At 67.0% G+C, this 57,671-nt stretch carries 50 protein-coding genes and 1 pseudogene (1 of these 51 running past the window's edge); 24 read left to right on the top strand and 27 right to left on the bottom strand.

Annotated elements, in window-relative coordinates:
* Positions 1–1,533: the 5' portion of a TerD family protein gene (locus ACWCPQ_RS12880; RefSeq protein ID WP_449897845.1), read on the bottom strand. It extends 39 nt beyond the left edge of the window; the window shows 1,533 of its 1,572 coding nt (coding positions 1–1,533); its start codon is at positions 1,531–1,533; its stop codon lies beyond the left edge, outside the window.
* A gap of 20 nt (positions 1,534–1,553) precedes the next feature.
* On the bottom strand, positions 1,554–2,930 hold the full coding sequence (locus ACWCPQ_RS12875; RefSeq protein ID WP_449897843.1) for a TerD family protein: 1,377 nt from the start codon (positions 2,928–2,930) through the stop codon (positions 1,554–1,556).
* A gap of 423 nt (positions 2,931–3,353) precedes the next feature.
* Between ACWCPQ_RS12875 and ACWCPQ_RS12870 the strand changes: the two genes are divergently transcribed.
* From ACWCPQ_RS12870 to ACWCPQ_RS12855, 4 genes are all read left to right on the top strand, one after another.
* Complete coding sequence (locus tag ACWCPQ_RS12870; protein WP_449897841.1) at positions 3,354–3,977, top strand: AIM24 family protein; 624 nt, start codon at positions 3,354–3,356, stop codon at positions 3,975–3,977.
* A 6-nt stretch (positions 3,978–3,983) separates the two neighbouring features.
* Positions 3,984–4,679 carry an AIM24 family protein gene (locus tag ACWCPQ_RS12865; protein ID WP_449897838.1) on the top strand — a complete coding sequence of 232 codons (696 nt, stop codon included), beginning with the start codon at positions 3,984–3,986 and terminating at the stop codon, positions 4,677–4,679.
* A gap of 17 nt (positions 4,680–4,696) precedes the next feature.
* Positions 4,697–5,440 (top strand): AIM24 family protein, encoded by a 744-nt coding sequence (locus ACWCPQ_RS12860; RefSeq protein WP_449897891.1) that lies wholly within the window; start codon positions 4,697–4,699, stop codon positions 5,438–5,440.
* Positions 5,441–5,509: 69 nt separating this feature from the next.
* Positions 5,510–6,475, top strand: coding sequence for a DUF389 domain-containing protein (locus ACWCPQ_RS12855; RefSeq protein WP_449897836.1), 966 nt, complete (start codon positions 5,510–5,512; stop codon positions 6,473–6,475).
* On the opposite strand, the gene ACWCPQ_RS12850 is transcribed toward ACWCPQ_RS12855, so the two are convergent.
* From ACWCPQ_RS12850 to ACWCPQ_RS12835, 4 genes are read right to left on the bottom strand one after another with little or no spacing between them, the layout of a single operon-like run.
* Entirely contained in the window at positions 6,472–7,320 is an 849-nt protein-coding gene (locus ACWCPQ_RS12850) for an HAD family hydrolase (protein ID WP_449897834.1), read from the bottom strand. The two genes, ACWCPQ_RS12855 and ACWCPQ_RS12850, sit on opposite strands and share 4 nt — an antisense overlap.
* Positions 7,321–9,759 (bottom strand): phosphoribosyltransferase, encoded by a 2,439-nt coding sequence (locus ACWCPQ_RS12845; RefSeq protein WP_449897832.1) that lies wholly within the window; start codon positions 9,757–9,759, stop codon positions 7,321–7,323.
* Entirely contained in the window at positions 9,756–10,967 is a 1,212-nt protein-coding gene (locus ACWCPQ_RS12840; RefSeq protein ID WP_449897830.1) for an HpcH/HpaI aldolase/citrate lyase family protein, read from the bottom strand. Before ACWCPQ_RS12840 ends, ACWCPQ_RS12845 begins: the two co-directional genes overlap by 4 nt.
* 12 nt (positions 10,968–10,979) lie before the next feature.
* The gene (locus ACWCPQ_RS12835; protein WP_449897828.1) at positions 10,980–12,197 is read right to left on the bottom strand and encodes a hypothetical protein; all 1,218 of its coding nucleotides are present in this window, start codon (positions 12,195–12,197) and stop codon (positions 10,980–10,982) included.
* A 281-nt stretch (positions 12,198–12,478) separates the two neighbouring features.
* Between ACWCPQ_RS12835 and ACWCPQ_RS12830 the strand changes: the two genes are divergently transcribed.
* Together ACWCPQ_RS12830 and ACWCPQ_RS12825 are read left to right on the top strand one after the other, a co-directional pair.
* On the top strand, positions 12,479–13,054 hold the full coding sequence (locus tag ACWCPQ_RS12830) for a TerD family protein (protein WP_327152530.1): 576 nt from the start codon (positions 12,479–12,481) through the stop codon (positions 13,052–13,054).
* A 201-nt stretch (positions 13,055–13,255) separates the two neighbouring features.
* Entirely contained in the window at positions 13,256–14,368 is a 1,113-nt protein-coding gene (locus ACWCPQ_RS12825; protein WP_449897824.1) for a DUF475 domain-containing protein, read from the top strand.
* A gap of 56 nt (positions 14,369–14,424) precedes the next feature.
* On the opposite strand, the gene ACWCPQ_RS12820 is transcribed toward ACWCPQ_RS12825, so the two are convergent.
* Entirely contained in the window at positions 14,425–15,117 is a 693-nt protein-coding gene (locus ACWCPQ_RS12820; protein ID WP_449897822.1) for a hypothetical protein, read from the bottom strand.
* Positions 15,118–15,278: 161 nt separating this feature from the next.
* Between ACWCPQ_RS12820 and ACWCPQ_RS12815 the strand changes: the two genes are divergently transcribed.
* Positions 15,279–15,836, top strand: coding sequence for a sugar O-acetyltransferase (locus ACWCPQ_RS12815; protein WP_449897820.1), 558 nt, complete (start codon positions 15,279–15,281; stop codon positions 15,834–15,836).
* Here the strand turns inward: ACWCPQ_RS12815 and ACWCPQ_RS12810 are convergent.
* Positions 15,820–16,755, bottom strand: a complete 936-nt coding sequence (locus tag ACWCPQ_RS12810; protein WP_449897818.1) for a helix-turn-helix transcriptional regulator — start codon at positions 16,753–16,755, stop codon at positions 15,820–15,822. The genes ACWCPQ_RS12815 and ACWCPQ_RS12810 overlap by 17 nt on opposite strands.
* Positions 16,756–16,851: 96 nt before the next feature.
* Positions 16,852–18,057: a cytochrome P450 family protein gene (locus ACWCPQ_RS12805; protein ID WP_449897816.1), complete on the bottom strand. Its 1,206-nt coding sequence runs from the start codon at positions 18,055–18,057 to the stop codon at positions 16,852–16,854.
* 259 nt (positions 18,058–18,316) lie between these two features.
* Here ACWCPQ_RS12805 and ACWCPQ_RS12800 point away from each other — a divergent pair, with 259 nt between their 5' ends.
* Entirely contained in the window at positions 18,317–19,117 is an 801-nt protein-coding gene (locus ACWCPQ_RS12800; protein WP_449897813.1) for a hypothetical protein, read from the top strand.
* Positions 19,118–19,232: 115 nt separating this feature from the next.
* The gene (locus ACWCPQ_RS12795; protein ID WP_449897810.1) at positions 19,233–20,105 is read left to right on the top strand and encodes a hypothetical protein; all 873 of its coding nucleotides are present in this window, start codon (positions 19,233–19,235) and stop codon (positions 20,103–20,105) included.
* A gap of 105 nt (positions 20,106–20,210) precedes the next feature.
* On the opposite strand, the gene ACWCPQ_RS12790 is transcribed toward ACWCPQ_RS12795, so the two are convergent.
* Positions 20,211–20,744 (bottom strand): winged helix-turn-helix transcriptional regulator, encoded by a 534-nt coding sequence (locus tag ACWCPQ_RS12790; protein ID WP_449897808.1) that lies wholly within the window; start codon positions 20,742–20,744, stop codon positions 20,211–20,213.
* Between the two features lie 74 nt (positions 20,745–20,818).
* On the opposite strand from ACWCPQ_RS12790, the gene ACWCPQ_RS12785 reads away from it, so the two are divergent.
* Positions 20,819–21,463, top strand: coding sequence for a dihydrofolate reductase family protein (locus ACWCPQ_RS12785; protein ID WP_449897806.1), 645 nt, complete (start codon positions 20,819–20,821; stop codon positions 21,461–21,463).
* Positions 21,464–21,620: 157 nt separating this feature from the next.
* Here the strand turns inward: ACWCPQ_RS12785 and dnaB are convergent, their stop codons facing one another.
* The 5 genes from dnaB to rpsF form a co-directional block, all read right to left on the bottom strand.
* Positions 21,621–24,254 carry a replicative DNA helicase gene (dnaB, locus tag ACWCPQ_RS12780; protein ID WP_449897804.1) on the bottom strand — a complete coding sequence of 878 codons (2,634 nt, stop codon included), beginning with the start codon at positions 24,252–24,254 and terminating at the stop codon, positions 21,621–21,623.
* 672 nt (positions 24,255–24,926) lie between these two features.
* The gene (gene rplI, locus ACWCPQ_RS12775; RefSeq protein ID WP_449897802.1) at positions 24,927–25,382 is read right to left on the bottom strand and encodes a 50S ribosomal protein L9; all 456 of its coding nucleotides are present in this window, start codon (positions 25,380–25,382) and stop codon (positions 24,927–24,929) included.
* Between the two features lie 18 nt (positions 25,383–25,400).
* The gene (rpsR, locus tag ACWCPQ_RS12770) at positions 25,401–25,652 is read right to left on the bottom strand and encodes a 30S ribosomal protein S18 (protein WP_449897800.1); all 252 of its coding nucleotides are present in this window, start codon (positions 25,650–25,652) and stop codon (positions 25,401–25,403) included.
* A 55-nt stretch (positions 25,653–25,707) separates the two neighbouring features.
* Complete coding sequence (locus ACWCPQ_RS12765) at positions 25,708–26,250, bottom strand: single-stranded DNA-binding protein (protein ID WP_449897798.1); 543 nt, start codon at positions 26,248–26,250, stop codon at positions 25,708–25,710.
* A gap of 95 nt (positions 26,251–26,345) precedes the next feature.
* Entirely contained in the window at positions 26,346–26,633 is a 288-nt protein-coding gene (gene rpsF, locus ACWCPQ_RS12760; protein WP_449897796.1) for a 30S ribosomal protein S6, read from the bottom strand.
* Positions 26,634–26,924: 291 nt separating this feature from the next.
* Between rpsF and ACWCPQ_RS12755 the strand changes: the two genes are divergently transcribed.
* Together ACWCPQ_RS12755 and ACWCPQ_RS12750 are read left to right on the top strand one after the other, a co-directional pair.
* Positions 26,925–28,325 (top strand): hypothetical protein, encoded by a 1,401-nt coding sequence (locus ACWCPQ_RS12755; protein WP_449897794.1) that lies wholly within the window; start codon positions 26,925–26,927, stop codon positions 28,323–28,325.
* Positions 28,326–28,507: 182 nt separating this feature from the next.
* A complete protein-coding gene (locus tag ACWCPQ_RS12750) occupies positions 28,508–29,635 on the top strand; it encodes a nitronate monooxygenase (protein ID WP_449897792.1) in 1,128 nt (375 codons plus the stop codon).
* A gap of 139 nt (positions 29,636–29,774) precedes the next feature.
* Here ACWCPQ_RS12750 and ACWCPQ_RS12745 read toward each other — a convergent pair whose 3' ends face one another.
* Both ACWCPQ_RS12745 and ACWCPQ_RS12740 read right to left on the bottom strand, forming a co-directional pair.
* Entirely contained in the window at positions 29,775–30,626 is an 852-nt protein-coding gene (locus tag ACWCPQ_RS12745) for a hypothetical protein (protein WP_449897789.1), read from the bottom strand.
* A gap of 178 nt (positions 30,627–30,804) precedes the next feature.
* Positions 30,805–31,596 (bottom strand): winged helix-turn-helix domain-containing protein, encoded by a 792-nt coding sequence (locus ACWCPQ_RS12740; RefSeq protein ID WP_449897787.1) that lies wholly within the window; start codon positions 31,594–31,596, stop codon positions 30,805–30,807.
* A gap of 99 nt (positions 31,597–31,695) precedes the next feature.
* On the opposite strand from ACWCPQ_RS12740, the gene ACWCPQ_RS12735 reads away from it, so the two are divergent.
* A complete protein-coding gene (locus ACWCPQ_RS12735; protein ID WP_449897784.1) occupies positions 31,696–33,069 on the top strand; it encodes an ABC1 kinase family protein in 1,374 nt (457 codons plus the stop codon).
* Positions 33,070–33,170: 101 nt separating this feature from the next.
* Here ACWCPQ_RS12735 and ACWCPQ_RS12730 read toward each other — a convergent pair whose 3' ends face one another.
* Positions 33,171–33,770 carry a GDSL-type esterase/lipase family protein gene (locus ACWCPQ_RS12730; protein ID WP_449897782.1) on the bottom strand — a complete coding sequence of 200 codons (600 nt, stop codon included), beginning with the start codon at positions 33,768–33,770 and terminating at the stop codon, positions 33,171–33,173.
* Between the two features lie 118 nt (positions 33,771–33,888).
* On the opposite strand from ACWCPQ_RS12730, the gene ACWCPQ_RS12725 reads away from it, so the two are divergent.
* Positions 33,889–36,273 carry a lysylphosphatidylglycerol synthase transmembrane domain-containing protein gene (locus ACWCPQ_RS12725; RefSeq protein ID WP_449897780.1) on the top strand — a complete coding sequence of 795 codons (2,385 nt, stop codon included), beginning with the start codon at positions 33,889–33,891 and terminating at the stop codon, positions 36,271–36,273.
* Positions 36,274–36,515: 242 nt separating this feature from the next.
* Here ACWCPQ_RS12725 and ACWCPQ_RS12720 read toward each other — a convergent pair whose 3' ends face one another.
* Positions 36,516–37,109, bottom strand: a complete 594-nt coding sequence (locus ACWCPQ_RS12720; RefSeq protein WP_449897778.1) for a cysteine hydrolase — start codon at positions 37,107–37,109, stop codon at positions 36,516–36,518.
* A 146-nt stretch (positions 37,110–37,255) separates the two neighbouring features.
* Entirely contained in the window at positions 37,256–38,824 is a 1,569-nt protein-coding gene (gene fadD5 / locus ACWCPQ_RS12715) for a fatty-acid--CoA ligase FadD5 (RefSeq protein ID WP_449897889.1), read from the bottom strand.
* Between the two features lie 331 nt (positions 38,825–39,155).
* On the opposite strand from fadD5, the gene ACWCPQ_RS12710 reads away from it, so the two are divergent.
* Entirely contained in the window at positions 39,156–40,133 is a 978-nt protein-coding gene (locus ACWCPQ_RS12710) for an NAD(P)H-dependent flavin oxidoreductase (protein ID WP_449897776.1), read from the top strand.
* Positions 40,134–40,266: 133 nt separating this feature from the next.
* Here the strand turns inward: ACWCPQ_RS12710 and ACWCPQ_RS12705 are convergent, their stop codons facing one another.
* Complete coding sequence (locus tag ACWCPQ_RS12705) at positions 40,267–41,220, bottom strand: MBL fold metallo-hydrolase (protein ID WP_449897774.1); 954 nt, start codon at positions 41,218–41,220, stop codon at positions 40,267–40,269.
* Between the two features lie 259 nt (positions 41,221–41,479).
* Between ACWCPQ_RS12705 and ACWCPQ_RS12700 the strand changes: the two genes are divergently transcribed.
* Positions 41,480–43,510: an acyltransferase domain-containing protein gene (locus tag ACWCPQ_RS12700; protein ID WP_449897772.1), complete on the top strand. Its 2,031-nt coding sequence runs from the start codon at positions 41,480–41,482 to the stop codon at positions 43,508–43,510.
* Between the two features lie 104 nt (positions 43,511–43,614).
* Here ACWCPQ_RS12700 and ACWCPQ_RS12695 read toward each other — a convergent pair whose 3' ends face one another.
* Positions 43,615–44,019 carry an RNA-binding S4 domain-containing protein gene (locus tag ACWCPQ_RS12695; RefSeq protein ID WP_449897770.1) on the bottom strand — a complete coding sequence of 135 codons (405 nt, stop codon included), beginning with the start codon at positions 44,017–44,019 and terminating at the stop codon, positions 43,615–43,617.
* A gap of 3 nt (positions 44,020–44,022) precedes the next feature.
* Complete coding sequence (locus ACWCPQ_RS12690) at positions 44,023–44,601, bottom strand: C40 family peptidase (RefSeq protein ID WP_449897768.1); 579 nt, start codon at positions 44,599–44,601, stop codon at positions 44,023–44,025.
* A 462-nt stretch (positions 44,602–45,063) separates the two neighbouring features.
* On the opposite strand from ACWCPQ_RS12690, the gene ACWCPQ_RS12685 reads away from it, so the two are divergent.
* The 5 genes from ACWCPQ_RS12685 (at position 45,064) to ACWCPQ_RS12665 (ending at position 50,878) form a co-directional block, all read left to right on the top strand.
* The gene (locus ACWCPQ_RS12685) at positions 45,064–46,251 is read left to right on the top strand and encodes an AAA family ATPase (protein WP_449897766.1); all 1,188 of its coding nucleotides are present in this window, start codon (positions 45,064–45,066) and stop codon (positions 46,249–46,251) included.
* 457 nt (positions 46,252–46,708) lie between these two features.
* Positions 46,709–46,999, top strand: coding sequence for a hypothetical protein (locus ACWCPQ_RS12680; protein WP_449897763.1), 291 nt, complete (start codon positions 46,709–46,711; stop codon positions 46,997–46,999).
* A gap of 308 nt (positions 47,000–47,307) precedes the next feature.
* Positions 47,308–48,141 (top strand): hypothetical protein, encoded by an 834-nt coding sequence (locus ACWCPQ_RS12675; RefSeq protein WP_449897760.1) that lies wholly within the window; start codon positions 47,308–47,310, stop codon positions 48,139–48,141.
* 15 nt (positions 48,142–48,156) lie between these two features.
* A complete protein-coding gene (locus ACWCPQ_RS12670) occupies positions 48,157–50,127 on the top strand; it encodes a fumarate reductase/succinate dehydrogenase flavoprotein subunit (RefSeq protein WP_449897758.1) in 1,971 nt (656 codons plus the stop codon).
* A 4-nt stretch (positions 50,128–50,131) separates the two neighbouring features.
* Positions 50,132–50,878 carry a succinate dehydrogenase/fumarate reductase iron-sulfur subunit gene (locus tag ACWCPQ_RS12665; RefSeq protein WP_449897755.1) on the top strand — a complete coding sequence of 249 codons (747 nt, stop codon included), beginning with the start codon at positions 50,132–50,134 and terminating at the stop codon, positions 50,876–50,878.
* A gap of 21 nt (positions 50,879–50,899) precedes the next feature.
* On the opposite strand, the gene ACWCPQ_RS12660 is transcribed toward ACWCPQ_RS12665, so the two are convergent.
* Both ACWCPQ_RS12660 and ACWCPQ_RS12655 read right to left on the bottom strand, forming a co-directional pair.
* Entirely contained in the window at positions 50,900–51,097 is a 198-nt protein-coding gene (locus ACWCPQ_RS12660; RefSeq protein WP_449897753.1) for a hypothetical protein, read from the bottom strand.
* Positions 51,098–51,168: 71 nt separating this feature from the next.
* Positions 51,169–51,405 carry a DUF397 domain-containing protein gene (locus tag ACWCPQ_RS12655; protein ID WP_449897750.1) on the bottom strand — a complete coding sequence of 79 codons (237 nt, stop codon included), beginning with the start codon at positions 51,403–51,405 and terminating at the stop codon, positions 51,169–51,171.
* Positions 51,406–51,684: 279 nt separating this feature from the next.
* Between ACWCPQ_RS12655 and ACWCPQ_RS12650 the strand changes: the two genes are divergently transcribed.
* Entirely contained in the window at positions 51,685–51,885 is a 201-nt protein-coding gene (locus ACWCPQ_RS12650; protein ID WP_449897747.1) for a hypothetical protein, read from the top strand.
* 201 nt (positions 51,886–52,086) lie between these two features.
* Here ACWCPQ_RS12650 and ACWCPQ_RS12645 read toward each other — a convergent pair whose 3' ends face one another.
* Entirely contained in the window at positions 52,087–53,031 is a 945-nt protein-coding gene (locus ACWCPQ_RS12645; protein WP_449897745.1) for a DNA-3-methyladenine glycosylase family protein, read from the bottom strand.
* 276 nt (positions 53,032–53,307) lie between these two features.
* On the bottom strand, positions 53,308–56,112 hold the full coding sequence (locus tag ACWCPQ_RS12640; RefSeq protein WP_449897742.1) for an FAD-binding and (Fe-S)-binding domain-containing protein: 2,805 nt from the start codon (positions 56,110–56,112) through the stop codon (positions 53,308–53,310).
* A gap of 252 nt (positions 56,113–56,364) precedes the next feature.
* Here ACWCPQ_RS12640 and ACWCPQ_RS12635 point away from each other — a divergent pair, with 252 nt between their 5' ends.
* Positions 56,365–56,685: a hypothetical protein gene (locus ACWCPQ_RS12635; RefSeq protein WP_449897741.1), complete on the top strand. Its 321-nt coding sequence runs from the start codon at positions 56,365–56,367 to the stop codon at positions 56,683–56,685.
* Positions 56,682–57,671: pseudogene (locus tag ACWCPQ_RS12630) on the top strand (hypothetical protein); the annotation flags it as partial. The gene ACWCPQ_RS12635 and the pseudogene ACWCPQ_RS12630, both read left to right, overlap by 4 nt.

Here is a 57,671-nt window from a genome sequence, read left to right as displayed (position 1 = left end):
CTGCGGCAGCAGATCCAGATCCAGCTGCCAGGCGTTGCCTGCCCACGGATCGAACAACGGCGTTCCCGCGACCGTCGGCAGATGGCGGCAGGCCCGCGAGAGGGTGGCCACTGTGCTGTCGCCGGAATCGGATTCGTCGGCGCCCACGATCACGGTCGACAGTCCGATCAGGTCACCACGCGCCAGCAGGGCGACCAGGCGTTGCGCATCGGCAGCCTGGTATCCGTGCGGGAAATCCGCGGCGAGCAGGATCCGGTGCTCGGCCGGCGCGGCCCCCTGCCCCGAGTTGTAGGCCATCTCCGCCAGTTCGGCGGAATCCACGAGCTGCTGCAGCCGGGGTGAGATATCGGAATGATCGGTGATCGGCGGCCCGGCCAGCACCGGCGCGAGCATACCGGTGAAACCGGTGAAAGCACCGGTGAGATCGATGATGTCGACAACGGTCCGGCGGCCCGGGGCGGCCCGCAGCAGCCTGGCCAGCAGCGCGCCGACAACCGGTGCCACCGCCGCCGACGATTCGGTATCCACCCACAGCGGACGGTTCAGCGGAACCGGCACACAGTACGGGACCCGTAGCGCCCCGCGGTCGAGTGCGTAGAGCTCGCCGAGCCGAATACCGTCGGCCGGCGCGGCCGGCCGATCCCAGGCGGGTGAATTCCACGAGGCCAGCGCCGCCGGCAGCACCGGGTCCGCCTCGTGCAGTTCGCGCTGCAATTGGAGACTGTCGCGCCGGTGGTTGCTCTCGGCGGTGGTCGTCAGCTCGTCGTGGCGCCGCTGGGCGGCCGCCCGCGCGGCGTCCGCGGCGGGAGTGTTACGGGTAGCGGGATCGGAAACCGCGGCCGAGAGTTCCTGGTCGAGCCGTTCGGCCGCATAGCCACGCGCCGATTCCAGGGCCGCGGCCGATCGCGCCGCGTCCTCGAAGATCATCCACAGCCGTTCCAGTCCGTGACCGACCTCCAGGGGCGGGATCTCGGCCTGCGCGCCCGCCTGTGTGGTGACCGCGGCGGGAGCGGCGACGGTCGCGTCGAGCACCGTCGCCGCGGAAGCGGCCGCCGGTACGGCATCGACATAACCGTCGGCACCGTGCGCCCGCAGCAGTTCGGCGAAACCACCCGCGTACCCCTGACCCACCGCGCGCAGTTTCCACCCCGGACCCCGCCGATACAGTTCGAAACAGATCAGTGCGGTCTCCCCGGCCTGCGGGGCGATCACGAACCCGGCTGCCGGAGTGTCGTTCTCCGTCAGCGACGCGGTGACCACACCGATCCCGCTCTGCGCGGCGGCCACCAGCAGCACCGCCGCCGCGTCGGCGCGTATATCGCCGGGAGTGACGACTACGGCCGAGGCCGCCACGTCGACCCGGACTCCGGGCCCCGTGGCCCGTTCGGACACCAGCACGTCGGCCGCCGCGGCGACCCGCAGATCCGCGTTCACCACCAGCGCCGACAACGTCAGCGGCACTGCGGCTTCGACTTCGAATCGGGCGATCCCACCGGCCAGCGGGATGTTCTGCCCCGCCTGCAGCTGCTTCATATCCTGTCCCCCGACGCCACTCATACCGCCAGGAACCGGCCCAACTGCGGAATGGCCTCACCGGGATGTTTGGCGTTGAAACCCTCGCCGATGGCCTGCATCTTCCAGTCGGCTCCGGCCCGGAAAAGTTTCGCCATGGCCATCGCGGTGGTGGGGGTGCCGCCGGTGAGCGAATAGCGGGCGAGTTCGGCGTTGTTCGCGCCATCGATCAACCGGCAGAATGCGTTCTGCACCTGGCCGAACGTATGCCCCTTGTAGGAGGTCACGACGAAGACGAGGTTGTTCACATGCGCCGGCAGGCGGGTGAGATCGACCAGGATCACCTCGTCGTCGCCCGCACCCTCACCGGTCAGGTTGTCACCCTGGTGCCGGACCGATCCGTCCTTGGAGGTCAGCTGCCCGTAGTAGGCGACATCCACCGGATTCATATCGGCGAACATCACCACCGAGGCATCGAGATCGATATCCACGGTGCGGCTGCCGAACATGCCGCGCTGCTGCACCGGATCCCAGCCCAGACCCATCTTGACGAAGGTGAGCGCGGCACCGTCCTCCTTGCGGAGGCTCACCCGCTGCCCCTTCTGCAGGCTCACCGGGCCGGTCTTGCTCAGACTGATCTCGCCGGGATGCTGCTGAGTCGGCGCCGGCTGGCCGGGTGGCTGCTGATACCCGGGGCCCGGCGGCGGCGGGTAGCCCCCGCCCTGCGGCGGATAACCGCCACCCTGGGGCGGAAAACCACCACCCTGCGGCGGATACGGCGGAGCCGGCGGCGGCTGCTGGGTGGGATAAGCCTGCTGGGCGGTCGGTGGCATCGGCGCGGCCTGCTGCACAGGCTGCGGCGGAGGCGGCGGCGCGGCAGCCTGCGGGGCCGCGGCCTGCGTCTCGGCCGGAGAATCATCCACCGTGACACCGTGATCGGTGACGAGCGCGGCGAAACCGCCCGCATAACCCTGACCGACCGCACGCACCTTCCAGGCACCCTGGCGCCGATACAGTTCGAGCGCGATCACAATGGACTCGGTGGCGAGACCGTCGATCCGGTACTCGAACAACTGCGCGCCGGACGGATCCGACACATAGGCCACCGGGGGCGCGAACTGACCGAAATTCGTATTCGGATCGTCGAGGGTGATGACCGCACGGACCTGCGCGATATCGGCGGGTACGGCGCCGAGGTTCACCGCCAGCGAAGCCGGCTGCCCGGCCGGGCCGGGTCGCAGGTTCACCCCCGGGCCGCTGGGCTGATTGTAGAAGACGAAATCCGCGTCGGACCGGACTTTGCCCTGCTCGGTGACCAATAGAGCGGACAGATCGGCCGGTGCCGCCAATTGGATGGAAACCACCACGTCGTTCGTGGCCAGTGGACCGTTCTGGCCTTTGGCGAGTGTTGCGGACAAGTCAGACCCTTCGCTTGTCGGTGCGTATGGATGCCACTGTATCTACTGCGGCGCCTCCGGCGCCGCGGGTCGGGCCCTCGTGACCCCGGTTCTTCACTCCGGCGCTCAGTCGCTGCGCTCCTTCGCTCTGTCGTTTCAGAACCGGGACGGGCCCGACCACGGACGGTAACCGTTCGGCGCAGCGGGAAATGCTCAGGTAATTCCGGTTCGACCCCGGCGGCCGACGCTGCACTCCCGCGCGCGGCCGCTCCGGCACCGGGGGCAGGCCCACTACAGATGCGGAGCGCAGATAGGGAGCGGCCGCAGGAATGGGCGCACCCGCTGGGCATGGACTGGATAGACCTGCGGCTATTAAGGTATCGGCGACGGATGAGCACCGGCGGTTGTGCGGGGCTCCGGGGCGGCGAGGGCAGGCGGCTATCCATGGCACAACTCTTCGAAAAATCGAAGAAGGTGATCGAGGTACATCTGGCGAACACCAGTATTCGCGCCATCTCCGGCTCGATGGTCGCCTACGAGGGGGCGGTGCAGTTCAAATCGGCCGGCTTCGGCGGGGGTGACGGGGTGCTGGCCGGGATGAAGCGCCGGGCCACCGGGGAGAAGCTCTCGCTGATGGAATGCGGCGGCCAGGGCCGGGTCTTTCTCGCGGTCAACGGCCAGTACGTCTCGGTGGTGAATCTGAACAACGAGACCCTGCAGGTGGAATCGCAGCAGTTGCTGGCCTTCGCCGGGAACCTGCGCACCGATGTGCGATTCGCCGGTGTGCGCGGAGCATCCAGCGGCCAGGGGCTCTTCACGACCACGGTCAGCGGTCAGGGGCAGGTCGCGCTGCTCTCGGCCGGCGGCCCGCTCATCCACCTCGAGGTTTCCCCGCAGTTCCCGCTGGTGGTGGACCCGGATGCGTTCGTCGCCGCCCGCGGCAACCTGAACCAGTCCTTCGTCACCGATGTCTCGTGGCGTTCGATGATGGGACAGGACGGCGGCGAGGCGTTCTCGCTGCGCTGGGACGGGCAGGGCGTGGTCTCGATCCAACCGGCGGAACGGTAGGGCGATATGTTCGAGAAGATCAACTCCAAGGTCGTGGCCGTCGATATCGGTACGGTGGGCGGCGTGGTCGCCCGTGCCGGTGCCATGCTCTTCTACACCGGCGATGTGTCCTTCGCCCCGCACGAGATACCGGGCGGCGCCGGAATGGGCGGCGGTGGCGGCATTCTGCAGATGGCCGGGCGGATGATGGCCGGCGAGCACCAGCGCACCATGATCGCGCAGGGCAGCGGCCGAGTGCACTACGGTTTCGCCGGACTGGAAGTGGAGGTCGTCGGGGTGGCGCCGGGTGCGGTATTGCAGGTGGAGGCCTCTCGCCTGCTGGCCTACACCGCCGGCCTGCAGACCTCGGTGGTGTCGGTCGCGAGTTCCGGCGGCGGGGGCGGCGGCGGCCTGATGGGCGCGCTGCGCGGCGCGGCATCCGGCGCGCTCACCGGCCAGGGCATGTTCACCACACAGCTGTCCGGTCAGGGCAGCGCGGTGCTGCTGGCGCACGGAGGTTTTCTCGAACTCCAGGTGGGCGGGCCGAATCCGGTGGTCGTCGACCCGCAGGCCTTCATCGCCTCCTACGGAAATGTGCACACCGACCTGAAAACGGCCGTGAGCTGGCGCGACGCGGTCGGTCGCGGATCCGGTGAGGCCATGCAACTGCAGTGCGCGGGCCAGGGTCTGGTGTACGTGCAGGCATCGGAGGAGAAACTGTGAGCGAGATCCTCGGCCCGATGACCCTCGGGGAGAGCGACAACGTCCCCGGCAACAGCTACGCGTACTGCATCGACCTCGTGAAACCGTGGTTCATGCGCAAGGGCGCGATGATCGCCTACTACGGGCAGATGCAGTTCCAGTCACTCACCCACGGTCTACAGGGTCACCTCCTGCACATGGTGGCGCACCAGTTCTCCGCGCCGCTGTTCACCGGCGACTACGTGGTAGCCGAGGGGCAGGGCAAACTGCTGATCGGCGACCGCGGCTACGACATCAACTCCTACGATCTCGACGACGGCAACCTCACCATCCGCGCGGCGAATCTGCTGGCGTTCGAACCGGGTCTGTCGCTGAACCAGTCGATCGTTCCCGGTTTCCTGACGCTGATCGGCACCGGGAAGTTCCTGGCCTCCTCGAACGGCCCGGTGATCTTCGCCGAGCCACCGCTGCGAGTGGATCCGGAATCGCTGGTGGGCTGGGCCGACTGCCCCTCCCCCAGCCACCACTACGACCAGCGGTGGGTCTCGGGGTTCCTGGCGGCCGGCGCCGCCGCGTTCGGGGTGAACTCGGGTGAGGAACGGCAGTTCGATTTCACCGGCGCCGGGACGGTACTCATCCAGTCCAGCGAGAAGGTGCTCAGCGACCACGCCCTCATCCGCACCATCGAGGGACAGTTGCAGAGCGGGGTCACCGTACCGGGCCTGCAACGTCTACAGGGTGTGATCACGCAGCAGCTCGCGGGTCAGCAACAGGGTTACTGACCCGGGGTCCGCACGACACGGCCCGGGTCCCGGTTGGGAACCGGGCCGCTGCCCGGGCAGACTCGGCCCATGCTGCATCTGCGGATAATGTCGCCCACCGCGCTGACCGACGAGGTGGTCGAGATCCTGGAATCCGATCCGGCCGTCAGCGGTCTCGCGGTACTGCGCAACAGCGCGGTTCGTCCCGAAGGCGATGTGGTGCTGGCCGATCTCGCCCGGGAGGCCGCCAACGAAGTCGTCGAGAAGTTACGGGCGACCGGGCTGCACCACCGGGGCAGTATCGAACTGCAACCGGTGCACACCTGGATGTCGCTGTCGGGGTATCTCACCGAGTTGCGCACCCCCGGGTACAGCGCGGACGCGGTGATCTGGGCCGATGTGACCCAGCGGTCCTACGAGGAGACCGAACTCAACTGGACCTATCTGAGTTTCATGACCCTGGCCACAGCCCTGGCCGGTATCGCGATCGTGGTGGATTCACAGATCCTGATCATCGGGGCGATGGTGCTGGGTCCGGAATTCGGCGCGATCGCCGCACTCGGTGTGGCACTGGTGCGGCGGCGGCTCGCATTGTTCGGGCGCGCGCTGTCCACGCTCGTCATGGGTTTCGCCGCCGGTATCGCGATCACCCTGGTACTGGTCTTGATCGGGCGCCTGCTGGGGTGGATCACCATCGAAGCCGTGACCGGGGATCGTCCGGAGACCGCCTTCGTCTACACACCGGACAAATGGTCGTTCATCGTGGCGCTGATCGCCGCGGCCGCCGGGGTCCTCTCGCTCACCTCGTCCAAATCGGGTGCCCTGGTTGGGGTGTTCATTTCGGTGACCACGGTGCCGGCGGCGGGCAATATCGCACTGGGGCTGGCCTTCGGCGTGGGTTCGGCCATCTGGGGCAGCACTCTGCAATTGGTGGTGAATCTGGCCGGGATGGCGATCGCGGGCTGGGCGACACTCGCTTTGCAGGACCTCGTGTGGTCGCGTGTCTCCCCTCGCCGGCCGCGCGCCGAAGCACGGGCCCGGCGGCGCATGCTCTAGCCCGGGGTCCCGGCGGTCACCGGATCGCCGAGGGCGGCGGTGAACCAGTCGAGAATCTCCTCGCCCGCTTCGATTCCGGAGGCCGCGGTGACAGTGAGACCGGGACAGGTCCAGCCGAGTTCCTCGAGTTCGCCGTGCCGGGGCCGGATCGCGTGATCGGCGGCGGCGAGCATCTCGGCGTCCAGCGCGCCGTCACCGGCGGCCAGCGTCGGTGCCGTCGCGGCCGATCCGCCCGACGCCACCAGCCGGGCCCGGACCTCGGCCACCGCCCGGCTCTTGCACACCGCTGCCGGCATCGTGTAGATCTTGCGGCCCTGCCGGGATGCCGACCAGCCGCGCGGCCGGCACCACGCGTCCCATTCGGCGAGGAATTCCGGTGGGGTGGCGGCGAGATCCACCACCAGATAGCAGAAGAGGTCGTCGGCGCGGCGGAATTTCAGCACCCAGGACTCGTCGATCCGGGCCCGTAGTGCGGCCTCGACCTCGGTGAGCCCGGCGCCGCCCGCGCGCACCGCCGCGTCGATCTCTTGGCGCCACCGCGGATCGGGCACCCCGTCCACCAGGATATTTCCGCCGTTGCTGGTGACCGCGTAGGGCCAGGGCGCCCCCGGGAGAAGGATCCGGCCGAACTGTTCGATGGTCCGGGTGGTGGTGGGTACCAGCGCCGCCGCGGCGGCCAGCCCCCGCATCCGGTCCGCGGCGGCCGCCGTCATATACGACAGTGGCGCGCCGTCGAGGTACTCCACGCAGACCGTCTCCGCCGCCGTGGCTCCGGCGGCGGCACTCGAGTAGATCATGGTGCGATCCAGATCGGTGGCCACCAGCAATGGTTTCGGCGCCGTCATCTACCGTTGCACATCCTTGATCAGACCCATGCACGAATACGCCAGCTCCGGTACGACCTCCACCGGCACCGACCGGGCCTGCGCCAGCAACCTGATATGTGCGTGCTCGGGTGCGTCGGCCTCCCGGACCAGCACCCGCCAGGGCACCCGGCGCAGCAGTACCCGGGTGGTCTCCCCGACGCCCGGTTTGACGAAGTTCACCGTCGCGATGCCGTATTCGGCCCGCACCCTCTCCACCGAGGCCCAACCGGCCCAGGTGGGTGTGCGGTCGCCGGATCGAACCGCGTCGACCTGCGCGGACACCAGCGGCCGGACAGTTTCGAAGGCCCCGGTGACGGTTTCGATCAACCGGGCCGAAACATCCGCACCGGCCAGTTCGGCATAGAACTTGGCGCCGTGGAAATCCCGCGGTCCGATCAGGTCCCGGTTCAGGACCGTCCGCGAGACCAACCCCGAGACAGTGGAATTCAGGCAGGCCGAGGCGATCAGGAAATCGTCGCGGGTGCCGTAGGTCCGGACGCAGTGCCCGGGGTCGGCGAGGACGGCCAGATCGTCGTCGAATCGGGCACCGCCGGCGGCGTGGTACTCGGCCAGGGCCGCGGACAGTTCCCGGGCGATCGCGCCCTTACCGGTCCAGCCGTCCACGAACACCACCGAGCCGGGGTCGTGCCGGTGGGCCAGATAGTCCAGCGCGACCGTGTCGATCCCACGGTCACGCACTATCGATACCGCGTAGTGCGGGATATCGAGCGCGGGCCGGTGCGCGTGCGGCGCGGCGAGCCAGCGGCGGATGAGGATCCCGATCGGGGTACCGGCACGCGCCAGCGACGTCAGCACGATATCGATGCCGCGTTCGGCGACCACGAGCTCGGCCACCGTCCCCACTGCCAGGGCCAGCCGCTGGGCGCTCGCGGCGAGAACCTCGTCGAACAGTTTCCGGTAGGCCGCGTCGGGCTGGTATTCGATGGGCAGCGATTCGGCGTAGTGGGCCAGCCCGGCCTGGATCCGCTGTTCCCGGGCGACGGTATCGGCCTCGAGGTCGGCGCCGGACAGATCCTTCAGCAGCCACGCCACATCGGCGCGATCATAGGAACCGAATTCGGGACCGAACAGCGGCCCGGCGGAGGTTTCCGAGCGGGTGGCCGCCAGCGTGCGCGGATCCGCGCCTCGGACCACCGCGACGAGCACATCGGAACCGGCCGCGGTCAGTACATCCACCAGACCGCCCGGCGCGTGGAGCAGTTCGCTGTCGGCCGGGGAATCGGCCACGAAGACCAGCACCGGATCCGCGCTCGGATCTTCGGGCCAGGACGCGTTGTAGAGGTAGCGGGGTTGTTCTTCACCGGGTTCGGGAGCCGGGAACCGGAACCCGCGCCGCAGCGGATAGCCCGGTTCGTCCAGGACATGGGCGGGCGAGCGAGTGGTCGTCTGATATCGCACCGGTATTCCGGCTTCGGCGATCGTCACGGCCAGGCACAGCGGTAGATACATCAGTTCTTCGTGGGCGAGCACGATCACCGGGCGACCGGAGAACTCGGTGACCAGCTGATCGCGCAGCATTTTCGCCGCGACACCGGCCGCCTGCTCGAAACCCGCGCGGTCGGCGCGCAGGAATCCGTGCCGGCCGCCCTCGGGCACATCGTCCGGCCACGGCAGCTCCAGTCGGGCCGATGTACCGCACCGGGCCGCCACCGGATTGAGTTCGGCCGCGGGCAGCTCCGCCACCGTCGCCACCAGGCCGTCCGGCAGAACGGTACTGCCCGCGGCCAGGCATACCGTATCGATCCGCGCCCCCAGCGCGGCGGCCGCGGCGGCGAATCTGTCGCGGTCGGCGTCGGTGCGCATATCCACCAGCGCGGCCAGGACGTAGTGGGTCCGCGGCGCGAATTCGTGCAGCGCCTCGATGGCCTCCAGCGCGGTATTGCCCGTGGAGATCTCGTCGTCGACCAGCACCAGCGGCAGACCCGCGGTGAACACATCCCCGGGCATCGGTTGCAGCAGATGCGAGGTGGCGTGCGAATGCCCCTCCTCGAATCCGGTCAGTGTCACCGCTCCCGGGACGGTCCGGCGGGTCGAATGCAGATAGCACGCGGCATCGATGCGTGTCGCCACACAATGGCCGAGGCCGGTGGCGGTCTCGGCGAATCCGAGCACCACCGCGTCCTGCTCGCCGAGCACCGCGCGCACCAGATCACCGAGCCGGTCACCGGAATCGCGGACCCGCAACGGATCGGTGGGCAGATGTTTGCCCAGCACAGTGGATACGAGCAGATGCGCGCGGCGCGGATTCTTACGCAATCCGGGCTGCAGCAGATCGGTGATCGCCGGTGCGTCCGGCAGGCTGTCCGGCGTGTCACCGTGGCGGAACGCCTTCCGGTGCCGCAGTTCGATCCCGAGCGCGCGGGTCGCCCAATACGACTCGCCGGTCTGTGAACTCATACCGTGACCAGCGCCGATAGCAGATCCACGAAGGACACCCCTTTCTGGGCCACCCCGAAGACCCGGGCCCGGGTCAGGGTATTGCGCGCCCAGCTGCGATGGGGACGCATCTCGTTCATCTTGTTCCGGTAACCGGACGCGGCGACCCCGCCCACCTCGACCTGCAGTATGTCCAGCGCGTCCGAGTACTCCTCGTGGGTGACCACCGACAGCGCGTGCACCGCCGCCACATGGGAGGGGTGGATGACGGTTTTGCCCTGGATACCGTTGGCACGATCGAGGGTGATCTCGCGCAGCAGGCCGTCGAGGTCGCGGCTGACCAGATAGCTGCGGAAGGGCACCGCGTCGGATTCCTCGAACGGCGCGGTACGCAGCAGCGGCCGGAACATCCGTTCGTGATCGGCGAAGTACTCCCAGACCGGGCCGGTGATCACGAAACCCGTATCGTCGGCCCGCCCCAGATAGTTGACGATATCGGCGATCACATCCGCGATGACCCGCACGTCGTAGATGGTCAGGTCGCGATCCCGGCGGATGCCGAAGGTCGCGCACATATCGGTGGCGCCGATCCGTACCGCCAGGATCCGGTCCCGGTTCTCGGCCAGGCACGCAGCGATCTGGGTGAGTTCGGTGTCGCGGGTCTGCCGGTGGACGAGCGCGGCCGATTCGAGTACCGGCATCCCGTAGAGCGGCCGCTCCGTCCGAGCGCTCGCCGCGTCGAGGGCGGCGAGATATTTCGGCGCCGAGGCGCTGTCGAACTTGGGGAAGACGAAACCGGTCAGCACCTGCGCGCCCGCACCCAGCCGGTCCAGCAGTTCGGGCACGGTGTCGGCGTCACGTACCCGGACGAACAACATCGGGCTCGGATCGGGGCGGGTCGCGAGTTCGTCGAGGGTGCGTACGGTCTGCAGTTTCGCGAACTCGACCTCGTGGTCGGCGACGGCGTCCTCGAGATCGATCACCATCGAACACACCCCGCGCTCGGCCCGGCGCTCGATCGTGGCCGTCAGATCGGCGCGGGTGGCCGGTACGTACAGGGTGGCACCCAGCGCCGTCGCGAGTATCTCCCGATCGGCGAGGTCATCGAACGGTTCGGGTTGGCGGTGGAACAGCGCTCTGGCGTCCGGACCCTGTAGTTGCCTGAAATGTCGGCGCGGTACCCGTTTGTGCAGGGAAATTTCCTGCCGGACGGCCATGCCTGCGGTCATCGAGCCCCCGTCTCATCCTCGTCGTTGTCCCGGTGGTGATTGTTTGCGCATCCGCTCGACAATCCCGGCAATGAATTCGGTGATGGTGTCGAGTTCGTTTACATACGCCCGATAGTCGGGGTGCCGCCCGGTCAGGGAGGCGGCCACCCGGTCGAGGCGTTCGACCTGAGCGTCCAGCACGGAGCCCCATTCCGGCACCAGTCCCCTTGACACCGCAAGCATCTGGGCATCCCGGAGCCGGAAACGTACGGCTTCGGCGCGTTGTCGCGGATCGTCGCGAACCGCCCGCAACTCGGCCAGCCGTAAGGTCGCGGCGTCGACCAGTTGTTCGGCGTCGGCGAGGTGGCCGCGCGCGGTGGTGGTCAGTTCAAGGGCCTGCTCCGGGGTGCTCTCGGCCGCGGCGGCACGCGCCCCGGCCAGGGCCCGAGCCGCGGCGGCGATATGACGCTCGCTGGTGCGCTCATTGTCTGCCAGATCGGCCGAACTCGCAGCATTGAACTCACGCAGCAGCGCCGAATACGCGGGCCCGATCCCCTCGGCCCGGGTGCGGACCGCGGCGAGCCTGGTGGTGACCGATGCGATCGCGTTGCGCGCGGTGCCGGCCCGAGATGGGGCCTGGGCCAACGATTCCGACAAATCGGCCGTAACGGAGGCCAACTCGTTCGCGGCCACCCGCGCTCGGCCGCGCTGGTCGGCCGGCAGCGCCGACAATGTGACCATTGCCTCATCCACGGCCGCGGCACCGGCGCGGACAGAGGGGTAGCCGGCGTACTCCGATTCGGCCGCCTGCCTGCGCACCCGCGCGGCGTCGGCGGTGACCCGCGCGACCAGCTCGGGCACCGCCCGCGCCACCGCGATCGCTTCTTCGAGCGCGCCCCGGTCGCCGTGATAGAAGCGGTCGACCCCCTCTGCGGCGGCTCCCAGTTGCCGTACCACCGCGTCCACTCGCTGTTGCCGGTCGGCCCGGCGCGCCCCGGTCTGCTCGTCCTGGTCCAGTTCGCCGGTGAGCTGGAGATAGGCCGCGGCGGCGGTATAGCAACCTTCACGTACCGGCGCCCAGCGGCGGGCCGTCTCCCGCGCCGGGAAGATCTCCTCGGCGGCCAGGACGGCCGCTTCCGCGGCCGACTGCCGCCGATCCATATCCAGGAACGCCGTCGTCAGCGCCGACCGTGCCTGTTCGAACCACGGATCCTCCCCCACCCGGAACCATCCACGCCTGCGGCCTGCCACAGACCCGATGGTATGAGATCCCACCATCCGCGCGCCGCGACAGGGCGTACCACCCGGTCCGCGCTCACCACGTCGAACACCGACACTGTGGCCCGGCCTGCGAGCGCCGCCTCCCTAAAACCCTCGGTACCAGAACATCCGGGCGTACCGCCCCCGGGTGCCCGATGACCGGCTTGCCCGAGTTTGTACGCAAGTTCACCGAAAACCACTACTGTCGTATTTCGTACCCGGCGGTTACCGACATGCTGGGAATTACAGACGACTACGAAAGGGAATCCCGCATGGGTGTCAGTTTGTCCAAGGGCGGCAACGTCTCGCTGAGCAAGGCGGCTCCGGGCCTCACTGCGGTCGCCGTCGGCCTGGGCTGGGATGTGCGCACCACCACGGGCACCGATTTCGACCTGGACGCCAGCGCGATCGCCACCGGAGCCGATAAGAAAGTCGTCTCCGACCAGCACTTCGTGTTCTTCAACAATCTCAAGTCCCCGGAGGGTGCCATCGAGCACGCCGGCGACAACACCACCGGCGAGGGCGAAGGCGACGACGAGGTCATCAACGTCGACCTCGCCAACACCCCGCCGACCATCGAAAGCATCTTCTTCCCGGTCTCCATCTACGAGGCGGACGGCCGCTCGCAGTCGTTCGGCCAGGTGCGCAACGCATACATCCGCGTGGTGAACCGGGCCAACGGCGAGGAACTCGCCCGCTACGACCTCTCCGAGGACGCCTCCACCGAGACCGCCATGGTCTTCGGTGAGCTGTACCGCAACGGGGCCGAGTGGAAGTTCCGGGCCATCGGCCAGGGTTACGCGTCCGGTCTGTCCGGGATCGCGCGTGACTACGGCGTGAACGTCTGACGATCCACACCTCCGGGTAGCGTGAGGGGGTCCGGTGACGGGCCCCCTCGTTCTCTGCCTTCAGAGGCGTGAGGAGACAAATTGGACAAATAGGCGGTCGACGGCAACGCTGGTGACTGGTCGTCGATACCGCCGACCAGGTTTCTCGTACAGGCCGGGATACCGACCGCAGTCCGGCCACCGCACACGAAAGGTCCCAGCGTGGTCCTGCGCATATTCGGCTTATCCCTGGTAGTCACGGTGCTGTCACTGGGGGTGGCGTTCCTCTACGGCGGCCCGACCGCCCTGGCGCTCTGCCTGATCCTCGGCATCCTCGAGGTCTCGCTGTCGTTCGACAACGCCGTCATCAACGCCACCATCTTGGAGAAGATGAGTGAGTTCTGGCAGAAGATCTTCCTCACCATCGGCATCCTGATCGCCGTTTTCGGTATGCGGCTGATCTTCCCGCTGGCCATCGTGTGGATCACCGCGGGCCTGAACCCGGTCCAGGCCTTCGACCTCGCGCTGAACCCGCCCGCCGGTGACGCCGCCTACTTCCCCGACGGCAGCCCCAGCTACGAGACCCTGCTCACCGACGCCCACCCGCAGATCGCGGCGTTCGGCGGCATGTTCCTGGCGATGCTGTTCCTGAACTTCATCCTCGAAGAACGCGAACTCACCTGGCTGTCCTGGCTGGAACGGCCCCTCGCCAAAGCCGGCAAGCTGGACATGATGTCGGTGGTCGTGGCCGGGATCGGCCTGGTCCTGGCCGCGGAGTTGCTCGCCCACGACGAAGACCGCGCCACCGTGCTGCTGGCCGGCCTGCTCGGCATGATCATCTACATCGCGGTCGACGGCCTGGGTTCGATGTTCAATGCCGAAGAGCACGCCGAAGAGGCCGCAGGCGGCCCGTCGAGCCTGGCCAAGGCCACCGGTAAGGCCGGATTCTTCCTCTTTCTCTACCTCGAGGTCCTGGACGCGTCGTTCTCCTTCGACGGCGTGATCGGCGCGTTCGCCATCACCGCCGATCCGATCATCATCGCCCTGGGCCTCGGCCTGATCGGCGCCATGTTCGTCCGGTCCATCACGGTCTACCTGGTCCGCAAGGGCACGCTGGCCGAATACGTGTACCTCGAGCACGGCGCCCACTGGGCCATCGGCGCACTGGCCCTGATCCTGCTGATCACGGTCGGCGATATCCACGTCCACGAGCTCGTCACCGGCCTCATCGGTATCGCATTCATCGGTGCCGCGGTGATCTCCAGCGTCCGCCGCAACAACAAAGAAGACGATCCGAAACCCACCGCGGCCTCGGAGCCGACCCCGGTGGGCTGACGCATTCGGCTCGCAGATCGCGGGAGCGGACCTCCGGGTCCGCTCCCGCGGCCGTTTCAGCCGGTGGAAGCTTCGAAGTAGGCCTCACCGACGGCGAACACGCCGCGTTGCGGCAACCGGAAATCACCGAGTCCGGTCTGCTCGGCGAGCGGCCCGGCCGGGCCGATATCGACGCCGTCGATACGGGCGGCGGTGTGGTCGACCGTCCACAGCATCCGCGGATTGGTACGAAACCACTGCCCGTTCGGGGTGGTGCCGCGCAACCGCACCCGGCCGACCCCCAGCGCCGGGCCCGCGACCCGCGACATCACCGACAGGACCGTGGGATTACGCCACAGCGCCGCGGGCAGCACGCTACCGAGCCCGGTCATCGCCGCCGTGGCCGGCGACCGCCCCAGCTCGATATCCCACTCCAGCTTTCCGGGTATCTCCACCGTCAGGGCGTAGGGCCCCGTCCAGGTCACCGCGATGTTCGCGACACGCGCGTCCGCCAGCGCGGAACCGTAATACCGCGCACAACTCGCTTCCGGCGCCACGCTGCTGTAGATGACCCATTCCCGGTCCGGGTTCCGGTACCAGACCGATTCGTATCCACGACCGACCGAGCTTGCCCCGAAATGGCGGAAGGCCAGATAGTGGCCGCTGGTGAAGGGCTGCCCCATCACTCCGTATCCGGCGAACCGTTCCTGATCCGCACCGGGTGGCAGCGCCGATTCGACCTCGGCGATCGATCGTGGGCTATCGGTCATTGCCGTCCTCCTCGACGAGCGAACCCCGCACCCCACCCTACGTCTGTGAACTGGGAAAACGAACCCGCCGAACACCACCGGTGCGGGTCCGTGCGCGGTGGAACCGGCGCGCTGCCCGCAGGTCGCCGCACCGGTCACGGTGATCCGGCAGGATCGATTCCATGGCGACCGACAAGGAACGTATGCTGCGCGGCGATCTCTATCGCGACAACGACCCCGAACTCGTCGCGGAGCGTCTGGCCTGCCGGACACTGATCGCCCGCTACAACCGATCGGCTCCGGAAGCCGATTCCGAACGGCAGGAGATCCTCGGCCACCTCCTGGGCTCCTGCGGGGCGGATACCGTGATCATGCCGCCGTTCCGCTGCGACTACGGCTATCCGACCACGATCGGCAGCAACACCTTCCTGAACTACGACGCGGTGATCCTCGACTGCGCACCCGTGACCATCGGCGACGATGTGTCGATCGGTCCCCGCGCACAGATCCTCACCCCGCGCCATCCCATGGACGATCACGAACTCCGGCGCGCCCGCTGGGAATCCGCCGCTGCGATCACGATCGGCGACAATGCCTGGCTGGGCGGTGGGGTCATCGTGTGCGCCGGGGTCACGATCGGCGAGAACACGGTGATCGGTGCGGGCAGCGTGGTCACCCGGGATGTTCCGGCGCGCGTCTTCGCCGCCGGAAACCCGTGCCGCGTCATCCGGGATCTCTGATCCGGCCGCCCTCGCCACGCCGGCGCTGCCGGAAATCTCGCGGCGTCTCCCCGTATTCGGATTTGAACGCCGTCGAGAACCCGGTATCGGTGAACCCGCACCGTGCGGCGATCTCCGCGATGGACTGCGTCTCCGGGCGGGTCAGCAGATCGCGCGCGATGCGCAATGCTTCGCCGCGCCGCAATTCGCGATAGGTGATACCGGTCCGGTGCAGTACCGAACGCAATTGCCGGGGCGACCAACCCAGCGCCCGAGCGACCGCGGGCAACCGTACATCCCCGGACCCGAGGTTCTCCCGGACGAACGCCCTGATGGCCGCGACGGTTTCGGCCAGATCGGCCTGCTGTGGACCGAGATCACCGGCGAGGATCAGGCACAGCAATTCGGCGACCCGATCACAGACGGCGTCGAATTCCGCAGTCGTCAGATTCGACTGTGCGGCAAGGGTGGCGACGAGCGTGCTCTGCACGACCCGGCCGAGGCCGGTCGACATATCGAGCACCGTCGGCGCCTCGGGCACCGCCGACCGGCGCCCCAGCCGCGCCCGGGGTAGGAGTAGCGCGTAGGCCGTCGAACCGGGCAGCAGGATCCGGCAGACCCGGTCGAGTTCGAGAACGAACCCGCGCTGCGCCGTGACCCGGGTCAGCCGGTTCTGCTGTTGGATGAGCCATTCACCGCGTCTGGGGAACACCATCCAGCAGTAGTCGGCCGGACCGTCCCGGATATGCGACCGACCGCGATTCATCAGGTGGTCACCGCGCTGCTGTGAGCGCAGCAGGGTGTAACCCGAGGATTCTTGGACCGCGATCCGGGCCCACCAGTCGGCCGGGTCACGGTAGCGGTGCTCGGCGGTCAGGAAGTGGTCGGTCACCTCGGTCCATTCCGCCGCGCTCGCGACGGTCAGCTGGGAGTACCGCATAGCGGGGGCACTGTCGGTCCGATGCTCATTTCCGCCGTGTCCGTTCAGGAGGGTCCGACAGAATTCTGACAGCTTCCCGCTGCCGGGCGGTACCGGTCAGTCGCCGGATGCGAGCTGTACCGGCACGCACAGGGGACCGTTGGTCATGAACTGCGGCGCGTAGGGGATCTCCGCCGGATCGCATGCCAGGCGCATCTGCGGGAAACGGCCGAACAAGGTGGCCAGCGCGATCCGGGATTCCAGACGGGCCAGATGCGCGCCGAGGCAGAAATGCGGACCGCGGCCGAAAGCCAGCTGATCGATATCGTCACGATCGATATCGAAGACATCGGCATTCGAGTACTGTCGCGGATCGCGTCCGACCCCCGCGTACCAGCCCACGATCGCGCCTTCGGGAATATCGACACCGGCGATCCGGACATCGCGCAGGGCATACCGGTTGAACATCGCGCAGGCCGCGTTCCGGTAGCGCAATGTCTCCTCGACGACATCGGCCCAGCGATCCCCCGCCCGGGCCGCCGCCAGCTGATCGGGATAGGTGTAGAGGGCCACCACCGCGTTGCCGAGCAGATGCATGGTGGTCTCGTGGCCGGCCACGATGATGATCCACAGCATTTCGACCAGTTCGGCGTCGGTTATCCCGTGCTCGGGCTGGGACCGCACCAGGTCCGAGGTGAGGTCGTCGCCGGGATTGCTGTCCTTGTCCGCGACCAGCCAGGTCAGATAACCGACCATTTCCTGCATGGCGGCCTGGGTCTGCTCACCGGTGCTGGTGTGCGAGATCAGCGTGGCCGTCCAGCCGCGGAATTTTCCCTGGTCGGCGGCCGGTACTCCGAACATTTCGCAGATCACGCCCACAGGTAGCGGCATGGTGAAGTTCTCGACCAGATCGACTTCCGGCTGGTCGGCGAACCGGTCGATCAGATCGTCGGTCAGCTGCTGGATACGGGTCTCGAGTCCGGCCACTCGCACAGGGGTGAAGGCGCGGGCGACGGCCCGGCGCATCCGCATATGGTCGCTACCGTCCATGTTGAGCAGGTGATCGGCGTCTGTGAGCACCCGCAACGGCCAGTCGGCCGGAACGGTACCGTCGCGCATCGCGGGGCAGTTCTTCGCGCTCTTGCTGAACAGTGTGCCGTCACCGGCGAGGATCTCACCGACGGCCCGGTGGCTGACCGCCATCCACGCCCGCACACCGCCCGGGAGTTCATAGGGCACGATGGGCCCGGTCCGGATCATCCGGTCGAAGGTGTCGACAACTGCTTCTCCAGCGGTGGGCAACTGGATGAGTGACTCGGTCATGCAGGACTCCGTGCTCTGATCAGCCTCTGGACGCGTGCGATCGACGCGTGCTCGAAGAGTCTGATCCGGCGGGTGTTACGGAATCGAATCGAGCGCGAATCTCTGCCTCGCAGCGAAATCGGGTGGCGCGGAATCGAAAGTCCCCCGGCCGGTGGGCGCGCTGCTTCCCTGCCCGGGCGCGGTACCGAACAACTAGGATCGCTGCCGGAGTCCACCACCGGGCGGGGAAGCCCGTCCGATACCGGAGGGGTTTTCGGACATGACTGGTTCGCCGGGCGGATCCGATGATCAGCAGCGGGCAGGCGAAGCCGATTCCGGCTATCGGCACGGCGATCGAGAGCAGCAGCCGGCGCAGCAGTTTCCGCCGCCCGCGTATCCGCCGCAACCGGCCGCGCGCGGCACATCCGGGCCGATCGTCGCCGTTGTCGTCGGCGCGGTGGTTGTGGTGGTGCTGGTGATCGGCGTGGCGATCGGTTCGGTCGTGGGCGGCCGAGGTGACGGTAGTGTGCCCACCCAGGTTCCGGAACCTGCGGCCTATTCGATGAGGACGATCACCGATGCGTGCGACCTGGTAGATCTCGAGCCGTTGGCCGGATGGGCGTCCACGCCGCTCCCCGATCCGGCTCATGAGGAAGCGCCGGGTTCCGGCGACCTCGGCAGCCTGCACTGCACTGTCCACTACAGCAATTCGCCGGGTGACGAATTTCCCATGAACACCGCCGGCATGCGAGTGCGGGCCGAAGTCGTGGACGGCTCGGCCACGCGGGAATACGACCATTGCCGACGCACCACCGCCGACCTCGCCGGCAATGGATCGGAGGTTACCTCCGGGGAGTTCAGCGAAATCGGTACTCGCGGTTACTGGCAGTTCGAAGCCGACAACTTCGGTGGCATCGTGGACGCCCGATACTCGATGTGCGTATGGGATGATGCTGCCGCGGTGCAGGTGCAGATCGATATCTCCCGCGAGAAGGCTTCCCCTGCGGTGGGTCGCGACCAACTCGATCCGGTCGCCCGATCCCAGGTCCGCAAAGTGCTGGACGCATTGCGACAGAACTAGGAAACCGTCCTGGTGCAGACGATTCGGATGACCTCGCGACCGACCGCACAGTAGGATCGGCGCGGCATGGAAGGTCGGCGGGGGAGCACGTCGAGTGATCGAAGGGCCGCGCGAGATGACAGACTCTCGACCCGACCGACCGATTGCGGGCGGCGAAGACCCCCTTGCGCGGCAACCCCTTTCGTCGAACACTGATCAGGAACATCCCATCAGCGGATACGGTCCGCCCGGGCCGGGCTACCGGCCGCCACCGCAGTTCGCGTCCTCGCCGAGTCGCCCTCGGCCGGGCCTGATCGTCGCCGTTGTCGTCGGGCTGGTGGTGGTGCTGGCCGCGGGTGTGATGATCGGTGTCCTCATCGCCGATGGTGGCGGTGGATTGCCGCCCACAGCTGTCGCGGCGCCCGGCGGCACAGCGGCGAAACCGCCCGCAGCCGCCACGACTACTCCGCTCCCGGAAGGCGCGCCGGGACCCTATTCGATGAACGCGATAGCCGACGCGTGCGATCTGGTCGACCCCACTCCGTTGCACAAATGGTCGGCCGCCCCGGATGGAGCGCCCTACCACCACGAGAATCCGCCGAGCGCCGACGCCCCCGGCAGTCTGTCGTGCCAATTCGGCTACAAGAGCCAGTCGGCCGACGGCGTCCACTGGAACCAGGCGGCCATCGACCTACGCGTCGAGTTCACGGCTGCCGGAGCCGCTCCCGCCTATGACCAGTGGAAGCACGAGGACGCCACCGGTCCCGGCGCAAAGTCCGGCGAGGTCAGCGGTATCGGATCGCAGGGTTACTGGTACACCGCGACAGCGGATTCCAGCGATACGACCGGACTGGATTACGTCGTAGGTGTGCAGGACGGCAATGTCTCGGTACGAGTACGGATCCCCGTCCTGCGCCAGCACGGCGAGCCCGCGGTGGATCCGGACGAGCTCGGTGTGATCGCGCGGGATCAGGCGCGGCGAGCGTTGGAGGGATTGGAGCGGAAATAGACCGGACCGCATCCCCGCCTCCACCGCGAAAACACCCGCAGCACAGCGGTCTTCGCTACCGCAGGTTCGCAGCGGGCCCGGGTCGGCGCCGCTCCTCGATTCCGATCACGTTCTGCCGCGATCACCGGAAGGGTGTTCGGGCCCGCCGTCGGCGGTGCCCCCGGTAGCCGCGTCGTATGCGGCGGCCAGCCGTTCGAGGGGTCCCGGGCCCTCATTCCCCGCCGGTGCGGAACCGAGGTGCCGGTTGCGCAGGTCCTGCATGAGTTCTTCGATGAACGGCATCCCTTCGGCGCGCATGAGTTCCTGACGGGCCCGCAACTCCGGCGTCCCTGTTCGCCAGTCGAGGCCCCAGTTCCCGAGTGCGTAGATGATCGGCAGCGTCTGAATACCGGACTCGGTGAGGCTGTAACGCGCGCGTTGGCCGCGCACGGCGTCGTCCTTGGTCAGAATGCCGGCGGCGACGAGTTTCTTGAGCCGGTCGCTGAGGATATTCGAGGCGATGCCCTCGATCGACCCGTTCAGCAACTCCCGGAAGTATCGGCGGTCCCCGAAGATCACATCGCGCAACACCAGGATCGACCAGTGATCACCGAGCGCTTCGACCGCGGCATTGATCGCGCATCCCGATCTCGGCTCCATGGCTCCTCCTTGACACGTAGGGACACACCACTTAGCTTAGTGCTTGCATTTTACAACTACTTGAAGGAAGTGCGATGGGCAGGGTCCGAGTCGATCTGAACATCTCCCTCGACGGATACGCGACCACCACCGATCAGACGCCCGACGACCCGATCGGCAAAGACTGGAACCGCCTGGTCGCAGCGTTCGCGGCGACCCGCACCTTCCGGGAGCGCATCCTGGGCGATACCTCCGGCCAGGGCACGACCGACGTGGACGATGCGCACGCCGCCGCCTCTTTCGAGGGCATCGGCGCCGAGATCATGGGCGCCGGAATGTTCGGCCTGCACACCCACCCCGACGACCCCGACTGGAACGGCTGGTGGGGACCCAACCCGCCGTTCGGCTGTCCGGTCTTCGTGCTCACCCACGAACGGCGGCCGACACTGGAAATGGAGGGCGGCACCACGTTCCATTTCGTCCGGACCACACCGGAGGAAACACTCGCCCTGGCAACAAAGGCAGCAGGGGAACTCGACGTCCGCATCGGCGGCGGCATTTCCGTGGTGCGCACATACTTGGCGGCGGGTCTCGTCGATCGGCTACATGTCGCGATCGCACCGATCCTGCTCGGCCGCGGCGCCCGGCTGTGGGACGAGCTGCGCGAGCTGGAAAGCGGTTACGAAATCACCAGCGAGGTCGCGCCGAGCGGAACGATCCACGTGACATTCTCCCGCTGACCTCCGGACACACCCGCCGTAGCGATCCGGCGCCTCGCCCGCCGGATCGCTACGGCGGGCCGATTCTGTCGCAGTCATTCGGCCGTTCGGCCATCGCCGACGAACGGCACCCTGTCGTCGGACCCGGCCACCGGTCGAAGATCCCGGGCCCGCCCGATCAGCCGCGCGCCATATCGACGAACCGCGACAGATGCAGCTGGTGTGCGACCGTGATGGTAGCCGTAGGGCCGTTACGGTGCTTTCCGAGAATCAGATCCGCTTCACCGCCGCGCGGGTCGTCCCGTTCGATCGCATCGGGCCGGTGCAACAGGATGACCATATCCGCGTCCTGTTCCAGCGAACCGGATTCACGGAGGTCGGAGACCTGCGGGCGTTTATCGGTGCGTTGTTCCGGACCACGGTTGAGCTGACTGATCGCGACCACCGGAACTTCGAGTTCCTTGGCCAGCAGTTTGAGATGCCGGGAGAATTCGGAAACTTCCTGCTGGCGCGATTCGACCTTCTTACCCGAGGTCATCAGCTGCAGATAGTCGACCACGACCAGTTTCAGATCGTGCCGCTGCTTGAGCCGCCGGGCCTTGGCCCGGATCTCCATCATGGTGAGGTTCGGCGAATCGTCTACGAAGAGCGGCGCTTCGCTGATCTCGCTCATCCGCCGCGCCAATTTCGTCCAGTCGTCGTCGCTCATCCGCCCGGCCCGCATATCACCGAGCTTGATCTTGGCCTCGGCTGACAGCAGACGCATGACGATCTCGGTCCGGCTCATCTCCAGCGAGAAGATAACGCTGGCCAGTCCGTGCCGAATCGAGGCGCTGCGCATGAAATCCATACCGAGAGTCGAGTTGTGGGTGGGCACCATGGATCGACCGGCCAGATACATATGGTCGCTGTTGTCGACCTCGACGCAACGGACGGGGACCGACCGAACCCGGCGGACGTCCACGATGAACCGCGAGCAGGACCTGCTCGTGCCCCGCGCGGCCCGGCGTTCCTTGTGCAGGATCGCCTTCCGGTAGAGCCCGAAAACCTCGTCGTCGGTAGCGAAGGTCAGCGTGTAGGCGACCGACCGTTCGGGCGTGCGTCCACGGACCGCCTTTGTCGAGACGTCACAGCGGTAGCCCAGGCCGACCACGAGGTCTCGGACGTCGGCGAAAAGGCGCTCGTCGGTGACCGAGAACTGAACGGAGCCGCCGACAGTGACGGTACCGTCGGTATCGAGCAGCCCGGCGAGCAGGGCACGGCGTTGTGCTTCCGAAGCCCGCAGGTAGGCGGCGGGAATATGTTTGTCGCCGAGCACTCCGATACTGCGCAAACGAGCCTGTACACTGCCGACTTCGTTACGACACTCCTGGCACATCCGCAGCCCGATCGACCGCTCACCGCAGCGCGGGCAGATCGGCGCGGCGACAAGTGCAGATTCGAATCGCGCCCGGCCGCCGCAGGATCGACCACAGGTCCGCACCTCACTGGTGAACGGAATGAACGGCTTTCCGCATACCGCGCACAACCGCTGCGCTTTCGGCTCGTCGTCCGGCAACCGGAGTTGGTAGCGCATCCGCGCCGAACCGGATGCCACGGCGACGATCCCCTCTCCTTCGATACAGGCGATGATCTCCGGATCGGCCGAGGTTATCTGTGCTGCCGTGGTCGTTCCATCGCCCAGCCAGGCGCCGAGGGTGTAGGGCGGGACGAGCAGGTCACGCGGGGGCAGTTGTAGCGGACGCGTGTTGGTGACCGAATGGTTGATCCGGCGGTCCGCGGGGGCGCAGCGCAGGGTGGCCGCGATCTCGCCGGTGCTGCGAACGGCGGCGAACGTCCGCTGATTGCGGTATGGGCGCCGACCGGTAGCGGCCTGTTGTGCTGATCGCCGGGAAGCCCGCGTCTCGGTCAGCCACTGATGCTGCTCGTCGGCCACGATCACCGTGCCGTCGGAGAACTCGACCTCGTAACACGGCCGGTCGGCCAATACCTCCGTTGCCGCGACCACCCGGGTGGGCTCGCCGTCTGCACCGATGAGACGGTCCCCGACCCGCACCTCGCCCATAGTCGTCCAGCCCTCCGGCGTGGGCAGCGGGGTGTCCAGGGCCAGCGCCTTACCCACACCCGGACGCGCCGCGACGATGATCATCTGACCGGGGTGCAGACCGTTGGTCACCTCGTCGAGTTCGGTGAAACCGGTGGGGACGCCGAGCGAGATCCCGCCACGGGAGGCGATGGAGTCGATTTCGTCCATGGTGGGCTGGAGCAGTTCCTCCAGCGGGAGGAAATCCTCGGCGGTCCGGCGTTCGGTGACCTCGTAGACCTCGGCCTGCGCACGGTCGACCACTTCGGCGACGTCCTGACCGTCGGCACCGGCATAGCCGTACTGCACGATGCGGGTTCCGGCTTCGACCAGCCGGCGCAGGATGGCCTTCTCGGCGACGATCTCGGCGTAGAAACCGGCGTTCGCCGCGGTGGGCACGGTCTGGGTGAGGGTTACCAGGTAGGGAGCGCCGCCGATCCGTTTCAGCTCACCGCTGCGGTCCAGGCCGGCGGCCACGGTGACCGGGTCGGCGGGTTCGCCGCGCCCGTAGAGATCGAGGATCGCGTCGTAGACGGCCTGGTGGGCGGGGCGGTAGAAATCGCCGGAGCGTAATACCTCGATCACATCGGCGATGGCGTCCTTGCTGAGCAGCATGCCGCCGAGCACCGACTGTTCGGCCGCCATATCGTGTGGCGGCTGCCGACCGAAGTCCTCGCCGGGGGGTTCCGGTGGGAAGTCCGTATGCCCGCGGTCATCGACGACTGCCATCCGACTCGACCGTCCTCTCCTTCAGACCGGACGCCACCCTTCGACGACCGGTTCTACCCCACGGGTCCGACATCGCCGGTCCGAGATGCCGGTGACCTGTGGTCAGACGTACCAGCTATCACCCAGATAGAGCGGGTACGCCACATCGCGCCGGGGTGTCGCCAATGGTGCTGCGATGAACCTAAGCGAGGTTCTATCCACATGCCAACCAGGGCTGTGCACAGACCTGTGGATAACCTGGGGATAGTTCACCCCTGGTTGTGCACAACTTGTGGACAACTTGGGGAAAACGCAGGTCAGCCCCAGAAAATACGCAGCTAGACCTGGATTTTCACGGCCCACTCAGTGTGGATAAACAAAGTATCGGCGTGTCGGAGATGTTGAACAGCCGGGCGTGTTGAGTTAACGGACAGGCGAACAGATATGACCTGGGTCACATTACGTCCGGTTGGTTTTGTGATTGATCCACAGAACTCACATCTTGTGGATAAGACACATACAGAACGAACGGGCGCTGCCGAACCCCATGCAGGCACCCGCCTTCACAAGAATCACCGCAAACAAGCGGCTAATCTGCCGTTTCGATGGCAGAGCACAACCGACCGGGGATCACACCCGATCAGCTGTGATCGGGCGCGATCCCCGGTTTCGGGTAGCTGTGGCGGAACCGGATCAACCGGCTGCCACGACCTCCAGCGCGAACTTCGCGGCGACGTCCGGGTGCAGATGGACGGTCACCTGGTGCTTGCCGGTGGCCTTGATATGCGACTTCGGCAGTTCGATGCTGCGCTTGTCCAGGACCGGGCCCCCGGCCGTCTTGATCGCGGCGGCGACATCGGACTGGGTGACCGAACCGAACAGCTTGCCGGTACCCGCGGTCTTGACCGACAGCGAGACCGACTCCAGGCCCTCGATGGCCTGCTTCAGTTCGTTGGCATGACCGAGGTCGCGCACCCGGCGGGACTCCTGGGCCCGGCGGATGCCCTCGACCTGCTTCTGCGCACCACGGCTGGCGACAATGGCCAGGCCCCGGGGCAGCAGGTAGTTACGGCCGTAGCCGTCCTTCACCTCGACGGTGTCGCCGGGAGCGCCGAGGTTGTCCACATCGGCAGTCAGAATGAGCTTCATTTGCTTTACCGACCTTTCTCAGCGAGCCGTCGAAACGTAGGGCAGCAGCGCCATCTCACGCGAGTTCTTCACCGCGATGGCGATATCACGCTGGTGCTGTACGCAGTTGCCGGTGACCCGGCGGGCACGGATCTTGCCGCGCTCACTGACGTACTTGCGCAGCAGCGGCACATCCTTGTAATCGATGTCGACGATTCCGGTCTTGCTCTCTTTGCAGAAAGTGCAAGCCTTCTTCTTGAGCACCTTTTCGCGCGCCGGTGCCTTGGCCATTTTCGTTCACTCCGTATTCTTGGTGGCCCGTCGTCGCGGGCTCGTGCGGGCCGTCTCAGAACGGCGGTTCATCGTCCATCCGGCCGCCCCCGAAGGAGCCGGCCGCGGGCGCGCTACCCCACGGGTCTTCAGCTGCGCCCTGCTCGGACCGTCCACCGCCACCGTTGCCGGCGTTGTAGTTACCACCACCGCCGCTGTTGGAACCGAATCCGCCACCGCCGCCGCCACCACGGCTGGTCTTGTTGACCTTGGCCGTGGCGTACTTCAGCGAGGGACCGACCTCGTCGACCTCGAGCTCGACGACCGTGCGCTTCTCGCCCTCGCGGGTTTCGAAGGAGCGCTGCTTGAGCCGTCCGCTGACGATCACACGGGATCCCCTGGTCAGGCTCTCGGCGACGTTCTCCGCGGCCTCGCGCCAGATATTGCAGCGCAGGAACAGCGCCTCGCCGTCTTTCCACTCGTTGGTATTACGGTCGAAGATGCGGGGCGTGGAGGCCACGGTGAAATTCGCCACCGCCGCGCCCGCGGGCGTGAATCGAAGCTCGGGATCGGCCGTCAGATTTCCGATGACCGTGATTACCGTATCGCCAGCTGCCATGGGGGTTCCTCCTGCTCGGTGTGCAGTCCGGGTGCACTCGCCTGTTGCGCTAGAGCCTAGAGACAGGCTCCGACGAAACGGCGGTAGCGCCGGAACTACTTGTCGTTGCGCAGAACCTTGGTGCGCAGGACCTGCTCGTTGAGGCCCAGCTGGCGGTCGAGTTCGTTCACGGTGGCGGGCTCGGCGGTCAGATCGACAACCGCGTAGATGCCTTCGGCCTGTTTGCGAATCTCGTAGGCGAGGCGCTTACGGCCCCAGATATCAACCTTGTCGATTTTGCCGCCCTCGGTGCGGACAACGCCGAGCATATTCTCGAGAGACGGTCCGACGGTGCGCTCGTCCATGCTCGGATCGAGGATGACCATCACTTCATAATGACGCACGAACCAATCACCTCCTGTGGTCTTGGGTCGGCCACGGACGGTCCGTGGCAGGAGGTCGTCGCGTCAGCAACCGGGCAAGAGTACCTGAGTGCCCGGCCCATGACGAAATCGATCTTTCGATGTCACGACCACCCCGCCGGCCGGGTGGACGAAATGGATTCCGGCGTCCGGCGTGGGCCGTTTCCCGAATTCTTCCCGGCTGTCACGGCCGGGTCGTACCCCGGATCGGAGCGGCCCGATGCGCATTCGATCGCACAGCAGGCCCCCGGTGCCGCCCACTAGGGTGAGGGTATGTCGATCGGACCGGCCGGGGGTGTGCTCGGGTCCGATCGCGTGGCGCGCCGTACCGCGATTCTCACGGTCGTACTGCTGTGCGGCGTCACATTGCTGGTCGCCTTTCTGAACAAGGCGCGCTGCGCCGGGGCGCCTTTCCGGACCGACGGCCGCAGTGCCGCTTTCGATTACGTCAAGGATGCACGGGTCTGTTATTCCGATATCCAGTTCCTCTGGCTGGGCCGCGATATCGACCAGCATATTTTTCCCTACATACACGGCGGGATCACTGCGGACGGCACCCTGACCGGGGGTGCCGTGGAATACCCGGTTCTGAGCGGCCTGCTGATGTGGCTCGGCGCGCTGGGCGCGCACAACGATGCCGCGTTCCTTCTCCGTTCCGCCCTGCTGCTGGCACCGTTCGCGCTGGTCACCGCCTGGCTGCTGGCCCGGTTGGCGGGCCGGGCCGCACTGCTGTGGGCGGCGGGGCCGCCGCTGGTGCTGTACGCGTTCCACAACTGGGAACTGCCGGTGGTGTGCACGACCGTGGCGGCTGCCGCGGTGATGGCCTCGATCCGGTTCCCGTTGCGCGTACGAGGGGTGCTGGCCGCGATGCTGCTGGGGCTGGGGTTCTGTTTCAAAATCTATCCGGCGATCTTCGTGATCCCGCTGATGCTCTACGTCCTGACCGGCGGAGAACGCGAACGGGCCGGACCGGGCTCCCGCCCCCGGCTGGACGTGGGTGGCGCCTCGGCGGTCGCGACGGCGGCGGTCGCGACGGTGGCAGCGGTCAATCTGCCCTTCGCCCTGGCCGGTTACAACGGCTGGCGGGCCTCGATCGAATTCCAGCAGCAGCGCGAAGCCGATATCACCACGAATTCGATCTGGTACTGGGGCCTGCGGCCGCTGTTCGGTTCGGACCCGCTGAGCAGCGCCGCCTTCGCCGAAACAGTCTCGATCGCCTCACCGACGCTGATCATCGTGTCGTTCGCCGTGGCGCTGTGGGCGGGATGGCGGCGCTACGCCGAATCGGGGGTGTATCCGTGGCTCGGGGTCAGCGGGGCGATGCTCTGCGGGTTCCTCGTGTTCCACAAGGTGCATTCACCGCAGTACACGCTGTGGTTGATTCCGTTTCTGGTGTTGCTCGCGGTGCCGTGGCCGGTCGTCTGGAGCTATCTGGCGGCCGATATCGCGATCGGGGTGGGCGTGTTCCGCTACTTCTACGCGATGGGCACCGGGAATTCGGTCGAGCTGATGGAGGCCGTGGTCCGTTTCGGGGTGTGGGGACGGGCCACCCTGCTGGTGTTGCTGTTCTGGCTGTTCCTGAAGGTGCCGGTGCGGTCGCCGCGGATCACCGCGGTGCGTGATCCGGAGCCGGGAGAGCTGGTGGACGAGGCCGGACCGGGGACACGCGGCTGAAGCGGTTCCAATAAAACTAGAACGTGTTACATTCAAGGTATGACACCTGTCGGGTTCCGCTGCGCCGGCCACTGTTGCAGGAGGTGTGCGGCGCATTCGAGGCCGACGGGTGACAGCGGCCGGATCAGCCGCCGCGCGGCAATTATGTAACTTGTTCCAGGCATAGGGAGACCACCAGCGCCATGCGTACCGATATCTGCGACCGGCTGGGGATCGAGTTCCCCATCTTCGCCTTCACCCACTGCCGCGACGTGGCAGCCGCGGTCAGCAACGCCGGCGGTCTCGGCGTCCTCGGCGCGGTCGGCTTCACCGCCGAACAGCTCGAGGTCGAACTGGCCTGGCTCGACGAACATGTCGGCGACAACCCCTACGGTGTCGACCTGGTCATCCCCTCCAAATACGAGGGCAAGGGCATCGACGGCCTCTCCCCCGAACAGCTCGAGGCCGAACTCGTCAAACACGTCCCCCAGGGCCATCGCGACTTCGCCGAAAAGATCCTCGCCGACCACGGCGTACCGAAGCTCCCCGAAGAAGAAGTCCACCCGCAGCTGCTCGGCTGGACCGCCACCACGGCCGCCCCACAGGTAGAAGTGATCCTGCGGCACCCGAAGGCGAAACTCGTCGCCAACGCGCTCGGCACCCCGCCGCCGGAATTCGTTTCCCAGATCCAGGAGTCCGGCCGATTGATCGGCGCACTCTGCGGTTCGGTGAAGCACGCGCTGAACCACAAGGAAGCGGGCCTGGACTTCGTGGTCTGCCAGGGCACCGAAGGCGGCGGCCACTGCGGCGAGGTCTCCTCGCTGGTCCTGTGGCCACAGGTCATCGACGCGGTGGGTGACCTGCCGGTACTCGCCGCCGGTGGCATCGGCGACGGCCGCCAGGTCGCGGCCGCGATGGCGATGGGCGCCGCGGGCGCCTGGACCGGATCCATCTGGCTCACGGTGGAAGAGGCCAATGTGCCGCCCGCCCAGATGAAGACCTACATCGACGCCACCAGCAGTGACACCATCCGCTCCCGCGCCTGGACCGGAAAGCCGGCTCGGATGCTGCGCAACGACTGGACCGACGCCTGGGAGTCGGCCGACACCCCGGACCCGCTGCCCATGCCCTTGCAGATGATGGTCGCCCTGGACGGCGTGAAACGCGGCCACCGCTACCCCGAGGCCGCCAAGGACGTCAACTTCAACCCGGTCGGCCAAGTGGTCGGCATGATGAACAAGATGGAACGCTCGGCCGATGTGATGAGCCGCCTCGTCGAGGAGTACGTCACGGCCTGCGAACGGTTGAACAAACTGAACGGCGATATCTGATCGCCTGACGTTTCGTCGGCGGTGGTCGCGGAGCTACTCCACGCGGTCTTGCCGTGCTGAGGATCGGAGCACGGCAAGACCGAGATCACAGCCCGCGGAGTCGGTATTCGCGGCCTCCGTGTCCTGAAACCTGCCCCTGCTACCCGACCACATCCCGCTGCTGGACCTCGAACTCCCTGAAGAGTGGCTGCATTTCTCCGTTGCCGTCATAGTTCGCCACTACGCCGACACGTGCGGAACTTTCACCCGCAAGCCTGCAGGTTATGCTCAGATCGGTCGGGGCGACAACACGCCCTGAGAAGGATCCGGAACTGCCCAGCTGCGCGACAAACGATTCGGCAGCACCGCCGACGACTCCGGATTCGCACGAGTCCAGCAACAACTCCGACTTGCCTGTCCCTGCGCCGAGCAGACCGCGTGACTCTGCCACCTTCGCAGCCGTCGAACCGTCGACAACCAGGACTGATCGGCCTATCCCCGCGCCCAGATCGGCGTTCAACCACATAGCTCGGCCGTCGAGGACTCCGTGTAGACGAAAAACCGCGGGTTCTGCGGACCATGGTGCGGGAAGGGGACCGCGGAAGTACGAATCCATGGGGTCACCCGGATGCTCGAGGGCTTCCGCCACACCGGAAAGATCCATGATCGGACTGGTTACTCGCGATATGTCGGCGTCTTGTTGTGTAGCTGGCAAGTGGTACCCGAAAGTAGTTCCGTCAGCCCGATGCAACGACTCCACCCAGACGTCTTCAGGGGAGAACGACACCCACCTGTCGAAGTCCTCTGACAACCTGCCGTAAAACACGGGATCGGTCGGCCTGCCCGCGACCTCCGCTCCCTGAACGCTCGCCTTCACCATCGAGTGCGTGGTTTCTGTCAGCTTCTCGGCGGCACCGTCCATATGGTCACCGAGATGTGATGTCTCCTCCCGCGTCGCCTGCACCAATCTCTTTGCTGTTGTGCAAAATAGGCCGGGCAAGCTCGAAACCATCAGCCGAGATTATCGCGTCCGACCGGAGGTCTGATCTCCAGTCCAGGAAAGCGACCCGCCAGATCCCGGACACGTTCTACCGCAGGCTATCAGGGGCCGCCACCATTCGGATGTGGACGTGAGCCTGCCCGAATCCGAGGCCGCCCGTCGGCCTACTGTGCTCGACGGACGCAGTACCTCAAGCCGTGGCCGCGTGGACCTCTTCGGCTTCACCGTCGACGCCGAGCAGTTCCTCGAACCGGGCGACGACCTTGTTGTGGTACATCCCGAACAGGTCTTCGAAGAGGGCGAGTTGCGCGGGGGTGGGCCCGGATTCCGATTCCCAGACCGCGATCAGGGCCCGCCACACGAGCACGTGCAGATCGGCGGCGCCCGCGAAGTAGGCGTCTACGGCCTCGGGTACTTCGAGGACCATCTCGCCGATGGAGTTCAGGATGGCGCGCTGCATACTGGATTCGAGCGCTACCAGCAGTTTTCGGACTACGCCGATCTCGATCGCGAGGATGCGCCGGTAGTCGGGGACATCCAGCCGCGCCAGCGTTTCCAGCGTATCGATCTCGGCTTTCAGTTCGGCGAGATCGACTCCGGCCGCCGCGGCGGCGCCGTGGGCCAGGCCGGTGTAGGAGAGCAGTGCGTCCATGACGATGCCGCGCTCGACCTCGACGATATCGCGGAACATCTCGATCGCGACCTCGGGCATCGGTACGGAGAAGCGGAAGAGGTGCCGGTACACGTCCAGGCCGCCCGCGGCACGGACTTCGCGGATGGTGAATCCCTTACCGCGCCGGGCCTCGACGAAACCGTACGATTCCAGCCGGCCGAGGGTGAGCTGGGCGGTTGCCCGGTTCATTTCGAACTCTTCGGCGACCTGCCGGACCGAGGGCATCAGCTCACCGGGCTGATATTCCCCCGCGGCGACCCGCCGTGCCAGTTCGTCGGCGACATCGGCGACCACCGTGCGGGACCCCATGGATGCACCTTTCTCGGCAGCTGATACGTCCCAGACAGTCTAAGCGCAAATATGCCAGACTGCACAGGAGAACAGGCGAATCGCTTCTGGGGATGAGGTATGAGCAGTCGACGTGATCCTGGCGCGCCGCCGGTGCGGCGGGCGCTGCGCAGCGCCAAGCTCGTAGCGCTACCGGTCGCGTTCGCGGGCCGGCAGGCGGCGGGCGCGGGCCGCCGGGCGCTGGGCCGCCCGGCGCGGGAGGTGAACCGGGACATCCAGACCCGGACCGCCGAGCACATGTTCGAGGTGCTGGGCGAGTTGAAGGGTTGTGCCGCCAAGCTCGGGCAGCTGCTCGCGATCTACCAGCTCGCCCTGCCACGGGATATCGCCGCGCCGTACCAGGTCGCGTTGGCCCGGTTACAGGATTCGGCGCCGGTGATGCTGCCGGCCACTGTGCACGGGGTGCTGGCCGAGCATCTGGGCCCGGATTGGCGGGATTGTTTCCGGGAGTTCGACGATCGGCGGGCCGCGGCCGCGTCGATCGGCCAGGTACACCGCGGGGTCTGGCACGACGGCCGGGCGGTCGCGGTGAAGGTCATGTACCCGGGCGCCCGGGCGGCGGTGGAGTCGGACCTGGTGCAGTTGCGGCGGATCTCGACGCTTGCGTCGGTATTCCTGCCGGGCGCGGATGTGAAATCGGTGACCGAGGCGCTGTGCGAGAGTGTGCGCGCGGAACTGGATTACGCGGCCGAGGCCGATAATCAGCGGGCCTTCGCCAGGGTGTATGCCGAGAGCACCGAATTCCGGGTACCGGAGGTACTGGCGCAGCGCGGCGATGTCCTGGTCTCGGAGTGGCTGGACGGTATTCCGGCGGCCCGGATCATCGAATCGGGCAGCCGGGCGCAGCGGGACCGGGTCGGCGAGGCGATGATGCGGTTCGTGCTGACGGGCTGGGAGCAGCACGGATTGCTGTACTGCGACCCGCATCCCGGCAATCTGCGCCTGCTCGCGGACGGCCGGCTCGGGGTGGTGGATTTCGGTGCCTGCGCGCCGTGGCCGCATCCCGGTTTCACCCGGTTGGTTGTCGAGATGTGCGATGCGATCTTCAACGGCGAGCCGGCGGCGCTGGAGACGGCGGTGCGTACGCACGGGTTCGCCTTCCCGGGGCGAACTCTCGACGCGGCGGCGCTGGACGCGGCGTTGTCGGCGTGCGCGGAGCCGGTGCGGCACCCGCGGTTTCGCATCACCACGCCGTGGTTGCGCAAACAGGTGCTGCGCACCACCGCGTTGCGGTTGACGAATGTGATGCGGGAGCTGACGCTGCCACCGGATTGCACGCCCTTCGCGCGTGCGGCGCTCACCCTGGTCGGCACCCTGAGCCAGTTGGAATGCGAATGCGATTTCGCTGCCGAACTGGAGCGGTCGGTGCCCGAACTCGGCGAGGTCTTCGCGGTGATGCGGCGCGCTCCGGCCCCGGGCGTACCGGCGAGCTGAGCGCGCCACGACCGGGGCGGGCACGATCGCACCGTCTGGGACATTTTCCGGTGAGTCCGCCTAATTTACGGAAATTCTATCCTATTTATCCGTGGGCGCAGTCAGTAGCCCAGCCATTGCCGCCACACGGGCAGCAGCCGGTCGGCGAACGCCGCATATCCCTCCGCCCCGGGATGCGCACCGTCGCCCGCCCGCACCTGCTCCGCCCAGACCGGGAAATCGGCCAGCAGCCGGAACGACGCAGCGTAAGGCACCTCGAACTCGGCGCAGGTCTGCTCGAAGCTCCGGTCCAGTTCACCGATCCGGTCGTTGTGCCGGATATCGTCGACCGGCGGCGGTCCCACCACCAGCACCGGCCAACCCTGAGCCCGGGCGCTGGTGAGCAATACGGACAGATTCGTCACCGTGCTCGCTGCCTCGACCAGCGGCCGACCGTCGACCAGCAGGCTGTCGTTCACTCCGAACGAGAACACCACCCGCCCGTCCGACCCCGCCGGCAGCCGCACCAGACATTCCGCGGCCCACCTCGCGGCGATATCGGCGGAGGTGTGCCCGCGCACCCCGAGGTTGTACACAGTCCGGGCCGCCCCGGCGGCCCGCGCATGCGCGGTCAACCGGCCGGCCCACCCCAGAGCCTGCGGGTCGCCTACCCCGGCGACGAAGGAGTCCCCTACCAAACAGATGCGTTGATCACCACTCACCCCTGGATTCTGACAGCGTGTTGGTGTGTATCGTCCGGCTCGGGGTCCTGCATACTCACCTGCTGGTGGTCGTGGCCGGCCCGGCAGCTTCACCTCGATCCGAAAGTACCGATACGACATGCGAGTCGATGGGCGGGAGATCCCGGTCACGGGCAGTCTCCTACAACCGCTCACGCGGCGGACCAGCGATATCCTGCGTGTCGTCTTCGCGGCGATCGGCGTCGCGGTGGTGATCGCCGGTTCGCTGATCACCCGGCCCGAATGGCTGGCGCTGGAACGTTCGGTCTCCAACATCGTCGGATTCCTCAACCCGGACCAGTCGAACCTCGTCTATCTGCTGTACGGGATCGTCATCCTCATCCTGCCGTTCGCGATCCTGGTCGAGCTGGCCTTCGGACGCCAATGGAAACTGCTCGCGGGCTACGCCACCGCCGGGCTGACGGCGGTACTGCTGCTGTCCATCACACCCAGCGGACTGTCGGCCCCACAATGGCACCTCCAGGTCCCGGAGAATCTGGACGACAAAACCTTCCTGCAGCAGTTCCTCGACGACCCGCGCTGGATCGCGATGCTGGCCGCGGTACTCACCGTTGCCAGTCCGTGGCTCCCCGTGCGGCCCCGGCGCTGGCTGTGGGTGCTGCTGCTGGCGTTCGCGCCCATCCACCTGGTGGTCAGCGCAGTCGTTCCGGCGCGGGCGATGTTCGGCCTGGTGGTCGGCTGGCTGGTGGGCGCGGTGATCGTCCTACTGGTGGGGACACCTGCGCTGGAGGTACCGCTGGAGGCAGCGGTACGGCAACTGGCCCGCCGCGGCTACACCGTCACCCGGTTCACCGTCGTCCGACCGGCCGGACCCGGCGCGCTCATGCTCTCGGCAGTCGTGGAGGAACGCGAACGCGCGCTGGTGGTCGAGCTGTACGGCAAGAATCAACGCTCACTCAGCGCGGTGCGCCAGCTGTGGCGCTGGCTGACCTTCCGCTCCAGTGAGACAGCACCGCTGCACGGATCCATGCATCGCGCGGTCGAACACCGCGCACTGATGGCCATCGCCCTCGCCGAATTGGATCTGGCCGCCCACCGGCCGGTCACCGTCTCCGGCCTGCCGCGCGGCTGGATGCTGTACGCGCACACGCTGCCCGCCGGACGCTCGATCGAACAGAACCCCGCCGACCCCACGGCACTGGATTCGGTATGGCAGGCCCTGACGGTATTGCGCGAGCGCGGGATCGCCCACGGTGAACTTCGGCCCGCCGAGATCCGGATCGGACCCGACGGAGCGCTGTTCGGCGGTTTCACCGCGGCGGAACTGTGCGCCTCGGATGCCCAACTGCAATCCGATATCGCCCAGCTACTGGTCTCGATGACAGCGGTTTTCGGCGCCGAACCGGCGGTGCGCTCGGCGATCGGCGCACTCGGCGAGGAGACCGTACTCACCGCTTCACGCCGACTCACCAAGTTCGCCATGCCGGGCGGTATCCGTAAATCCATCCCCGACTGGAAATCGGTGGTTTCCGCCGCGCGCGAGGAAGTACGCGAACAGACCGGCGAGGACCGGATCGAGGCCGAGCAGATCACCCGGTTCAGCCGCAAAAGCCTCATCCAGCTGGCACTGCTGATCGGCCTGGTCTATGTGGCCTACCCCTTCATCAGCGCGGTACCCACCTTTTTCACCCAGCTCCGCGAAGCGAACTGGTGGTGGGCGCTGGCGGGCCTGGCACTGTCGTCGTTGACCTATCTCGGCACAGCCGCGGCACTGTGGGCCTGCGCGTCGAGCGTGGTGAAGTACTGGCCGCTGGTCCTGATGCAGATCGCGAACACTTTCGCCGCGACCACCACCCCGGCCCGTGTGGGCGGGCTGGCGCTGAGCGTGCGCTTCCTCCAGAAGGGCGGCGTCGGAGCGGTGCGGGCCACGGCCGCGGTCGCCCTACAGCAGGCGGTACAGGTCTGCACCCATATATCGCTACTGGTGCTGTTCAGTGTCGCCGCCGGGACCTCGGCGGACCTCTCGCATTTCGTACCCTCGCCCACGGTGCTCTATCTGATAGCCGGCGTCGGAGTAGGTATCGTCGGCACCTTCATGTTCGTACCGAAGCTGCGACGCTGGCTCAACAATTCGGTACTCCCGCAGGTCCAGGAGGTCGTCAGCGAACTGGCCGTGCTTGCGCGCGACCCGAAACGTTGCGTGATCATCGTGCTCGGCTGCGCGGCGCTCACCCTCGGACAGGCACTGGCCCTCTTCGCCAGCGTCCAGGCATTCGGCGGCGGAACGACCTTCGTCACCGTGACCATCGTGACGATGATCGGCGGCACCCTGGCCTCGGCCGCGCCGACACCGGGCGGTGTCGGCGCGGTGGAGGCGGCACTGATCGGCGGTCTGGCCGCGTTCGGCCTGCCCGCCGCGGTCGCGGTGCCCTCGGTACTGCTCTACCGGGTACTCACCTGCTGGATCCCGGTCTTCTGCGGCTGGCAGGTGATGCGCTGGATGGCCGAGAAGAACATGATCTGAGCTGTGTCTATTTGCGCCGCCTTCGGCGTCGCGGGCGGGGCCCTATTAACCCTGGTTCTTCACTCCTCCGCTCCTCCGCTTCGCTCCCCCGCTCCGTCGCTCCAGAACCGGGGCGGGCCCCGCCTTAGTGGTGGGCTCCTTTTCCGTGGGTTTCGGGTCTTCGCGACCCAGGTTCACCCCGGGATTCGGTCGCCGCGCTCCGTCGCTTCGTCGCTCCGGAACCGGGTCCCGGCCACGGAAAGTCAGTCGAGGTCGCCGAAGGCATCGGCGGTGGTGCGCAGACCTGCGCTGACGAGCGCGATATTGGCCAGGGAGGCCGTGTGCACCTGGGGGTCGGCGGCGGCCACGCAATCGGCGACCGTGTAAACGGTGAATCCGAGGTCGGTACCGTGGCGCGCGGTCTGCTCGACGGTGAGGTTGGTGGCGACACCGGTCAGGAAGAGCGTGTCGATATCGTTCTCGACCAGCCAGCGCGGCAGATCGTTACCGGCCAGACCCGATAGTTTCTGGTTGTCGACGATCCGGTCGGCCTGATCGGCGATCTCATCGATCAGCCGGCTTCCGGCGGCCTCCGGCCGGAACTCGTGCTGAGCGGCCCCGACCGACTGCATGAATCCGGTGTTGCGAACCAACCGCCCCTCGTCGTCGGGGACGGTGAACCGGGTGCAGACGATCGGCAGGCCCAGTTCCGCCGCTTGTTTGTGGAAATCCGCCGCCCGCTGCACCACACCACTGGCGGCCACAGGTTCGGCCAGCATCGGGCCGAAGAACCCTTCCGGCCGAATAACGTTCACCTGCCAGTGCAGGGCGAGGACTGCAGCATGTTGATCCGACATGGCGTAGATAATCGACCATCCGCGCGGGAGACGCACAACTGTCCCGGAAAAGTCCTGGCCGTCGGCGCGCCGGACGGCAACGCGCCGGACCGGGGCACCCCGGGGGCCGCCGCGGTCCGGCGCAATGATTCACGTGAAACGGTGAACTACGAATCGACTTTGCGCAGTTCCACTTTCACGACCTTGCCGCTGGCGTTGCGCGGCAGTTCCGCCACGATCACCAGTTCCTTCGGATGCTTGTAGCGCGCCAGGTTCTCGTTCAGGAACGGTTCGAGATCCGCGAGGGTGATATCCCCCGCCGGATCGTTGAGCGCGACGACCGCGACCGGAACCTCGCCCCACTTCTCGTGCGCCTTACCGATCACCGCAGCCTCACGGATCAACGGATGCGCGAACAGGACGTTCTCCACTTCGGCGCAGTAGATGTTCTCGCCGCCCGAGATGATCATGTCCTTCTTACGGTCCACTACATAGATGAAGCCCTCTTCGTCCTGCCGGACCAGGTCACCGGAGTGGAACCACCCGCCGGCGAAGGCGGCGGCGGTGGCCTCGGGCTTGTTCCAGTAGCCGGCCATCATGGTGGGGCCGCGGTAGACGATCTCGCCGACTTCCCCGGGCGCCACATCGTTCATCTCGTCGTCGACGATCCGGGCCTGGATGGTCGGAATGACCTTGCCGACCGAACCGAGCTTGCGGATGGCGTCCTTACCCTCGAGCACGCAGGTGATGGGCGACATCTCGGTCTGCCCGAACACCGCGACATTGAAGGCGTCGGGGAACGCGTCGGCCATCGCCTTCAGCACCGTGTCCGAGGCAGGTGCGGCACCCCAGCTCAGTGCGCGCAGCGCGAGCTTGCGCTCCTTGACTGTCGGATCGTCGCAGATCAGCTGCCATTGGGCGGGTACACAGAAGGCCGAGGTGGCCTGCTCGGCCTCGACCGCGTCGAGGAACTCGCTCGCGCTGAAGGCGCCCAGCGGATGCAGCACGGTTTTCGCGCCGAGCAGGAAGGCCGGCGCCAGGCTGCCGAGTCCGGCGATATGGAACAGCGGTGAGGTACAGAAGCCGATGGACTCCTGCTCCAGTTGCAGCGCCCGGATACAGGTGAGCGCCTGCGAGTTCATATTGCCGTAGGAGAGGATGGCGCCCTTGGGGCTGCCGGTGGTGCCCGAGGTGTACATGATGAGGCTGGGGGTGTCCTCGGCGATATCGAGCGGGGTGTGCGCTTCCCCGGTCTCGTCGATCGCGTCCTGGAAGCCGACGACCCCCTCGCCACTGGTACCACCGATGACGAAGATGTGCTCGATCGCCGGTGCCTGCGCCTGCACCGCGGCGGCCAGCGGCTGCAGCACCGTATCGGTGACCACCGCCTTGGCACCACTGTCGCCGACGATATAGGCCAGCTCGGGCGGAGTGAGCCGGAAGTTCACCGGTACCGCGATCGCACCCAGGGCGTTGATCCCGAACACCGCCTCCAGGTATTCGGGGTAGTTGAGAGCCAGGATGATCACCCGGTCGCCGAACGCGACGCCGCGACGCGCGAGCGCGTCGGCGAATTTCTGCGACCGTTCGTGCAACTGGCGCCAGGTGGTGTCGGCGCCGCGGAAGCGCAGTGCGACCTCGTCCGGCCGCATCACCGCGTGCGTGGCGATCTGGTTGTTCCAGTGGTTGCGACGCGATCTGATCGGCTCGTCGAGGGCCTGCGCACCGGTGGTCATCCCACGTACTCCTCTCGGTACCGCGCGACCCACCGGGGTGTCCGGCGCCACACGCGGTGTGAACATGTCGGCAGAATAACAATTCACATGAGCACCGGCAAGGAAATCAGTGCCGAATAGCGGTTAATCCCGAGGAACTCGGCGGGCGAACGAGTTCTCGCTCGTTGAAGCGCGTATTTGCGGTGATACCCAGCATCTCGCACGTCATCCAGCTACACGAGATCCCATCACATATGCGAATCACGACTCACTTCCAGGGTTGATCGAGCGCTGACACCCGTGGCACCATGCAGCAGACGCGGAGTATCCGCGAAAGTAGAGGAGAGCACCGATGCTGCGGACCAGGTTCACCGAGACCTTCGGTATCGAACATCCGATCGTGCAGGGCGGGATGATGTGGGTCGGCCGGGCCGAACTCGTCGCGGCCGTTGCCAATGCCGGTGGGCTCGGTTTCATCACCGCACTGACCCAGCCCACCCCCGACGATCTCCGGCGCGAGATCGAGCGCACGCGCGAACTCACCGACAAGCCGTTCGGGGTGAACCTGACCATCCTGCCGTCGATCAACCCGCCGCCGTACGAGGAATACGCGCGGGCGATCGTGGACAGCGGCATCAAGATCGTGGAAACCGCCGGCAGCAATCCCGAACCGTTCCTGCCCACCTACCACGAGGCCGGGATCAAGGTGGTGCACAAATGCACCAGCGTCCGGCACGCCCTCAAAGCCCAGAAGATCGGCGTGGACGCGGTCAGCATCGACGGTTTCGAATGCGCCGGACACCCCGGTGAGGACGATGTGCCGGGCCTGGTGCTGATCCCCGCCGCGGCGCGTGCGCTGACCATCCCGATCATCGCCTCCGGCGGTATCGCCGATGCCCGCGGCCTGGTCGCGGCGCTGGCGCTGGGTGCCGACGGTGTGAACATGGGGACCCGGTTCCTGTGCACCGAGGAGTCCTCGATCGACCAGAAGGTCAAGGAGCAGATCGTCGCCAATTCCGAGCGCGATACCAAGCTGATCTTCCGCACCATGCACAACACCGCTCGCGTCGCCGCCAACGAGGTGAGCCGCAAAGTGGTCGAGATCGAGAAAGCCGGCGGCACATTCGAGGATGTCCGCGAACTGGTTTCCGGTGCCCGCGGCCGACGAGTTTTCGAAGAAGGCGACCTCGATGCGGGTATCTGGTCGGTCGGACTGTGTCAGGGCCTGATCGAGGACATCCCGAGCTGCGCCGAACTCATCGACCGGATGGTCGGCGAGGCCGAGGAACTGATCAGCGCCCGGCTGGCCGGGTTCGTGGCTTCGGCCTGACCGCTCGCGGCCGGGAGCCCCTGCGCCTCGTCGGAACAATGGCGATTCGATCCGACGCAGGAAACGCGGGAAGCCATCCGGGAAAGGCTGGCTTCCCGCACTCTGCGGCCTCGCCGCAATCGCGCCGCCCGGGTCAGTGGGCGGCGAGCTCGGATACCGCGTTGTAGTCGTGCGCGGCGACCACTTCGATACCGGCGGGCAGCGCATGCAGCCGGTGAATGGTCTCGAAGGCGATATCGCGATCCGCGTCGAACAGTTGCCCGGGCATGGGCGCCTTCTCCCGGATCAGTTCGATCTGCAGCCGGTTCCACACCGAATCACCGGCGAGCAGTACCCGGCGGCCGTCCCCGGTGGCCAACAGGACTCCGATACTGCCCGGCGTATGCCCGGCCAGATCCACCAGCAGGACCGAGCCGTCCCCGAACAGGTCCAGGCTGCGGGTGAAGGTGAGTACCGGTGGACCGTCGAGTTCGAGTGGTTCCAGCGGACGACCCTGAAGTGGCCCCCGCGCCACCCCGACCGGTGCGTACGGACCGTCCAGCGCCCACCGCAGTTCCTCGGAGGGCAGCCGCACCGGCACCGAAGCCGGCAATTCGAGAGCCCCGGAAATATGATCCCAGTGCAGGTGGGTGGGTAGTACGAAATCGACTGCGGCGGGGTCGAGGTCGCGCGCGGCCAGTGCGTCGGCCAATCCGAGTACCGGCTCGTCCGGCGCTACGAGCGCCGCAATCGGGAACGGCAGCCCCGGTAGCACCCGCCGGTGCACATGCGCGCACAGTGCCGGATCCACCAGGAACCGCGCCGAAGGATGTTCGACGATATAGGCGCCCATGACCATGGGCAGCTGACCGAAACTGCGCACCCCCTCGGCGACGATGGTCGTCGGCGCGGACATGCGGCCCTGGACGATCACGGTCAGCTCCACGCTCGCCCGGGCGGGCGGCAAAGGGGCGGATTCCAGCCGCGCCAGGAACGCGGTATCGGCCCGCCGGGGACGCAGCAGCCGCCCTGGAGTGGCAGCCAGTGCCGCACAGCAGCGCAGCACGGTGGGGAGGGTGCGGGTTCGTCCGTCCGCGGAATCGGCCACTCGGTCACGGTACCGGCCCGGCTCCGGGCAGGACATCACCCCGCGGCCGAACACCGATCCGGCTGGGCCCGCCTGAACCGGATCCGCGCACCGCCGGATCCGGCGGCGTATGGTCCGGTCCAGACCATGGCGGCGGAAATTGCACGGCGCCAACAGATTCGGAAATCCGGATTACCGGAATTCTCCGGCATAATCGAGGCGTGAGGCCATCCGCTCGCCACGGCCGCCAGGCAGCCCGTCCCTCCGCAGTGTCACTACGATGATCGGTCCTCGCGACGGAGCACTCTTCCTGTTCGGCGGCGAAGGTGGGGAGCACGAACGGATGGGCCGGATGCTGGCCGGCCGCTATCCGGCTTTCGCCGACGCGGTCGTCGCGGCCGGTGACGCGGTCGCCGCGGCAGGCGGGCCGCGGGTCTGGACACCTCGGCACGGTTTCCGGCAAACCGGCGCGGGTACACCCGCGACGGATCCGGCCCCGGCCCGGTCCCACCAGGAATTCGTCCAGCCTGCGCTGTTCGCCTTCCAGGTGGCACTGGCCGAATTACTGACCGCCTGGGGTGTGCGGCCGGACGCGGTGGCCGGGCACGGGATCGGGGAGGTCGCCGCCGCCGTGACCGCCGGAGCGCTACCGCTGGCGGAGGGCGCGAAAGTGGCCGTGGCGCGGGGGCGTGCGGCGAGCCGGATGGCGGGGACCGGCGCGGCCGCCGAACTGCTGACCACCGAGGCCGAGGCGATCCGGTTGGTACGACCGCTGGCGGAGAATGTCTCGATCGCCGCGATCAACGGGCCACGGTCGGTGCTGGTGTCGGGTGCCTCCCGGTATGTGGATGTGGTGGTGCGCCGGGCCGTTCGCCGCGGTATCGCCGCCGCCCGGACGACTTCGGATCATCCGGTGCACAGTCCGGCCATGGCGGCGGCGGTCCCGCAGTTCCTCGCCGACCTCGGCGGGATCCGGCCGACGGTCCCGCGTATCCCGCTGTATTCCGGTGTACACGGCGGAATCGTCGTGGATTCGGCGACGACGGCCCCGGACTATTGGGCCGAGAACCTCACTCATCGAGTGGAACTCGAGATGGCGCTGCGCCGGGCGGCCGAAGACGGTTTGTCGATGCTCCTGGAGATCGGCCCCGAACCGTTGCTCGCGACGGCCGTCCGGGCCGTTCCGGAATTCGCGCACACCACATACGGCACCGCGGACCGGATCGACGAGGGCACCGCATTTCTCACCTGCCTGGCTCAGTTCCATGCCGCACGAGCACTGAGCGCGGCGGGCCTGCCCGAACCGCCGCGACCCGGAGCCGGTGGCATGATGCGCCCGCCGCTCCTCGATGGCATGCCCGGAACGGGCGAAGAGGTCGCGCGGCGGGAATTCCGGTCCACCGGGCCGCGCACAGTATCCCCCGGCACCGGATCGAGCACTCCCGCAATATCTTTCGGCGACCAGTCCGTCGCCGGGACAGCGGACGGAACATCGTTTTCCCGGCACGACGGCCCAGCCGATCGCGACCGGAAACCGAACGGGGAGTATTTGCGGGCGGAGGTCACGGGTGCCGGAACGCTGGCATCGATTCGGCTCGCCGATGACCCCCCACCCACAGATATCATCGCATGGACCCGCATGGTCGATGCCAATAGGGCTATCCGCTTCATCGCGGGCCGCATCGCTCTCGAACCGCCGATGACGATCGATCGATCCGGAACCTATGTCGTCAGTGGTGGTCTGGGCGCTCTCGGTTCGGTCATGGTGCGCCGCCTGCTCGCGGCGGGTGCTCGCGATGTGGTGGTGCCGACCCGCTCGCCACGTCCTGTTCCCCCGCTGCTCGAGGGGTTCGAGGAGCGGATCGTGGTGGTGCACTGCGATACCGCGGACCGCCACGACCTGGACAACGCGCTGCGCGATATCCGCGAAACGGGTTGCACCATTCGCGGAGTGGTCCATGCGGCACAGGTTTTCGAGGATACGGTGGTCGGGACTGCCGTATCCGCCGAGACCGTCGGCGGTTCGGTGCGGGCGGCACCGGAGCAGGAGACGACTGCCGAGGGCCGGGCTGCGGATCCGCCTGATCCGGCACTCGATGCGGGTCGGCTCGCACGGCGGTTCGCACGGATCTCCGCATCGGCGGCCAATCTGATCGAACTCACCGCGGCCGATCCGGTGGCCTTCATCGCGGTGTTCGCCACCCCGGTTCCCGGCACCCCACAACCGATCGGCCCCGACGCCGACCGGCCCTGGGCGTATGAGAACACTGCCGGCCCGCACGACCCGGCCGGCCCGACCCGAGAGCACTGACTGTTCCGACACGACCCGAGCACGGTGGGTCCGCCGGAACGGTATGCGTCGTATCTCCCCGGTGGGTGGGGCGAGATATCGACGAATCCTTCCGGATTCGGGTGTCAGTCCTCGGTCCGGCCGAGCAGCCGATCGGTTTCACGGCGCTCTCGCTTCGTGGGCCGTCCGCTGCCACGGTCACGCTGTGGAAGGGACGCGAGAACTTCGCGGGGCGGTGGCGGCGGGCTACGGTCGATCATGCATTGGGCGGCGATCGGAGCACCGACCCGTTTGGTGATCACTCGCTCCACAACGACGATCCGCTCGATACCGTTGTTCCGGATCCGGATCTCGTCGCCCGGCCGCACGGGCTGCGCGGGTTTGGCTGTCGCACCGTTCACACGCACATGGCCGCCTCGACAGGCGGCGGCAGCAGCCGACCGAGTCTTGAACAATCGGACAGCCCAAACCCAGGAGTCGACCCGGGCCTGGCTATCGCCGTTGGTCTGCTCAGTCGGGGCTCTGCTCACCCGCTACACGATACGACGCGCGGTAACCACATCGTCGGCGGAAAGGTGGGTGTAGGTGACCGGCTCGCCGGACTGCACCGCGTTCAGCAGCAGACCGTCGCCGGCGTACATGCCCACATGGCCACCACCGTTGGTGATGACGATATCGCCGGGCTTCAGGCTCTCGAACGCGATGGGCGCACCGACATGGGACTGTTCGAAGCTGGTGCGCGGCAATTTGATACCGGCCTGCTTGTAGGCCCACTGGACGAGACCCGAGCAGTCGAAGTTGGCCGGACCGGCCGCGCCCCAGGAGTACATGGCGCCGACTTTGGTCTTGGCGGCGTCGAGGGCGACATCACCCAGGGTCTGCTGCTGGACCGGGGCGGGGGGCGCGAAGTTCGGCAGCGCCGGAGCGGCCGGCATGACATGCGGCGCCTGCTCGACGACCTGGTTCAGCTGCTGGTTGAGCTGATCCGCCTGGGCCGCGAACTGGTCCGGCACATCGACATCGAATTTGCCGATACCGGGAACATCGATCGTGGTCGTCGCGGCCGAGGCGATCGCGGGCATCGTGCCCGTAGTCGCGGCCAGCGTGCCCATGACCAGTGCGCCCTTGACAGAATTAGGCAGCTTGGATTCTCGCTGCAAGCTGTGCTTACCCACCGAGCTACGTCTCCGATCCTTCGTGCTCTCCGTCGCTCCGATCGCGCGTCCTACTCGATTCGCGGCGGCCGGCTGCGGCGGCGACCAAGTGGCGCCGCCTCTCTTACGAAACGACTCGACTCCACTAAGTCACAAGAAGGTTACGATGCCCACCCGGTGTTGTCCAGCCGAACGGGTGTCCTTTTCGCGCCAGCAGGGCGTAGAACTGTAAAGCACTGCGGCGACAGCGTTTTTCGGCTCGGCGCAAAGTAACACGAGGGTCTCGTCCGGGCGTGTCGGGTCCGTGCACGGCCACCCCCGAGGCCGCGGCCGCAGGAGTCCGTAGCCACCGCTAGCCCTCTCTAGAAGACGGCATAGATACGGACAGATTTTCCGATCGGCCCGCTACGGTGTGAGGGTATGGACCCCGTGCGGAACCCGTATGCGCCCGGCGCCGGACAGCGCCCACCCGAGCTCGCCGGGCGCGGCAAACAGCTCGACGCGTTCGATATCGTTCTCGAACGGATCGCACGGGGCCGCCCGGAGCGCAGCGTGATGCTCACCGGTCTGCGCGGCGTCGGGAAAACGGTGCTGCTCAATCAGTTGCGTTCGGCCGCCGTCTCCCGGGGCTGGGGCACCGGCAAGATAGAGGCACGCCCGGACCAGGACCTGCGCCGGCCGCTGTCGTCGGCCTTGCACATGGCCGCGCGGGCCATCGCCAAAACCCACCACAACCAGGAACGTGTCGATGATTTCCTGGGCATTCTCAAGGCATTCGCACTCCGGGCGACCGCGGACAAGGGCATGCGGGAACGGTGGCAACCGGGTATCGACGTACCTGCCGTGACCGGTCGCGCCGATTCCGGCGATATCGAAATCGATCTGGTGGAACTGCTGATGGAGGCCGCGGCCCTGGCCCAGGACGTCGGCGCGGGTATCGCCGTGTTCATCGACGAGATGCAGGATCTGGGCCCGGCCGATATCTCGGCCATCTGCGGCGCCTGCCACGAACTCAGTCAGGACACCGCGCCGCTGATCGTTGTGGGGGCCGGGCTCCCGCATCTACCGGCGGTGCTTTCCGCGTCCAAGAGCTACTCCGAACGACTGTTCAGCTATCACCGCATCGATCGGCTGGACCGGAGCTCGGCCGACCGGGCCCTGATCGCACCCGCCGAGCGCGAAGACGTGAAGTTCTCCGACGAAGCCCTCACCGCGCTCTACCGCAAAGCCGACGGCTATCCGTATTTCGTCCAGGCCTACGGCAAGGCGACCTGGGACCAGGCGCCGGGCAGTCCGATCACCGCGGAAGATGTGGAAGTCGCGGCGCCGACCGCCGAAGAGGAACTGGCGGTCGGCTTCTTCGGATCGCGGTACGAGCGAGCCACCCCCGCCGAGCGTGAGTACATGCGGGCCATGGCGGACCTGTCCGGCGACGACGGCCCGGTCGCCACTGCCGCGGTGGCCGCCGAGCTGAGCCGTAAACCCGCATCGCTGTCACCTGCCCGCGACGGGCTGATCAAGAAAGGCCTCATCTATTCGGCGGAACGCGGAACCATCGGATTCACCGTCCCGCATTTCGGGCGCTACCTGCGCAATGTGGCCACCTGACCGGCACCACCACCGATCCACCCGCCCGAGCACTACGTCCGCACCGGCCGGACGACCCGGTCGCGCGGATCCGCCGGCCCCGGTGTGCGCGTCGACACCGGCGTCGTGTGGGCAGCGCGATCGGCGTGGGCCCACTACCCCGATATTCCTTCATCTAGGCGGATAGCTAGACAGCAGAATAGAGGGGTCGAGAGCCGGATCGAGTCTTGTATACGAATGTCTGGCACCGACGCTAGAGATCGATATACACCGCGAGACCGCACGCACACCCATCGCCCGAACTGCACGCATCGCCTCCCAACCGAAACCCGATCTTGATCTTCGGACGAGCCGGAATCCGGATTTTGCCGTACTGTGTTGTAGATCACCTTGTGTGGTCGGTCACAAGATCGCCGGACGGCCGGCGCAGCCCGGCCGGCGCTCGTATCGCGACCGGTCAGCAACTCAGGAGGTATCCATGACACGCAGCGACATCGCGGAGCTCCGATACGCCGTAAACCAGCTCCGGCGCTCCATCGGGGTGCTCCGCACCCACTACGGAGACGCCGGCACCGTGCGCCGGCTGGAGAACGACCTGGAACGGCTCTGTATCGATGCCGACGAGATCGAACAGAGCCCACCGCCGCAGGTGGCGTCACCCCGCGGCCAGGAGCCCATCTACGTACCGGACAGCAAATCCGACGAATCGGCCTGGATGGGCGCACAGGACGAAGGCCTCGGCTTCCATTCGAGACCGCGCACCCAATAGCAGCCGCCGGGATCCACCCGGCACAGCGGGATTCACCGCCGGATAACTGAACCCCGGACATCGGGCCCGAACCCGATGATCAGTAGACGACCGGTCGCCGGACAGGCGGCCGGTCGTTCGCGTTTGCGGTGGGTTCACCGAACCAAGATCGGCAGTAAATGTGGCGCAAATCACCCTACCTCGAGTGCATCCAGATTGCGCAGACCCTGTTCGTCCGATAGCGGGCCGGGCGTATGGTGCTCAGCATCACATTCGATCGCGGAGGTACACATGACCACCCGCACCGCCGATCAGCGAGGCATCGACCAGTGAGTGCCGCAACGACCACGACCGCTCCCGAAGCGGGTACAGGCGTATTCAGCAGGACGAGGGCCCGGATCACCGCCCGGACCCTACGCACGGATCGGTGGTGGCTACCGCCGCTGATCACGGTGATCGGCCTGGCCGCGTTCGTCATCTACGCGACCGTCAGATCGTTTGTGCGCACGGCCTATTGGGTGCCCGACTACCACTATCTGACGCCGTTCTACTCGCCCTGCCTGAGCACATCGTGCGTGGAGGGTGCGAGTCATTTCGGTACGCCCTTCGGCGATCTGCCGATGTTCCTGCCGCTCGGTTTCCTGGTGCTGCCGTTCCTGCTCGGGTTCCGGCTCACCTGCTACTACTACCGCAAGGCCTACTACCGGTCGGTGTGGTTCTCGCCGCCGGCCTGCGCGGTCGCCGAACCCCATGCGAAATACACCGGGGAGACCCGGCTTCCGCTGATCATCCAGAACGCGCATCGCTACTTCTTCTATATCGCGGTGCTCATCTCGTTGATCAACACCTATGACGCCGTGATCTCGTTCCACGGCGAGACCGGCGGCTTCGGCCTGGGGCTGGGCAGCCTGATCATCACCGCCAACGTGATCCTGCTGTGGGCCTACACCCTGTCCTGCCACTCCTGCCGGCATATCGCGGGCGGGCGGCTCAAACACTTCTCCGCACATCCGGTGCGGTACTGGTTCTGGACCCAGGTCTCCAAGCTCAACACCAGGCATATGCAGCTCGCCTGGACGACGCTGGGCACCCTCGTGCTCACCGACTTCTACGTGATGTTGGTTGCCAGCGGCACGATTTCCGATCTTCGCATCATCGACTGAGGAGTTTGCACGGCTATGCCCGAAGTGGAGCGGCACACCTACGACGTCGTGGTGATCGGGGCCGGCGGCGCCGGACTGCGCGCGGTGATCGAAGCCCGGGAACACGGACTGTCGGTAGCGGTGGTGTGCAAATCGTTGTTCGGCAAGGCCCATACCGTGATGGCCGAGGGCGGCTGCGCGGCGGCGATGGGCAACGCCAACGAAAAGGACACCTGGGAAACCCATTTCCGCGACACCATGCGCGGCGGGAAGTTCCTCAACAACTGGCGAATGGCCGAACTGCACGCCCGGGAGGCGCCGGACCGGGTATGGGAGCTGGAAACCTACGGCGCGCTGTTCGACCGGACCACCGACGGCCGGATCAGTCAGCGCAACTTCGGTGGCCACACCTATCCCCGGCTCGCCCACGTGGGCGACCGCACCGGACTCGAACTGATCCGCACCATGCAGCAGAAGATCGTGTCGCTGCAGCAGGAGGATTACGCGCAGACCGGCGACTACGAATCGCGTATCAAGGTCTTCGCCGAATGCACCGTGACCGATCTACTCAAGGACGGAGACCGGATCAGCGGTGCCTTCGGCTACTGGCGGGAATCGGGTCGCTTCATCCTGTTCGAGACGCCGGCGGTCGTGCTGGCCACCGGCGGAATCGGCAAGTCCTACAAGGTGACCTCGAACTCCTGGGAGTACACCGGTGACGGTCACGCGCTCGCCCTGCGGGCCGGCGCACGGCTGATCAATATGGAGTTCTTGCAGTTCCATCCCACCGGAATGGTGTGGCCGCCGAGTGTGAAGGGAATCCTCGTCACCGAGGGCGTCCGGGGTGACGGCGGAGTGCTGAAGAACACCGATGACAAGCGGTTCATGTTCGACTATATCCCGGCCGTCTTCAAAGGACAGTACGCCGAAAGCGAAGAAGAGGCCGATCAGTGGCTGCGCGACAACGATTCGGCGCGGCGCACACCCGACCTGCTGCCGCGTGACGAAGTGGCTCGGGCCATCAACGAAGAGGTCAAAGCGGGCCGGGGTACCGAACACGGCGGTGTCTATCTGGATATCGCCTCACGCCTGTCCCCGGAGGAGATCATCCGCCGCCTCCCGTCCATGCATCACCAGTTCAAGGAACTGGCCGATGTGGACATCACGAAGGAGCCGATGGAGGTCGGCCCCACCTGTCACTATGTGATGGGCGGTATCGAGGTCGACCCCGATACCGGTGCGGCGCACGTACCCGGTCTCTTCGCCGCGGGCGAATGCTCGGGCGGTATGCACGGGTCCAACCGGCTCGGCGGTAACTCCCTGTCCGACCTGCTGGTATTCGGGCGGCGAGCCGGACTCGGCGCGGCGGAATACGTCGAGAAGCTCACCGAGCGGCCGGGCGTCGCCGAAACCGATATCGCGACGGCGGCCCGATCGGCTCTCGCCCCGTTCGACCCGCCGGAGGGCGGATCGGGCGAGAATCCGTACACCCTGCACACCGATCTGCAGCAGACCATGAACGATCTCGTGGGCATCATCCGCAAAGAGCATGAGGTGGGCGAGGCGATCACCCGGCTCGAGGCGCTACGTGCCCGGTTCGAACATGTCACCATCGAAGGGCACCGGCAGTTCAATCCGGGCTGGCATCTGGCCCTGGATATGCGGAACATGCTGCTGGTCAGCCAATGTGTGGCACAGGCGGCGCTGCTGCGCACGGAGAGCCGCGGCGGGCACACCCGCGACGATCATCCGGGCATGGACCCGCAGTGGCGCAACAAGCTCCTGGTCTGCGCCACCGATGGTGCGGGGGTCGCGAATATCCCCGATATCTCCGTCACCGTGCAGGATCAGGCGCCGATGCGCGCTGAACTACTCGCCCTCTTCGACTTCGGCGAGCTGGAAAAGTACTACACCCCAGCCGAACTCGCAGGTCATCCGACCGCGACGAGCGGCACCGCGGCAGGGTCGACACCCGTTGACCGCGATTCGGACAGCAAGGAGGCGTGAGCGGATGAGTTACGACGCCCAGTTCCGGGTATGGCGCGGCGATACCGAAGGCGGCGAACTACAGGACTTCACGGTCGCGGTGAACGAGGGCGAAGTGGTGCTCGACATCATCCACCGCCTGCAGGCGACCCAGGCGTCCGACCTTGCTGTCCGGTGGAACTGCAAAGCGGGCAAATGCGGTTCGTGCTCGGCCGAGGTGAACGGTAAACCACGGCTGCTCTGCATGACTCGCATGTCGACGTTCACCCCGGAAGATGTCGTCACTGTGACGCCACTGCGGACATTTCCGGTCATCCGCGACCTGGTGACCGATGTGTCCTACAACTATCAAAAGGCCAGGGAGATACCGTCGTTCACCCCGCCACCGGATCTGGCGCCCGGTGAGTATCGCATGCAGCAGGTGGACGTGGAGCGCTCACAGGAGTTCCGCAAATGCATCGAATGTTTCCTGTGCCAGAACACCTGCCATGTGGTGCGCGATCACGACGAGAACAAGGAGGCCTTCGCCGGCCCGCGGTATCTGATGCGTATCGCGGAGTTGGAGATGCATCCACTGGACGTGGCCGATCGGCGGGATGCCGCCCAAGAGGAGCACGGACTCGGCTACTGCAACATCACCAAATGCTGTACCGAAGTGTGCCCGGAACATATCAAGATCACCGATAATGCGTTGATACCGATGAAGGAGCGCGTCGCCGACCGGAAATACGATCCGATCGTCTGGCTCGGCAACAAACTCTTCAGGCGCTGACCGGTCGCACGCCGACCGGCGTCACAACATCGCCACCACGCCGGTCGCGACCAGCCCTACCAGCACTCCGACGAACAACGCCGAGAGCACCGAGCCGGTGAGTACGAACACACCTGCCGCGGATGCCGCAAAGAGCAGGCCGACGATCAACCATTCGACGCCGTCGCCGGGCCCGAACTTGCGGAGCCGGGGAGACGAATTCTTGATCCCTGGGTCCACATATCGTTGTCTACCCGTTACCTGAAGCGCCCAAACGCCGTGCTCTAGGCAGCTGCACCCGAAAGAAAGGATCAGGGACGGTCGAATTCACCGTCGCGGACACCGGCGGTGAACGCCGCCCACTCCCCAGGGGTGAATACGAGGACCGGCCCGTCGGGGTCCTTGCCGTCGCGCATCCCGATATGACCGTCGGCGAGCATCGCGATCTCCACATTGTGGGTCCCCGACGCGTCGGCATCCGCACCGGTAGCACCGCTCACCCAGCGGGCGCCCGAAAGGTCCACATTCGTACCGTTGTCGATGCTCATCCAGGTTCTCCTTCACTGCCGCGAAGATCGCCGTATTTCGTGTCCAGGGTCCCGGCGCAGCGCGCCACAAGCATGTAGCGCGATGCTACGCGCAGCCACGACAAGGCCGGGTTTACACCCGTCTACAAGAAATTTCGCAACTCGGTACCCTCGAAGTCGCCGAATCTCACACCATATGGACCGTTCTCGGCCTATGGTGAGCTGTTGGTCGTATGTGCACACCCGGAAAACCACCGCGGACAACAGGAGTCGACCGCGGGTTCAGAAGGAGGTCGTGTGATGCGGTTGAATCTGGACGCCCCGATCCCCACCCTGCTCGCCTGCGGTGCCGATCCCGGCGTGATGACCCCCGAACAAGCTCATTCGGCGATGCAGTTACACCTGGACTGCACCGTGGACGAGTGCCGGGTCCGCCGGCGGGCCCGAGCCACTCTCGTGGACTCCGGGCGCTGCGTTCTGGACAACCGCGCCCTCCAGTAGCGACCGGATTCCGGCGCCGAACCGGCCGATCACCGGCTTTACGCACCTGATAGAACCAGGTTCTCCCCGATCGTGAATTGCGTTCCCGGCTCGGTGTCAACCGGTGATTCGTTCCGCTCGGTGCCGACCGACGATCCGTCCCGGCTCGGTGCCGACCGACGATCCGTCCCGGCTCGGTGCCGACCGACGATCCGTCCCGGCTCAGTGCCACCGGTGATCGGTGATCGACGCGCGAGGACCGAACCGCGGCTTGCGGGCCTGCCCGCTGATCTCCAGCAGCCGGACGGTGCGGTACCGATGTGGACGTACCGGTTCGAGGTACTCCACCATCTCGGCGTCGTCGATATCCCGCCCGAGCAGGGTCCAGCCGATGATCGACGCCAGATGGAAGTCACCTACCGACAGCGCATCGGCGTCACCGAGGGCACGCTGCGCCGTCTCCGCGGCCGTCCACTCCCCTATACCGGGGATCGTCCGGAGCCGGCGGGCGGCCTCGCCCGGATCCAGCGTCGCGGTCCGCTCCAGCGAGTCGGCGACCCGGGCGGCCCGGACGACGGTCTGCCAGCGCTGCGGTCCGACATTGGCCCGGTGATAGCTCCACGAGGGGATCCGGCTCCAGGTCGCCGCGTCGGGCGGCACCCGCATCCCCTCCGGCGCGGGCCCGGGCGGCGGGCTACCGAACCCGTGCAGCAGGCGGCGCCATGCCGCGTGCGCGGAAACGGTGGTCACCTTCTGCTCCAGGATCGCCGGGACCAGCGCTTCGAGCACCCGGCCGGTACGCAGCATTCGCAGCCCGGGGTGTCGCTGGTGCGCGGCCGCCACCGTGGGATGGACGGCGACGAAATCGTCGACCTTCTCGTCCAGGCACAGCATGCGATCGAGCCCGTCGAGGAACTCCGCGGCCCCCGCACCCCAGGCATCCGCGGTGACGGTGACCGGATCGTCCTGGACCAGCCGGTAGGTGACCGGCCCGGCCGGCATCCGGGAGGTGCGCCAGTGGGCTCCGTCCGGGGTGATCTGATGGCAAGGATCGCCCGGTCCGCGACGCAACGGCGCGAGCGTATGGGCGAGGTGGACCGGGACGTCGGCGGACACGGTCCGCGTCGCCCACGCGTCGTCTCCGGTTCCCGTTGTTCGGACAGGCACAATGTCATTGTGCGCTGCCCGGGTAACGGTGCCCCGTCGCACTACGATGAAAAACGCAGTTGAGCAAATCTACGGCTCTTGCCGCGACTGGAGGTTTCCATGATCACCGAAGGGCTCAATTGGCTACTCAGTCTGTGGGGGTCGGTTTTCGCCGGCAGCTCCGGCTACGAGATTCCGCCCGGAACCCTGCCTTTCGGAAGTTGATCTCCCCCGGAGCACCGCCGGCTCGTCACGGGCGGCCGTAGCCGCCGGATACCGGCCGTTCGACATATGAAATCAACTGTCCTCCAGGAGAATCTGGGCTAGATGCCGACCTCGGCGCGCGGCCAGCTGAGCGGCCTGGGTACGGCAGGAGAATCCGTCGGCGACGACGACCGCGTCCGGCCCCGCCCGGTCGAGAGCCGGCAATATCCCGTTGGCGGCGACGGCCGTCGATATTTCGTAATGCCCTTTCTGCATTCCGAAATTACCGGCCAGGCCGCAGCACCCTGCGATCTCGGTCACATCGACCCCCATCTGGGCAAATATCCGGCGATCCGCCTCGAATCCCAGCACCGAATAATGGTGGCAGTGCGGCTGCACAACCATCGACCGGCCCGCGCGACTCGGCGGCCGCCAGTCCGGTTGCGCGGTGAGGAACTCGGCGAGTGTGCGAACCGCGGCCGCCACCGGCGCAGAACGGGGATCCTCGGGCAACAGTTCCGGCAGATCGGCCCGTAGTGCGGCGGTACAGGACGGTTCCAAGCCGACCACCTGTCCACCGGCCCGGACGTGGTCCTCGAGCGCGCCGAGCGTGGCGCGCAACCGGGCACGGGCGCCGTCCAGCTGGCCGGTGCTGATCCAGGTCAGCCCGCAGCACACCGGCCGGCGCGGCACGACCACGCGGTACCCGAGGGAATTGAGCAGCCGTACGGCCGCCAGCGCTATCTCTGGATCGAAGGCATTGGTGAAGGTATCCACCCAGAGCATCACCGCCGGCGCGGTCGCTGCCGCTACCTGCTGATTCTCCGATTCCTTCCGCCAGATACGCCGGAAGGAACGCGGCGCGAGCTCCGGCACCGTGCGGCGCGGATCGACCCCGGCCGCCCGCATACCCAGCCGGCGCAACGGCCCGGCGCCGGCCAAGGCGTTGATCAACCGCGGCATCCGGGTGGCGCCTGCCAGCCAGCGCGGCAACATTCCCAGCGTGTAGTGGTCACGCGGACGCGGACGCCCGCGGTAGCGCCGGTAGAGGGTCTCCGATTTGTAGGTCGCCATATCGACCCCCGCCGGGCAATCCGTTCCGCAGGCGCGACAGGAAAGACACAGATCCAGCGATTCGGCGACCGCGGGCGCGGACCAATCCAACTCGCCCCGCACCACCTCCTGCAGCACCCGCGCTCGGCCCCGGGTGGTGTCCTTCTCGTCGGCCGTGGCCAGATACGACGGACACATGAAACCACCCGTGGCCCGGGTATCGGCCCGACATTTACCCACCCCGACGCAGCGGTGTACCGCGGTCGACATATCCCCGTCGCCACCGAACGCGAAACCGCCGGCCCGGGGCAGCAGCGGCAGACCGGTGAGTCGCAGATCGGCGTCCAGCGGGCGCGGCGCCACCAGGACCCCCGGGTTGAGAACGTTCTCCGGATCGAACAATGCCTTGTAACCGGCGAAGACCGCGCGAACCTCGGCCGAGTACATGATGTCCAGCAGTTCCGAGCGCGCCCTGCCGTCACCGTGCTCACCACTGAGCGAACCACCGTGGCCCACCACCAGGTGGGCCGCATCGGTCAGAAATGCCCGGAACCGTTCCGGTGCGGTGGCGATGGGCAGATCCAGCCGCACATGTATACATCCGTCGCCGATATGCCCGTAGAGCAGCCCGTCGACCTTGTGCTCGCGCGTCAGATCCTCGAAATCGCGGAGATAGGCGCCGAGTCGCGCGGGTGGTACCGCCGCGTCCTCCCAGCCCGGCCAGGCCGGTTCACCGTCGCGGGTCCGGCCGGCCAGACCCGCCCCGTCGGCCCGGATCCGCCACAGCGCGGCCGCGGCGCGCGGCTCGTCGATGATCCGCGTGTCCAGGGCTCCGGCCGCCGCACACAGAGTCCGCGCGGCGGCACGGGTCGCGGCGGCGTCCGCCCCGGCCAGTTCCACGAACAGCCAGCCTGCCCCGCGCGGTAGCTCGGGGACCCGGCGGCCGTGCGCCCGCACTGTCTCGACCAGACCGGCGTCGATACCTTCCACCGCGACCGGCGCGACCGAGACCACCGCGGCGATATCGTCGGCGGCGGTCGCCAGGTCCGGGTAGCCGAGCACGACCAGCAGCGTCGCGGGCGGAATCTCCACCAATTCCACTTCGGCCTCGAGCAGCACTCCGCAGGTGCCCTCGGAACCGACGAACGACGCCGCTACCGATCCGCCTCGTTCCGGCAGCAGATGTTCCAGGCCGTAACCCGACGCCTGCCGGTCGAACCGGCCCAGGTCGGTGCGGAGTACGGCGAGCGAGCTCGTGGTGAACTCCGGTAGCCCCGGGACCGCGTCCAACGCGTCCGCCAGCCGGCGGGGGGCGCCGGTACCGTCGAGGATCCGCAGTTCCCGGACCCGGTCGGATGTGCGGCCCCAGGCAATGGCATGCGGCCCGCAGGCATTGTTGCCGATCATCCCGCCGAGCGTGCAGCGGTTCTGGGTGGACGGGTCGGGGCCGAAACGCAACCCGTAGGCGCCCGCGCGGCGTTGCAGCTCCGACAGCACCACACCCGGCTGTACCCGGGCGGTCCGGCGGTGCGGGTCGATCTCGCTGATTCCGTTCATGTACCTGCTGAAATCGACGACGATGCCGGGACCGACCGCATTCCCCGCGACGGAGGTACCGGCGCCCCGCGGAGTGAGGGCCGCCCCCTCGGCCCGGGCGACCTCCAGTACGGCGGCCACATCCTCGTCGGCACGGGGGAAGACAACAGCCTCGGGCAGGACCCGGTAGTTCGAAGCATCCGACGAGTACTCCACCCGGCGACGGCGGGAGATGTCCACCGCGTCGATACCGATCCGCGCGCGCAGATGCCGCGCGAGAGTGTCCCGTCGTACATCCTGGTCGGTCACACGAACCAGCCTAGGCTCGCGACCCCGGATCGCTCCGGACTCACCGGCGCACCGGGGCCGGTGAGTCGGCACACCGCACCGGCCGATACCGATTGTGAACGGCGGGAAAACTTCCGGTACCGCGGGAACCCGTATCCCGCCGCCGCCGTCGAACCCTGTAGCAGAGCAGGATTCGCGCCGGGCCGGCCGAGTCCTGTGGTCCGTCGTCCGGCGGATACCGGCGGTGAGCGGATTGCCGCCGAAACACGGGGAGTGATCGACATGTTGATGGATATCGGAGCGGTGCAGGGTATCGCGGGGGAACTGCGGGGATCGGCCGACGAGGTCAATGCCGCCGCACTGCGCACCGCAGATTGCCTGCGCGGATTCGAAACCGCCGACGCCGGCCGCGATTACCGAGCAGCAGGCGAACGCCTGGGCCAGGGGCTCGGCGATATAACCCGCTATCTCTTCTCCTGGGCCAACTGCGTACACGACTGCGGGACCGCGTTGTGGGCGAGCGCGAGCAGCTGCACCGGCGTGGACCAGGCCACGGCCACCAACCTCGGCGCGGTCGCGGGGGCGTTCGAATGAGGACCGGCGACGATACCGGCGCCGACGCGATCCTGGACACCGGCACCGACGCGCTGCGGTACTTCGAGGTCTTCCTCCCCCGCTACCGCGAATGGACCGGGGCCGCACCGGCGGGTGGCGACTATGCCGGGCTGGCCGCTGCCTACGATCAGCAGCGCGGGCTGGACCTGGCGAGACTACGCGATTTCACCACCGTGCTGACCGAGGAGCTGACCGGACGGGTCGAGGACGAGGCGGGCACCCAGACATTGCGGTTCGGCGAAGTACCGGGCCTGTGGAGTGGTTCGCCCGCGGCCGACAACGCCCAGCAGCTGCTGGCCGACGCGGGCAGCAAGATAAGCGCCGGCCTGGATTCCCTGGGCGCCGTCCGGACCGCCGCCACCACAGCGGTCGAACAGATCGATACAGCTCTGCGGCAGAAGGCCGACGCCGCCCGGACCGGTTTCGATCCGGATACGGCCGGTGGCAAAACGGCAGCGCAGATCGACCGGTTCATCGATATCGCCCGCGGACAGGGCGATACCGCCGGTGATCCGGTGACCGAGCAGCTGCGCACCGAACTACCGGCGAACTACACCGGCGACCCGGATCCGGAAACCGTGTGCCGCGATTGGCTGGACCAGGTGTTCGTCACCGAGGTCGACGCAAAGGTCACCGCCTTCACCACGTTGTGCACCGAAGCGCACACCACGGTGTCCGGCGCCTACGAGCAGTTGCTCACCGCGCTGGACGCGGTGCAGACGGGCACATTCTTCTCGCCGGGCGGGCGGCTCTCGGCCGATTCGGATCTCACCTACACGAGCGGGCAACCGACCTACTCCGCCGCGGTCGGTACCCCGATCGCCGCCGCGGCACCCGGCGCCGAGATCCCGGCCGCGGGAACGAATCCCGCGGCGATCACGCAGACCCCGGACACCGGTTCGGGCACACCGTCCAGCCTCGCCCTGACGACGACACCGGCTTCCACCGGAACACCGGCATCCACC

The sequence above is a fragment of the Nocardia sp. NPDC001965 genome, from assembly GCF_053594175.1.
The sequence above is the reverse complement of the archived record's forward strand: the minus strand, read 5'-3'. Positions and strand labels throughout refer to the sequence as shown.

Excerpts from the sequence above, each read along its gene's own strand:
- ACWCPQ_RS12870 (WP_449897841.1), top strand. The coding sequence starts at position 3,354 with ATGGCACAACTCTTCGAAAAATCGAAGAAGGTGATCGAGGTACATCTG.
- ACWCPQ_RS12865 (WP_449897838.1), top strand. The coding sequence starts at position 3,984 with ATGTTCGAGAAGATCAACTCCAAGGTCGTGGCCGTCGATATCGGTACG.
- ACWCPQ_RS12860 (WP_449897891.1), top strand. The coding sequence starts at position 4,697 with ATGACCCTCGGGGAGAGCGACAACGTCCCCGGCAACAGCTACGCGTAC.
- ACWCPQ_RS12855 (WP_449897836.1), top strand. The coding sequence starts at position 5,510 with ATGCTGCATCTGCGGATAATGTCGCCCACCGCGCTGACCGACGAGGTG.
- ACWCPQ_RS12850 (WP_449897834.1), bottom strand. The coding sequence starts at position 7,320 with ATGACGGCGCCGAAACCATTGCTGGTGGCCACCGATCTGGATCGCACC.
- ACWCPQ_RS12845 (WP_449897832.1), bottom strand. The coding sequence starts at position 9,759 with ATGAGTTCACAGACCGGCGAGTCGTATTGGGCGACCCGCGCGCTCGGG.
- ACWCPQ_RS12840 (WP_449897830.1), bottom strand. The coding sequence starts at position 10,967 with ATGACCGCAGGCATGGCCGTCCGGCAGGAAATTTCCCTGCACAAACGG.
- ACWCPQ_RS12830 (WP_327152530.1), top strand. The coding sequence starts at position 12,479 with ATGGGTGTCAGTTTGTCCAAGGGCGGCAACGTCTCGCTGAGCAAGGCG.
- ACWCPQ_RS12820 (WP_449897822.1), bottom strand. The coding sequence starts at position 15,117 with ATGACCGATAGCCCACGATCGATCGCCGAGGTCGAATCGGCGCTGCCA.
- ACWCPQ_RS12815 (WP_449897820.1), top strand. The coding sequence starts at position 15,279 with ATGGCGACCGACAAGGAACGTATGCTGCGCGGCGATCTCTATCGCGAC.
- ACWCPQ_RS12810 (WP_449897818.1), bottom strand. The coding sequence starts at position 16,755 with ATGCGGTACTCCCAGCTGACCGTCGCGAGCGCGGCGGAATGGACCGAG.
- ACWCPQ_RS12805 (WP_449897816.1), bottom strand. The coding sequence starts at position 18,057 with ATGACCGAGTCACTCATCCAGTTGCCCACCGCTGGAGAAGCAGTTGTC.
- ACWCPQ_RS12800 (WP_449897813.1), top strand. The coding sequence starts at position 18,317 with ATGACTGGTTCGCCGGGCGGATCCGATGATCAGCAGCGGGCAGGCGAA.
- ACWCPQ_RS12795 (WP_449897810.1), top strand. The coding sequence starts at position 19,233 with ATGACAGACTCTCGACCCGACCGACCGATTGCGGGCGGCGAAGACCCC.
- ACWCPQ_RS12790 (WP_449897808.1), bottom strand. The coding sequence starts at position 20,744 with ATGGAGCCGAGATCGGGATGCGCGATCAATGCCGCGGTCGAAGCGCTC.
- ACWCPQ_RS12785 (WP_449897806.1), top strand. The coding sequence starts at position 20,819 with ATGGGCAGGGTCCGAGTCGATCTGAACATCTCCCTCGACGGATACGCG.
- dnaB (WP_449897804.1), bottom strand. The coding sequence starts at position 24,254 with ATGGCAGTCGTCGATGACCGCGGGCATACGGACTTCCCACCGGAACCC.
- rplI (WP_449897802.1), bottom strand. The coding sequence starts at position 25,382 with ATGAAGCTCATTCTGACTGCCGATGTGGACAACCTCGGCGCTCCCGGC.
- rpsR (WP_449897800.1), bottom strand. The coding sequence starts at position 25,652 with ATGGCCAAGGCACCGGCGCGCGAAAAGGTGCTCAAGAAGAAGGCTTGC.
- ACWCPQ_RS12765 (WP_449897798.1), bottom strand. The coding sequence starts at position 26,250 with ATGGCAGCTGGCGATACGGTAATCACGGTCATCGGAAATCTGACGGCC.
- ACWCPQ_RS12755 (WP_449897794.1), top strand. The coding sequence starts at position 26,925 with ATGTCGATCGGACCGGCCGGGGGTGTGCTCGGGTCCGATCGCGTGGCG.
- ACWCPQ_RS12750 (WP_449897792.1), top strand. The coding sequence starts at position 28,508 with ATGCGTACCGATATCTGCGACCGGCTGGGGATCGAGTTCCCCATCTTC.
- ACWCPQ_RS12745 (WP_449897789.1), bottom strand. The coding sequence starts at position 30,626 with ATGGTTTCGAGCTTGCCCGGCCTATTTTGCACAACAGCAAAGAGATTG.
- ACWCPQ_RS12740 (WP_449897787.1), bottom strand. The coding sequence starts at position 31,596 with ATGGGGTCCCGCACGGTGGTCGCCGATGTCGCCGACGAACTGGCACGG.
- ACWCPQ_RS12735 (WP_449897784.1), top strand. The coding sequence starts at position 31,696 with ATGAGCAGTCGACGTGATCCTGGCGCGCCGCCGGTGCGGCGGGCGCTG.
- ACWCPQ_RS12725 (WP_449897780.1), top strand. The coding sequence starts at position 33,889 with ATGCGAGTCGATGGGCGGGAGATCCCGGTCACGGGCAGTCTCCTACAA.
- ACWCPQ_RS12720 (WP_449897778.1), bottom strand. The coding sequence starts at position 37,109 with ATGTCGGATCAACATGCTGCAGTCCTCGCCCTGCACTGGCAGGTGAAC.
- fadD5 (WP_449897889.1), bottom strand. The coding sequence starts at position 38,824 with ATGACCACCGGTGCGCAGGCCCTCGACGAGCCGATCAGATCGCGTCGC.
- ACWCPQ_RS12710 (WP_449897776.1), top strand. The coding sequence starts at position 39,156 with ATGCTGCGGACCAGGTTCACCGAGACCTTCGGTATCGAACATCCGATC.
- ACWCPQ_RS12700 (WP_449897772.1), top strand. The coding sequence starts at position 41,480 with ATGATCGGTCCTCGCGACGGAGCACTCTTCCTGTTCGGCGGCGAAGGT.
- ACWCPQ_RS12690 (WP_449897768.1), bottom strand. The coding sequence starts at position 44,601 with ATGGGCACGCTGGCCGCGACTACGGGCACGATGCCCGCGATCGCCTCG.
- ACWCPQ_RS12685 (WP_449897766.1), top strand. The coding sequence starts at position 45,064 with ATGGACCCCGTGCGGAACCCGTATGCGCCCGGCGCCGGACAGCGCCCA.
- ACWCPQ_RS12680 (WP_449897763.1), top strand. The coding sequence starts at position 46,709 with ATGACACGCAGCGACATCGCGGAGCTCCGATACGCCGTAAACCAGCTC.
- ACWCPQ_RS12670 (WP_449897758.1), top strand. The coding sequence starts at position 48,157 with ATGCCCGAAGTGGAGCGGCACACCTACGACGTCGTGGTGATCGGGGCC.
- ACWCPQ_RS12665 (WP_449897755.1), top strand. The coding sequence starts at position 50,132 with ATGAGTTACGACGCCCAGTTCCGGGTATGGCGCGGCGATACCGAAGGC.
- ACWCPQ_RS12655 (WP_449897750.1), bottom strand. The coding sequence starts at position 51,405 with ATGAGCATCGACAACGGTACGAATGTGGACCTTTCGGGCGCCCGCTGG.
- ACWCPQ_RS12650 (WP_449897747.1), top strand. The coding sequence starts at position 51,685 with ATGCGGTTGAATCTGGACGCCCCGATCCCCACCCTGCTCGCCTGCGGT.